43 protein-coding genes, 1 other RNA gene and 1 pseudogene (1 of these 45 running past the window's edge) are annotated in these 57,671 nt (G+C 34.4%); 28 read left to right on the forward strand and 17 right to left on the reverse strand.

Annotated elements, in window-relative coordinates; all coding sequences use genetic code 11:
• Positions 1 to 136 precede the first annotated feature (136 nt).
• From ACPDG9_RS08735 to ACPDG9_RS08760, 6 genes are all read right to left on the reverse strand, one after another.
• Positions 137 to 604 (reverse strand): hypothetical protein, encoded by a 468-nt coding sequence (locus ACPDG9_RS08735; protein ID WP_430527377.1) that lies wholly within the window; start codon positions 602 to 604, stop codon positions 137 to 139.
• 201 nt (positions 605 to 805) lie between these two features.
• Entirely contained in the window at positions 806 to 1,231 is a 426-nt protein-coding gene (locus tag ACPDG9_RS08740) for a hypothetical protein (protein ID WP_430527378.1), read from the reverse strand.
• A 156-nt stretch (positions 1,232 to 1,387) separates the two neighbouring features.
• Complete coding sequence (locus ACPDG9_RS08745) at positions 1,388 to 1,996, reverse strand: T6SS immunity protein Tdi1 domain-containing protein (RefSeq protein ID WP_430527379.1); 609 nt, start codon at positions 1,994 to 1,996, stop codon at positions 1,388 to 1,390.
• 67 nt (positions 1,997 to 2,063) lie between these two features.
• Complete coding sequence (locus tag ACPDG9_RS08750; protein WP_430527380.1) at positions 2,064 to 2,408, reverse strand: hypothetical protein; 345 nt, start codon at positions 2,406 to 2,408, stop codon at positions 2,064 to 2,066.
• Between the two features lie 222 nt (positions 2,409 to 2,630).
• The gene (locus ACPDG9_RS08755; RefSeq protein WP_430527381.1) at positions 2,631 to 2,918 is read right to left on the reverse strand and encodes a DUF3408 domain-containing protein; all 288 of its coding nucleotides are present in this window, start codon (positions 2,916 to 2,918) and stop codon (positions 2,631 to 2,633) included.
• Positions 2,918 to 3,352 (reverse strand): DUF3408 domain-containing protein, encoded by a 435-nt coding sequence (locus ACPDG9_RS08760; RefSeq protein ID WP_326368720.1) that lies wholly within the window; start codon positions 3,350 to 3,352, stop codon positions 2,918 to 2,920. The genes ACPDG9_RS08755 and ACPDG9_RS08760 overlap by 1 nt, the downstream gene beginning before the upstream one ends.
• 939 nt (positions 3,353 to 4,291) lie before the next feature.
• On the opposite strand from ACPDG9_RS08760, the gene ACPDG9_RS08765 reads away from it, so the two are divergent.
• The 7 genes from ACPDG9_RS08765 to ACPDG9_RS08795 all read left to right on the forward strand — a co-directional run bounded on the left by ACPDG9_RS08765 (position 4,292) and on the right by ACPDG9_RS08795 (position 17,098).
• Positions 4,292 to 6,688 (forward strand): TonB-dependent receptor domain-containing protein, encoded by a 2,397-nt coding sequence (locus ACPDG9_RS08765; protein WP_430527382.1) that lies wholly within the window; start codon positions 4,292 to 4,294, stop codon positions 6,686 to 6,688.
• 80 nt (positions 6,689 to 6,768) lie between these two features.
• The gene (locus ACPDG9_RS08770; RefSeq protein ID WP_430527383.1) at positions 6,769 to 6,990 is read left to right on the forward strand and encodes a hypothetical protein; all 222 of its coding nucleotides are present in this window, start codon (positions 6,769 to 6,771) and stop codon (positions 6,988 to 6,990) included.
• Between the two features lie 84 nt (positions 6,991 to 7,074).
• Positions 7,075 to 8,373, forward strand: coding sequence for a radical SAM protein (locus ACPDG9_RS08775; protein ID WP_430527384.1), 1,299 nt, complete (start codon positions 7,075 to 7,077; stop codon positions 8,371 to 8,373).
• Between the two features lie 4 nt (positions 8,374 to 8,377).
• A complete protein-coding gene (locus ACPDG9_RS08780; RefSeq protein ID WP_430527385.1) occupies positions 8,378 to 10,564 on the forward strand; it encodes a peptidase domain-containing ABC transporter in 2,187 nt (728 codons plus the stop codon).
• 726 nt (positions 10,565 to 11,290) lie between these two features.
• Positions 11,291 to 12,544 carry an alkaline phosphatase family protein gene (locus ACPDG9_RS08785; RefSeq protein ID WP_430527386.1) on the forward strand — a complete coding sequence of 418 codons (1,254 nt, stop codon included), beginning with the start codon at positions 11,291 to 11,293 and terminating at the stop codon, positions 12,542 to 12,544.
• A 7-nt stretch (positions 12,545 to 12,551) separates the two neighbouring features.
• Positions 12,552 to 15,647 carry a SusC/RagA family TonB-linked outer membrane protein gene (locus ACPDG9_RS08790; RefSeq protein WP_430527387.1) on the forward strand — a complete coding sequence of 1,032 codons (3,096 nt, stop codon included), beginning with the start codon at positions 12,552 to 12,554 and terminating at the stop codon, positions 15,645 to 15,647.
• Between the two features lie 2 nt (positions 15,648 to 15,649).
• Positions 15,650 to 17,098, forward strand: coding sequence for a SusD/RagB family nutrient-binding outer membrane lipoprotein (locus ACPDG9_RS08795; RefSeq protein ID WP_430527388.1), 1,449 nt, complete (start codon positions 15,650 to 15,652; stop codon positions 17,096 to 17,098).
• A gap of 174 nt (positions 17,099 to 17,272) precedes the next feature.
• On the opposite strand, the gene ACPDG9_RS08800 is transcribed toward ACPDG9_RS08795, so the two are convergent.
• The 3 genes from ACPDG9_RS08800 to ACPDG9_RS08810 form a co-directional block, all read right to left on the reverse strand.
• Positions 17,273 to 17,704 (reverse strand): hypothetical protein, encoded by a 432-nt coding sequence (locus ACPDG9_RS08800; protein ID WP_430527389.1) that lies wholly within the window; start codon positions 17,702 to 17,704, stop codon positions 17,273 to 17,275.
• 101 nt (positions 17,705 to 17,805) lie between these two features.
• The gene (locus ACPDG9_RS08805; protein WP_430527390.1) at positions 17,806 to 18,321 is read right to left on the reverse strand and encodes a hypothetical protein; all 516 of its coding nucleotides are present in this window, start codon (positions 18,319 to 18,321) and stop codon (positions 17,806 to 17,808) included.
• Between the two features lie 476 nt (positions 18,322 to 18,797).
• Positions 18,798 to 19,106 (reverse strand): hypothetical protein, encoded by a 309-nt coding sequence (locus tag ACPDG9_RS08810; RefSeq protein WP_430527391.1) that lies wholly within the window; start codon positions 19,104 to 19,106, stop codon positions 18,798 to 18,800.
• Positions 19,107 to 19,867: 761 nt separating this feature from the next.
• On the opposite strand from ACPDG9_RS08810, the pseudogene ACPDG9_RS08815 reads away from it, so the two are divergent.
• The 3 genes and pseudogenes from ACPDG9_RS08815 to ACPDG9_RS08825 form a co-directional block, all read left to right on the forward strand.
• Positions 19,868 to 19,924, forward strand: a pseudogene (locus ACPDG9_RS08815) (hypothetical protein); the annotation flags it as partial.
• A gap of 72 nt (positions 19,925 to 19,996) precedes the next feature.
• Positions 19,997 to 25,294: an FG-GAP-like repeat-containing protein gene (locus ACPDG9_RS08820; RefSeq protein WP_430527392.1), complete on the forward strand. Its 5,298-nt coding sequence runs from the start codon at positions 19,997 to 19,999 to the stop codon at positions 25,292 to 25,294.
• A 1-nt stretch (position 25,295) separates the two neighbouring features.
• Positions 25,296 to 26,120, forward strand: a complete 825-nt coding sequence (locus tag ACPDG9_RS08825) for a hypothetical protein (protein WP_430527393.1) — start codon at positions 25,296 to 25,298, stop codon at positions 26,118 to 26,120.
• A 78-nt stretch (positions 26,121 to 26,198) separates the two neighbouring features.
• Here the strand turns inward: ACPDG9_RS08825 and ACPDG9_RS08830 are convergent, their stop codons facing one another.
• Positions 26,199 to 26,636, reverse strand: coding sequence for a carboxymuconolactone decarboxylase family protein (locus ACPDG9_RS08830; RefSeq protein WP_430527394.1), 438 nt, complete (start codon positions 26,634 to 26,636; stop codon positions 26,199 to 26,201).
• A gap of 61 nt (positions 26,637 to 26,697) precedes the next feature.
• Positions 26,698 to 27,282 (reverse strand): Crp/Fnr family transcriptional regulator, encoded by a 585-nt coding sequence (locus tag ACPDG9_RS08835; protein ID WP_430527395.1) that lies wholly within the window; start codon positions 27,280 to 27,282, stop codon positions 26,698 to 26,700.
• 1,169 nt (positions 27,283 to 28,451) lie between these two features.
• Between ACPDG9_RS08835 and ACPDG9_RS08840 the strand changes: the two genes are divergently transcribed.
• From ACPDG9_RS08840 to ACPDG9_RS08900, 13 genes are all read left to right on the forward strand, one after another.
• Positions 28,452 to 29,549, forward strand: a complete 1,098-nt coding sequence (locus ACPDG9_RS08840; protein WP_430527396.1) for a helix-turn-helix domain-containing protein — start codon at positions 28,452 to 28,454, stop codon at positions 29,547 to 29,549.
• A 615-nt stretch (positions 29,550 to 30,164) separates the two neighbouring features.
• The gene (locus ACPDG9_RS08845; protein WP_430527397.1) at positions 30,165 to 31,292 is read left to right on the forward strand and encodes a hypothetical protein; all 1,128 of its coding nucleotides are present in this window, start codon (positions 30,165 to 30,167) and stop codon (positions 31,290 to 31,292) included.
• A gap of 57 nt (positions 31,293 to 31,349) precedes the next feature.
• Entirely contained in the window at positions 31,350 to 31,604 is a 255-nt protein-coding gene (locus ACPDG9_RS08850; protein WP_430527398.1) for a hypothetical protein, read from the forward strand.
• Positions 31,605 to 31,615: 11 nt separating this feature from the next.
• Positions 31,616 to 32,887: a gliding motility-associated C-terminal domain-containing protein gene (locus ACPDG9_RS08855; RefSeq protein ID WP_430527399.1), complete on the forward strand. Its 1,272-nt coding sequence runs from the start codon at positions 31,616 to 31,618 to the stop codon at positions 32,885 to 32,887.
• A gap of 4 nt (positions 32,888 to 32,891) precedes the next feature.
• Positions 32,892 to 33,827: a PorP/SprF family type IX secretion system membrane protein gene (locus ACPDG9_RS08860; protein WP_430527424.1), complete on the forward strand. Its 936-nt coding sequence runs from the start codon at positions 32,892 to 32,894 to the stop codon at positions 33,825 to 33,827.
• Between the two features lie 13 nt (positions 33,828 to 33,840).
• On the forward strand, positions 33,841 to 35,805 hold the full coding sequence (locus ACPDG9_RS08865) for an OmpA family protein (RefSeq protein ID WP_430527400.1): 1,965 nt from the start codon (positions 33,841 to 33,843) through the stop codon (positions 35,803 to 35,805).
• 395 nt (positions 35,806 to 36,200) lie between these two features.
• The gene (locus tag ACPDG9_RS08870) at positions 36,201 to 37,328 is read left to right on the forward strand and encodes a helix-turn-helix domain-containing protein (protein ID WP_430527401.1); all 1,128 of its coding nucleotides are present in this window, start codon (positions 36,201 to 36,203) and stop codon (positions 37,326 to 37,328) included.
• Between the two features lie 769 nt (positions 37,329 to 38,097).
• Positions 38,098 to 38,739 (forward strand): helix-turn-helix domain-containing protein, encoded by a 642-nt coding sequence (locus ACPDG9_RS08875; RefSeq protein ID WP_430527402.1) that lies wholly within the window; start codon positions 38,098 to 38,100, stop codon positions 38,737 to 38,739.
• Positions 38,740 to 39,533: 794 nt separating this feature from the next.
• Complete coding sequence (locus ACPDG9_RS08880; RefSeq protein WP_430527403.1) at positions 39,534 to 40,172, forward strand: helix-turn-helix domain-containing protein; 639 nt, start codon at positions 39,534 to 39,536, stop codon at positions 40,170 to 40,172.
• Between the two features lie 89 nt (positions 40,173 to 40,261).
• Positions 40,262 to 41,377, forward strand: a complete 1,116-nt coding sequence (locus ACPDG9_RS08885; RefSeq protein WP_430527404.1) for an AraC family transcriptional regulator — start codon at positions 40,262 to 40,264, stop codon at positions 41,375 to 41,377.
• A 13-nt stretch (positions 41,378 to 41,390) separates the two neighbouring features.
• The gene (locus tag ACPDG9_RS08890; RefSeq protein WP_430527405.1) at positions 41,391 to 42,509 is read left to right on the forward strand and encodes a hypothetical protein; all 1,119 of its coding nucleotides are present in this window, start codon (positions 41,391 to 41,393) and stop codon (positions 42,507 to 42,509) included.
• A gap of 165 nt (positions 42,510 to 42,674) precedes the next feature.
• Complete coding sequence (gene trxB, locus ACPDG9_RS08895; protein WP_430527406.1) at positions 42,675 to 43,619, forward strand: thioredoxin-disulfide reductase; 945 nt, start codon at positions 42,675 to 42,677, stop codon at positions 43,617 to 43,619.
• 192 nt (positions 43,620 to 43,811) lie between these two features.
• Complete coding sequence (locus tag ACPDG9_RS08900) at positions 43,812 to 44,774, forward strand: ABC transporter ATP-binding protein (RefSeq protein ID WP_430527407.1); 963 nt, start codon at positions 43,812 to 43,814, stop codon at positions 44,772 to 44,774.
• A 149-nt stretch (positions 44,775 to 44,923) separates the two neighbouring features.
• On the opposite strand, the gene ACPDG9_RS08905 is transcribed toward ACPDG9_RS08900, so the two are convergent.
• Complete coding sequence (locus tag ACPDG9_RS08905) at positions 44,924 to 47,404, reverse strand: DUF5686 family protein (protein ID WP_430527408.1); 2,481 nt, start codon at positions 47,402 to 47,404, stop codon at positions 44,924 to 44,926.
• The gene (gene aroQ / locus ACPDG9_RS08910) at positions 47,404 to 47,820 is read right to left on the reverse strand and encodes a type II 3-dehydroquinate dehydratase (protein WP_430527409.1); all 417 of its coding nucleotides are present in this window, start codon (positions 47,818 to 47,820) and stop codon (positions 47,404 to 47,406) included. Before aroQ ends, ACPDG9_RS08905 begins: the two co-directional genes overlap by 1 nt.
• Before the next feature lie 330 nt (positions 47,821 to 48,150).
• Here aroQ and ACPDG9_RS08915 point away from each other — a divergent pair, with 330 nt between their 5' ends.
• Both ACPDG9_RS08915 and xerD read left to right on the forward strand, forming a co-directional pair.
• Complete coding sequence (locus ACPDG9_RS08915; RefSeq protein ID WP_430527410.1) at positions 48,151 to 48,792, forward strand: outer membrane beta-barrel protein; 642 nt, start codon at positions 48,151 to 48,153, stop codon at positions 48,790 to 48,792.
• An 87-nt stretch (positions 48,793 to 48,879) separates the two neighbouring features.
• Positions 48,880 to 49,791 (forward strand): site-specific tyrosine recombinase XerD, encoded by a 912-nt coding sequence (gene xerD / locus ACPDG9_RS08920; RefSeq protein ID WP_430527411.1) that lies wholly within the window; start codon positions 48,880 to 48,882, stop codon positions 49,789 to 49,791.
• Between the two features lie 149 nt (positions 49,792 to 49,940).
• On the opposite strand, the gene rny is transcribed toward xerD, so the two are convergent.
• From rny to ACPDG9_RS08940, 4 genes are all read right to left on the reverse strand, one after another.
• Entirely contained in the window at positions 49,941 to 51,503 is a 1,563-nt protein-coding gene (gene rny / locus ACPDG9_RS08925; protein WP_430527412.1) for a ribonuclease Y, read from the reverse strand.
• 49 nt (positions 51,504 to 51,552) lie between these two features.
• Positions 51,553 to 51,662: non-coding RNA, 6S RNA (gene ssrS / locus ACPDG9_RS08930), on the reverse strand.
• Positions 51,663 to 51,729: 67 nt separating this feature from the next.
• The gene (locus ACPDG9_RS08935) at positions 51,730 to 52,029 is read right to left on the reverse strand and encodes a cell division protein ZapA (RefSeq protein WP_002990886.1); all 300 of its coding nucleotides are present in this window, start codon (positions 52,027 to 52,029) and stop codon (positions 51,730 to 51,732) included.
• 8 nt (positions 52,030 to 52,037) lie between these two features.
• Positions 52,038 to 52,328, reverse strand: a complete 291-nt coding sequence (locus tag ACPDG9_RS08940) for a hypothetical protein (protein ID WP_430527413.1) — start codon at positions 52,326 to 52,328, stop codon at positions 52,038 to 52,040.
• A gap of 348 nt (positions 52,329 to 52,676) precedes the next feature.
• Between ACPDG9_RS08940 and ACPDG9_RS08945 the strand changes: the two genes are divergently transcribed.
• The 3 genes in view from ACPDG9_RS08945 to ACPDG9_RS08955 are tightly spaced (at most 56 nt apart) and all read left to right on the forward strand, a layout consistent with a single transcriptional unit that may run on beyond the window.
• On the forward strand, positions 52,677 to 54,383 hold the full coding sequence (locus tag ACPDG9_RS08945; RefSeq protein WP_430527414.1) for a peptidoglycan DD-metalloendopeptidase family protein: 1,707 nt from the start codon (positions 52,677 to 52,679) through the stop codon (positions 54,381 to 54,383).
• A 3-nt stretch (positions 54,384 to 54,386) separates the two neighbouring features.
• Positions 54,387 to 56,861, forward strand: a complete 2,475-nt coding sequence (locus ACPDG9_RS08950) for a TonB-dependent receptor (protein WP_430527415.1) — start codon at positions 54,387 to 54,389, stop codon at positions 56,859 to 56,861.
• A gap of 56 nt (positions 56,862 to 56,917) precedes the next feature.
• A protein-coding gene (locus ACPDG9_RS08955) for a hypothetical protein (RefSeq protein WP_430527416.1) crosses the window boundary here: on the forward strand, positions 56,918 to 57,671 show its 5' portion. Its footprint extends 29 nt past the window's final position; the window shows 754 of its 783 coding nt (coding positions 1-754); its start codon is at positions 56,918 to 56,920; its stop codon lies off the right edge, out of view.

Below are 57,671 nucleotides of genomic sequence, written 5' to 3' on the forward strand. Positions count from 1 at the left end.
GCCTTTCTAATTCTTTTCATAATTCAAAGATAAGTTTTTATGCTTAACTTAATGTCCAGGCTAAGTTACCAAGTCCAGACAAAGACACATCTCGATAATTTAAACGTCATTTCGTTGTGGATAATAGTTCTTTAATTTATTGCTCCACACTCAAAGAAAAGTTATCTCCCAGTTCTTTTTTAGTAAGTGAATATATCATACTACAGAAGATGTCTAATTCTTTAATATCTTCTAAAGAACAATTTATTACGTGTCCATTTGACTTAGGATAAGATCTAACAAAACTATTATTAAATAGAACTTTTCTGATAACAGACATATTGTCTATATCTGTATAGATTGAAGGATTACACCATTGAATTAAATCCCATAAGTATTTTAGGTCAATAATGTTTGGTATCATCTCAAGCTTATTATAGATAAGTAATACAAGTGATTGCTGTATTACAAAATGATAAAGTGTTGCTTGTGCTTCACAAAACACTTCCTTATTGTTGTCCTTAATATTTAGATAAGCTTTGTTTATTGCCTTTAGACATTCTTGATTATACCTTTTTTTATTTTCAACTATAAGATTCTCATCCTTGTCATAATCTATATACAATGAATTATCATAAAATAAATTTAAGTGAGTAAAATATTTGTCATAAAACTCTAAGAATTCAGGAATATTTCTTTTTCAATCAATCTTTTTTTGAAGCAGTATAGAAACCTTTACCTTCCCATCTACTTGTTTGGTAATTGTATTACTAAACTTGTTTTACAATATCTTATATCGTATTGATTTACTTTACTTTAGGAAGCATCAAAAGAGTAGTATTTCTTTCAACCAATTGGGCATTAAAGATTCTTGTCTAGGAAATTTTTTTATATCATCAATATATTTTTCCTTACTTGGTTCATATGTGAATTTTGGTTTTCTATTATAGTCAAAATGAGTATTAAAATCCCCTTCATTATTTACTACAAAAGATGCTGAAAACCATGCACCTTGTTCAGAGGATAATCTATACATTTTTTCTCTTAGATTCTTAGATTCCATTGTTATATCTACGCCAGAATCTTCAGAATCGAATGATATTATTTGATCTTCATTTTCATAAAAAGAATTAATTTCAATCATTTTATTTAATGCATAAACATTTATAGTATAGGTATCCCATTCTTGATTCGAAATACTTTCTTGAGCACCACTTAAAATTTTAGCAATTATTTCATTTATTTCTTCCATAAAATATTATTTAATTAAAAATTGTTGTTTTTTTATTTAAAATATAATTTTCTAATAAATTTATACTTGTTAAATGAACAATCTAAAAAAATAAGCTCTACACTTCATATCTTTAATAAAATCATCTAAAATAAATATTGGATAATCTTATTTTAATTATCTTCCATATTCAAATATTTTTCCTGTAGCCTCACCAATCATAGTAATATAAGCCTTTGTATCAACTATTTTTATATTCTCTATACTTTTTTTCCCTCCCAAAACCAAGGCAGGAAAATACCCATAACACTCACCATATTTAAGCTTAGGTAATTTATTTTTTACTTTCACATACTCTTTTGAATTAAAGTAATCTTTATCCTCAATACCATATTCAATAAAAATATTCAATAACCCTTCTATATTATCAATTACAAATCTATCACAACTCCTAATATCTATTCTATAACATCTATTTCCTTCATCAGGAGCTATTGTCCAATTTTCCCCGCCTTCCCATGCTATAGGTTCTCCTAAAGCAGTTATTCCAAAAATTATGGCTGGCTCTAACATTTTATCCACATAATGAAAGACAAACTCATATTCATCGGGATTAACAAGCTGTAAAAATCCATTTTCAAAAATTCCAAACCCCATAGTTTGCCAGATGTAGATTAGCTCTTGAGGTACAATATCTTTATATTTAGTAATCAATTCTTGAGGTACATCACTTATTTTGATGTAGCTATTTTTATTTCTATTTATAAATCTATCCATTAATTCCATAATTTTTTTTATAAAAGTTTTGTTCGGAATAAACATTTTATTTTGAATGAAGTATATGTTAAAACAATTAACTAATATCTTGCTGTCTTTTAATTTCTTCATCTTGACTATCTAGAATTCTAAATAATACATTCTTAGTGATTTTTTGATTTTCATCTAATTCTCTTGCCTCTTCATCTAACTCATAAATTGAATAAGATAGATGAATTTCATCAAGTATATTAATGATTTTCTTTAATAAAATAGATATATCATCGTGATCATTATAAAATAATACTCCAGTGAATACTGGTTCTTTCTTCTCTATTTTACATTTTATTTCACCTAAAGATGCCATAGTAAGTTGTTTTATTTTAAATAGTGACTTACTATCTATTTCTTTTTCATTTAATATAATTGCTATTCTAGACATATTTTTAAAATCATTATCTGTAGTAAGCTAATTTATATTAAAAATTGGACTTCTTGTCTAAACTCTATTATTTCATTTACCATAAACACTAATACCAGTTTTCTACTTTCCTAATCATTTCAACATGTGTAGCAGTATCTAAGATTTGAATATTATTAATGTCTCGTTTTCCTCCTAAAGGAATTAGAATTGGGCTTCATTGATTAAAATTTTTAGTAATACTTAAAAGATAGGTTTATTCTTTTCATTAAAGCTTGTGGTTATCTCTTGTTCGAATTCGTTAAAGTGATGCTTTAATAGATTATTTAGATAAGTATAGACAGATACCTTATTTTCGCCTATTACTTGAACTATACGGGTTAACTTTTTATGGAATTCAGGTCGAATATAAACCATTTTGCCATCTTTTGCTTTAGTAGATACTTCTTTTAAAAAAGTATCTACATAATTCTCTATACCCTTAGTCGCTTGTACTTGAGCTGATTCTCTTAATTGATTAAGTTTTTCCATTATAAAATAGGTTTGAATTTTTCATTAAAATACTGGGTAATCTCAGCGTTATACTGCTGTAGATGTTGCTTTAAGATATTGTCTAAATAAGAGTAAAGCGTAGTTTTTTCTTCTTTAGCTAGTTGGGTTATACGAAGTAATACTTCGTGATACTCAGGTCGGATATAAACAACCTTTCCTGCTCTTGATGAAGAAAATTCATTAATTAGAAAAAGCTCTTGGTATTTAGTAGTTGCTAATTCTTTCTTTGACTTCTTCTCTTTGACTTTTGTTACTTCTTCTTGGCTTAGAGGTTCTTCTTTTTCTTCTACGATAGGTTTAACTTGTTCTACAGACTTAACTTCTATATCACCACTCATGATATTCATTAAGTAGTCTTCATCGACTAACTCATTTCGAGTGTCTTTTTTTGATGGTTGGTTTATTGTTCCCATATTGTACATTTTTAAAGGTTTACATTTTACATTATGGATAGTTGTAAGCTTTAGCTTGTCGAAAACTTTACTCTTGTAAGTTTTTACACCAAGATTGTTTTAAAACAGCTTTAAAGCACTAATTAAAAGACAATTGCAAAACTTACTTTACTATCTTACAGCAAAGGAAATATATATACAGTTTGAAAACTTTAAAATGGAGTTTTAAGGTTACACTTGGCTCTTTAGTGTCAAATAGTAAGTGATTTCTTAATATGAAATTACTGTAGATTTTACTTTGTAAAATAGGTGGATTTAGTAATCGAAAGATTACAGCAAGTTATGTTTTGAGGCACTCGAAATTGAGATTCGAACTTTCAAAACGACTTGCTCTTGCAGAGGGCTGGAAAACTACTCCGAAGTCGTTAGTTTTTTTGAGAAATAGTAGATAGACTTAAAATAATAAAGGGTCTATGTGCTATAAAGTTACTTGCTCCTTCATGTGCAGTCTTATTCTTATATTTTACTACCCAATAACTAAATGTCGCCAGATTAATCCACTTGCTTTCCAATCCTCTACATGAAAGTAAACAAATTCTTGTCTGCTCATCTCTTTAGTATTTGAAGCAAACTTACTTCCTTATATTATGTTATGAAATATGTGGTTGCTCGGGTGGATACGTTAGAATGAAATTTTAATTAACCAAATTACAATCTTTCTTATATAGAAATATCGATTACTTGTTTTTTATAAAATTCTTGTAGTAGTATTCACAAATTAAAAAATGAAGAATTACTAAGAAAGACCTTGGCGTTATTAATAATTTGTTATAGAATTAAACCAAAAAAACAATCTTAGAGTTTTATGGTATAATTTAACTGTATTTCACATTTGTATTTTATGTTTATGATAAATAACTTAGTAAAACAATAAAAGATACACAAATAATCCATCGAAAAATGTTGAAATATATCTTAAATAACTTCCTTTTATTTTTCTTCCTCTTACCTACACTTTTGTTTTCACAAAGCAAAATCACAGGGCAAATCTTTGATGCAGAAAGCAATCCTATCGAGTTTGCTACAATCAATCTACAAACACATCATAATACCCTTGTAAAGACTGAATTTTCAGATGAGAATGGAAAATTTGAAATAGAAGAAAAAACAGGAATTTATTTTCTTGAAATATCATACTTAGGAAATTCACTTTATACGAAAAACATAAATCTTACCGAAAATATAGATTTAGGAATTATTGCAGTTGATAATTCGATTAAACTAGATGGAATAGTCATTACAAAAGACAAGAAGCTTATAGAAAAAAAAATTGACCGATTAGTTTTTAATGTAGAAAATTCAGTAACAGCCACAGGAGGAGATGTTTTAGATATATTAAAAATTACTCCACGAATTAAGGTTCAAAATGACCAAATATCAATGATTGGTAAAAGCGGAATGTCTGTAATGATTGACGATAGAATGACATATCTTTCAGGTAGTGATTTAGCTAATTATTTGAGAACATTAAAGTCTGATGAAATAAAAAGTATAGAAGTAATTACAAATCCTCCTGCAAAATATAGTGCCGAGGGAAATAGTGGGATTATCAATATTGTTACCAAAAAACAAAGACAAGATGAATGGAATGCAACCCTACGAAGTACCTATCAACAAGCAACGTATGCAACAGGATTAGGTGGAGCAGGATTTAATTTTAAGAAAAATAAAATCACTTTATCTTCAAACTTGAATTATACTAATGGCTCAAATGCACCTATTGAAAATAACACTATTGACTATTCTAACATCACTTGGAAAGAGAAAAATAAACGTAGAGATTTTTCTAAATCTGTTTCTGCAAGAGTAGGGTTAGACTATAAAATATCAAATAAAATATCAACAGGTTTTATTTACAATTACTCACACAGTACACCTGAAATAAGAGATAACGCAACCACTACTTTGTTCAGTCCCGAAACAAACTTTGTAGATTCTCTCATTATAACCAAAGCAAAAAATGAACGAAAAAGAATCTCTAATAATCTCAACTACCATTTTATATATGATATAGATACGTTAGGTAGAAAATTGTCGTTTGATTTTGATTTTTTCAATTTTAAGCTAAATTCAAACCGTGTTTTTCAAACAAACAATTACTATAATGATTTTACACCAATAGAGAACTCTTATAGTTCAGCAGATAATAAAGGAATTCAAAAAATTACCAATTATTCTTTCAATCTTGATATAGAGCACCCTTTTGATTGGGCTCATTTGAATTATGGTGGTCGTTTATCCTATATAAACACAAATAACAATTTTGAATATTATGATTTAACAAGTGGTGTACCTATTTTCGATACTTCTCAAAGTAATCAGTTCAAATATAAAGAAAATACACAAGCTGTCTATTTTTCAGCTCAAAAAGAAATTAGTGAAAAATGGGAAGCAAAAATTGGGTTACGTATAGAAAACACACAGCTAAAAGGTAATTCTATAACATTAAATCAGGAAAATGAATCGAAATATACCAAGTTATTTCCTACTGCGTATCTCTCATTTGTTCCGAATGATAATCATTCATTTTCTTTAAACTATAATAAACGTATAAACAGACCTAATTACAACCTTCTAAATCCATTCAAATGGATTGCTTCTCCTTATTCTTATTCAGAGGGTAATCCGTATTTGCAACCCTCTTTTTCCAATAATATAGAATTGGAGTACATTTTTAAAGAGAACTACATCACTACATTATATTTCTCTCATACTGATGACGGATTTGAACAGACAGCTATTTTAGATGCCGAAACCAATATTCAACAGACTACTCCTTTAAATTTTATAATTAACAAGACATTTGGGTTTAATCAAACCATAATCCTAAAACCACTAAAATGGTTGAACATTAATTTCTTTGGAGATGTCTATTATAGTAGTACAGATTCTAAAATACCTGTAACATTAGATTATTTAAAAGGTTGGAACGGTTTCTTTTCTATCAGCAATGATTTAATCTTAAATAAAGAAAAAACCTTTATGTTAAATCTCTCTTATAATTATACAGCAAAAGGAGTAGATAATTTGGACTATAACACATCATATAATCAATTAAATGCATCTTTAAGAGCATTATTTCTCGAAAAAAAACTTGTGATTTCTTTATACGCTAATGATATCTTTAGTTCCAATCGCCCTATTTATACAACTTATTCCCATAATATTAAAAATTCATTTAGAAATTATTATGATGAGCGATTTTTTAGATTATCAGCAGTTTACAATTTTGGTAAATCATTTAAAAGAAATAATAGAGAAATTAAAAATAGTGATGAAATAAACAGAACTAATTAAAAATATTCTTGCAAGAATAGACCGATGAAGAATAATGTCTTTAAACTTGATTCATTTTTTAACTTTAACTCATTAAAATTATGGGAAAGTCAAAAACCTTTTCAGAACTATCAAAAAGTATTGAAGTTCTGAATGAAAATGCTCAAGGGCAATTAAGAGGTGGATTTGCTGTTTTTTCTTCCAATGAATTAATCACAGATTTGGAAGATTCAAACAGTAGTTGCACAAATAATTGTCGTTGCAAAAACAAGAACAGAAGAAATTGCCAAGGGTGTTCAAATACATCAATAGACAGACCTTAATTCTAACTGTTTTTACAAAAAAAAGGAAGATCTTATATAATTTAGGTCTTCCTTTAATTTCAGCAATCAAAAATATGACTTATTATGAAATTTAGTATGTATAATTTATTTCTTTCTTTTGAAAGGAAAATGTTAGCATATAATTCAGTAAATGATAAATTTATGCTATTAGAGTATGCTCTTTATGATTTACTTCAAGCTGCCATAAATGAAAATAACCCAATAGGGCTTCAAGAAATACACCCAGATTATTTTAATGCTTTAATTCAAAATGGTTTTATTGTAAATAAAGAAAAAGATGAGTATGCAGAAGTAAGAGAGATAATTATAAATACAGACCAAGACGAAAGTTTTTTTAACATTATCATAAATCCAACAATGAACTGTAATTTTAAATGTTGGTATTGTTATGAAAATCACATTAAAAGTTCAAAAATGTCTGAAGACATAATTAAAAAAGTTTATAAACTTATTGATAATGTTACCTCTAAAGAAAAGACAAAAAGCCTATATTTGAGTTGGTTTGGAGGAGAGCCTTTGCTATATTTTAATAAAGTAATGATTCCAATATTGGAATATGCAAATCGTAAAACGATTGAAAAAAATATTGGCTTTGAATCAGATATAACAACAAATGGTTATTTAATAAATCAGAAAATGGTTGATAATTTCATTCAATATAATATAACACACAATCAAATTACATTAGACGGTCATCGTGATTTACACAACACGGTCAGAAATGTAAATGAAAAGAGAGGCTCTTATGATGAAATAATTAACAATGTTAAATTACTTTGTAAAAATAACATAAGTACAACTTTAAGGATTAATTTTACAAATGAAACCCTGAAAAGTGTTTTAAATATTATTGAAGACATTAGTGATATTAGCAACGATGACAGGGAATGGTTAGAAATTAGCTTTCATCAAGTGTGGCAAACAAAAGAAAAAGGAAATTTAGAATTATCAGAGAAATTAAAAACAATAAAGAAAACTTTTAAAAAGAATAACTTTTTCGTATCGGGAAATACACGAGATAACATTAGAAACTCTTGTTATGCTGACAAAACTAATGAAGTAGTAATTAACTATAACGGAGATGCTTTTAAATGTACTGCTAGGGATTTCACGAAAAACAATAGAGAAGGTATATTACAAGAAGACGGAACAATTGATTGGTTTGAAAAAAATACCACCCGATTAATGGCTAAATTAAATAATAAACCGTGTCAAACGTGTCCTATTTTACCTTTATGTGGTTCGGGTTGCTCACAAGTCGCCTTTGAAAATAATGGAGAAGATTATTGTGTTTATGATTTTGACATTGAAAAGAAAAAAGAAGTAGTAAGAGAACATTTTATAGAATGTATGAATTTGTAAATCAATGAAGTTTATTCCTCAACATGATCAAATGGATTGTGGTCCTGCCTGTTTGGCAATGATTACAAGTAAATATGGTAAAAATTATTCGTTACATTATTTAAGAGAAAACTCTTTTCTGACAAAAGAGGGAGTTTCTTTGTTGGGCATAAATGAGGCTTCAAAAAAAGTCGGGTTTGAAACATTAACAGCTAAATTGACAATTGATAAACTAATCATTGAAAAAGAATCACTTCCATGTATTTTGCATTGGAATCAAAACCATTTTGTAGTGTTAAAAAAAATCACAAAAAACACTTTTACAGGGAAATACTTTTTTCATATTTTAGACCCAGCACACGGATTTATTAAACTAAACGAAGAAAATTTTGCTAAATCTTGGATAACAGATAACAACAAAGGAGTTGCTTTTTTTTTGAATCCAACAGAGGATTTTTATAAACAATCTCCTCCAACAGAAGAAAAATTATCCATTAAACATCTTATCAGATACTTATCCCCTTTCAAAAAGCAGATAAGTATAATGTTTATTTTACTTCTTTTGGGAAGTTTACTGAATTTTATTTTTCCTTTCCTTACCCAAAACCTTATAGACAAAGGAATAAACTCCAAAAACCTAAATATCATTTCTCTGATTTTATTAGCTCAATTAGGTGTTTTTTTAGGAGTAATTACTTTTGAAATTATCCGAAATTGGTTAATGCTTTTTGTAGGCACAAAAGTAAGTATCAATATTATTTCCGAGTTTTTAAACAAACTTTTAAAACTTCCTATAAAATATTTTGATACCAAAATGATGGGAGATTTTAACCAACGTATTCAAGACAACGAAAGGATTGAAAATTTTTTAACCTCACAAAGTTTAACAACGTTTTTTTCAATTATCACATTTTCAGTATTCTTTGGAGTTCTTTTATATTATGATTACAGAATATTATCAGTTTATCTAATTTTAACGATTATATCAATTTTATGGTCTTTTTATTGGTTAAGAAAGCGGAAAGTTCTTGACTATTTTCGTTTTCAATATCTAAGTGAAAATCAAGAATCTATCTACGAAATGCTCAATGGAGTAACCGAAATGAAATTGAATCAATATGAAGATTTTAAACGTAATGAATGGGAAAAAATTCAATACAAATTATTCAACCTTAATATACGTATTTTAAAAATTAACCAACTACAATTATCAGGGTTTGATTTTTTTAATCAGATTAAAAATATTTTGGTTACATTTATTGCTTCCACTTTGGTAGTAAAAGAAACGATGAGTTTAGGGGAATTATTAGCTATTTCTTATATTATCGGACAAATGAACTCTCCCATAAATCAATTAGTTGTTTTTTTCCGTTCTTTGCAAGATGCCAAGTTAAGTATAGAACGATTAAACGAAGTACAAACTCATAAAGCAGAAGAACATCAAAATCAAAAAACACTTCTTTTACAATCAAGTAAAGGAATTGAAATTAAAGATTTATCATTTCAATACGAAAGTTCAAAATCTCCTGTTGTATTAAAAGACATTAATTTTACAATTCCAAACGGAAAAATAACCGCTATTGTTGGAGCAAGTGGAAGTGGAAAAACTACTTTAATGAAATTGCTTTTGAGGTTTTATGACCCAACAACAGGAAAAATATTTTACAATGATGAGGATATTTTAAGTTTATCCCCAAAAAATATTCGTCAGAATTGTGGAGTTGTTATGCAAGACGGATATATTTTTTCTGATACTATCGAAAGAAATATAGCAACTGGAGATGAAATTATTGATAAAGAAGCTCTTGATAAAGCAGTTAAAATTGCTAATATCGAAAGTTTTATAGAAAATTTACCTTTAGGATATAATACAAAAATAGGAGCTTCGGGAAATGGTATTTCAGGAGGACAAAAACAACGAATACTAATATCAAGAGCAGTTTATAAAAACCCTCATTACATATTTTTTGATGAAGCTACGAGTGCTTTGGATGCCGAAAATGAAAAAGTAATTCATGATAATTTGCAGGAATTTTTCAAAGGAAAAACCGTTTTGATCATAGCACATAGACTTTCAACTGTAAAAAATGCAGACCAAATAATTGTATTAAAAAATGGGGAAATTGTTGAAAAAGGGAGTCATAATGAATTGGTTAAAAGTAAATCTGATTATTATAATTTAATAAAAAATCAATTAGAATTAGGTAACTAAAAAGCATAGCGTCATATAATACTAAGTTTTCGACTTCCCTAAAAGGCACAAGATGAAAACTCGTAGAACAGTATAACAGGGAACTTATAATATATTATACAGTTTCGAATTGTTTTCTATAAAATAATTGATTAGTATTTATATTAGAACTAAATAGACGTTTTTATTTCACTGTAATTAGAGTAGCATATTTAAGAGGACTGAAAGTTCCATTTTTATTAAAATCAATTATTAAACATTATATTTGACATTGAATCAAACGATTCCAATCATAGTTTAAAACTTTCCGAATAAGGTGCTCACTGTAATTTTAAAAAGTGAACATCCCTATTTATAAGGCATACGGTATAAAAGAGGCAATCCCTCTTTCTCCGCAAAGAAAACCGATAACGAGAGTTATCGGTTTTTTTTGTGTCTATTTACCTTTTTTTGGTTAGCTGTGATGAGTTGAACATCCCTAAATACGGTTGATCGTTTTTTTTATAAAACGAGGGGATTCAAAACGAAATAAATGGTTTGTAAGACGTTTATGCTTTTTTCAATATCGTATTTTATTAGTGTTTATTTAACATAGTACTATTTATTTGCTGTTATCAATATTGTGTTAATTTAAATGTGATTTCGGTTGGTGATTTCTTAACTATTTGTTTGGTTTAATATAAAACGACAATGTAGATCCTAGTTTTTTAAACAAATAGATTAGCAATCTAAATAAAACCAATTAAAATGAAACACGTATTCTTTAAAGCTAGTTTATTGCTAATGATGTTCTTACATAGTGTAACTAGTTTTAGTTCAGAGAGCAAAAAAAGAAAAGTTCTCTTCGTTATTTTAGATGGTATCGCCTATGATATGCTATCTGAAAAAGTTAGTCCTACCTTGATGAAAATTGGAAAAGAAGGGTACTTGACTAAAGCTTATGTTGGAGGAGGAAAAGACACCTATAGTCAGACTCCGACAGTCTCAGCTGTTGGTTATAATAGTTTAATTACTGGAACTTGGGTGAATAAACACAATGTATTTGGTAATTCAATTAAAGCGCCTAATTATAATTATCCGACAATTTTCAAACTTGTTAAAGACCTTGCACCTACTAAAAAGATTGCTGTATTTTCTACTTGGATGGACAATAGAACAAAACTAATAGGAGAGGGGCTTCCGCAAACCAATTCATTGAAAATGGATTATTCTTTTGATGGTTTTGAACTTGATGATAGACTTTTTCCAAAGGACAAACAAAGTGACTATATCAAAGAAATAGACAACATAGTAGTTCATAGAGCAGATGAATATATTAGGAAATATGCTCCGGACGTATCATGGGTATATTTACAATATTCAGATGATATTGGACATCGATTTGGCGATAGTCCAGAATTAAATCAAGCCATTGCTTTTGAAGATGAGTTAGTAAAAAAACTGTATGCCGCAGTTGAATACAGAGAAGAAGAAATGAACGAAGATTGGCTTTTCATTGTTACGACAGATCATGGGCGCACAGCCGAGGACGGTAAACATCATGGAGGTCAAACGGATCGTGAAAGAAGTATTTGGATTCTGTCAAATAAGAAAGAGCTGAACAATTATCCCAAGGCCTTTGAACCATCTATTGTGGATATACTACCTACGATGCTTAGCTTTTTAAATTTAGAGGTAGAAGAAGAGATCAAGCGTGAGTTTGATGGTAATAATTTGTATGCACCTATTTTAATTGATGACTTAAAAGCCCAAGTGAACGCAAATCAATTAGCTGTGTCTTGGGAAGTTGCACCCGAAGTGTCAAATGAAAAAGGGGAGTTATGGATAGCCACGACAAATAATGTGAAGGAAGCAGGTAAAGATGCGTACAAACTACTAAAGACCGTTAAGTTAGGCGATGGTAAGGCAAGCGTAAAGTTGTCAAAACAAGATACGTCTAGTTTTTATAAGCTATATCTTAAATCTGAAGGAGGTAATTTGAACACCTGGATTAGTAAATAAACGAAGGATGAAAACATATTTAAGTATACTAGCAACGTTTATTTGTGTGGTAGCAATTGCTCAAACCAAGAGAACGGGAATTGTAATTGATAAGGGATCCGGAGAGCATTTAATCGGTGTATCTGTTGTATTGCAAGGCACTGATAGAGGAACAATGACGGACTTAGATGGGAAGTTCGCCATTGAAGCAGATGACACAGATGTATTGGTTTTTAGTTATATAGGATATCTTGATTTCAAGATGGCAGTAGGAGATAAAAAAGATTTTACTGTTCCTATGAATTTTGCTAACCAAGGGCTTAACGAAGTTGTGATAACGGCGCTTGGAATCAAAAAAGAGAAACAAGCCTTGGGCTATGCCGTACAAGAAGTCTCTGGAGGAGAGTTTGAAAAAGTAAAGCAAAGTAATGCAGTAAGTTCGTTAACAGGAAAAGTAGCAGGATTAACTATAAAAAATTCAGGTGATTTTTTTCAAAACCCAGAGGTTAATTTAAGGGGAGCTAAACCCTTGATTGTCGTTGATGGAATTCCAGATCGAACGGCTGATTTTTGGAGAATAAACTCAGATGATATTGCCAGTATGAGTATCTTAAAAGGAGCTACTGCTTCAGCTTTATACGGTTCAGTAGGACGTAATGGAGCGATCATGATTACAACCAAAAGAGGAAAGGAAGGTAAATTGAGTGTATCTTTTAATAATTCAACAATGTTTCAGACTTCTTTTTTAAGAAAACCAAAACGTCAGACCACTTATGGAAACGGAAATCACGGAGGATACGCCTATATCGATGGTTCTGGTGGAGGAACAGAAGGTGGAGGTTGGATTTGGGGACCTAAATTAGATCAATTGGATCCAACGACAGCAAGTGGTTATTGGGAAACTACCCAATACAATAGTCCTATAGATCCTACCACAGGGGAGTTAAAACCAATTCCCTTTCTTTCAAGAGGAAAAAACAACGTAGAGAATTTCTTCAGAACAGGTGTATTACAGTCAAATAACGTATCCGTAGATTGGGGAAGTGATAAGGCAACATTTAGAATGTCTTTGTCTAACCAGTACCAGAAAGGAATTATTCCTAATACAGACTTGAACAATACTTCATTTGCTGTAGGGGGACAATTAACACCCAATGAGAAGTTAAAAGTAGGAGGTAAGCTCAGTTATAACAAACAGTTTACAGACAATTTCCCAGAAATAGGATATGGACCTACTAATTATTTGTATAATCTATTGCTTTGGACCGGTACGGATGTAGATGTACGGGACTTGAGAAATTATTGGAAGCCTGGGCAAGAGGGAGTTCAACAAAGACACTTTAATACCTCGTATTACAATAACCCTTATTTTCAAGCCTATGAGTACCAAAGAGGGTATGATAAAAATAGTGTATTTGGTAATTACTTTATCGAATATGAATTTCTAGATGGAATAAGCTTTAAGTCGACTGGTGGAATGAATTATTACGGTTTGGAAAGAACGTATAAAGAGCCTAAGAGTTATATTGGTTATGGTGATAAATCACGTGGTAACTTTACCGTTTTGGATGAGAATTTATTTGATATTACTACTGATTTCGGAATAAAAGTAGAGAAAGACATCACAGATTTACTTTCCTTATCAGGAGAGGTAGCTTATTCTAGATATCGCAGAAATTGGAATAATCTAAGTAGTGCTACAGATGGACTAACGATTCCTAATTTTTATAGTTTGGACAATAATGCGGGACCAACAATAAGATCGTCAAACCGAAAGGAAAAAGAGGGAATTAATAGCTTCTATGGTTTTTTAGATTTATCCTATGACCAAACTTATTTTCTTTCTTTAACAGGTCGTAATGATAAGGTTTCTACACTACCTACTCAAAATAATAGTTTCTTTTATCCGTCTATAGCTTCATCTGTTGTAGTGTCCAATATCATATCGATGCCAAGTTGGATTGATTTTGCTAAGGTTAGAGGTTCTTGGGCTAGGGTATCAGAAGGGCGTATTGGATCTAATCCATATAGCCATATTCAAGGATATGAAAAAGGAACAACCTGGGATGGATTGCCTTCGACGTACTTTGGAAATACACTGATGAGTAGCGATTTAAAACCAGAAACATCCGATACATGGGAAATCGGTACTTATATGCGATTTTTCCAAAATAGATTGGGTATCGATTTTACGTATTATCAAGCTAAGGATTTTAATAATTTAATCTATATGCCTGTTTCTGATGCTACAGGATATGAAAATAGACTGATCAATGGGGATGAGTTTGTGCGCAAAGGTTTCGAAATCGTATTAGATGGGCGCCCTATTCAAAATGAAAATTTTGAATGGTCCACTACGCTGAATTTATCCCACTATAGAAAATACCTAAATAAGCTATCGAATAACCGTACAATGACGGATAAGAACATTAAGCAAGGGGATCGCATAGATGGTCTTTATATTGATCAGTATCAGACAGATAATGAGGGTAATGTTATTTATCGAGACGGATACCCTGTAGCAGATCCGTACAAGAGATTTATTGGAAATAGCGACCCTGATTGGGTATTTGGATTGACAAATACATTTAATTATAAAGACTTTACCCTGAGTTTCACTTTGGATGGACGTCTAGGAGGAATGATGTTTTCTCGTACGAATCAAAAAATGTGGTGGGGTGGAGTTGATGTAGGAACAGTTAATTCGTATAGAGATGATGCTAATGCAGGAAAAAATACTTATATCGCAACTGGTGTGAAGGTCGTTTCTGGTGAGGTTAGTTTTGATAGCCATGGAAACATTGTCTCAGATACACGTGTATTTGCGCCAAATGATGAAGCGGTTAATTATATTTCTTATATGCAAACGACAAGTAATAATTCAGCTAAAAACTACCATTATTACAAACAAGACTTCATCAAGCTAAGAGATCTAACATTGACTTATACGCTGCCGAAAAAGGTTGTTGAAAAAACGCCATTTAGTGCTTTTAGTGTTTCTTTTATAGGCAGTAATTTATGGTTGAGCTCTAAGATTAAAAATGTGGATCCTGATTCAGGAGTTGATGCACTACAAACACCATCGATGAGAAGTATAGGTTTTAATTTAAATGCAAAATTCTAACAATGAAAAAGATAATATACACTTCACTTTGTTTACTATCCGTTTGGTTTATGAGCTGTGAAAAAATTGATGAATTACAAGACGATCCCAATCGCGTTTCTAGTTCTACTCCTGATTTGATTTTTACTGCTATTCAAATCGCTGCGTCAAATAATATTTCAACCTCTGCTGCGTTGGCAACAAGACAGTTAGGGAATACAGATGGAGTGTCAGATCATCAGTATTACAATTGGCAACGCGCTGGTTTTGACAATTATTTTAAACTGAAGCAAATTAGTAAATTAAAGCAAGAAGCTATTCATTATGATGCTCCAGTATATTTAGCTTTGGCCAAATTCTATGAAAGTTACTTTATTGTAGAAACCACATTGCTGTTTGGCGATGTTCCTTTTAGTGAAGCAGTGCGCATAGAACAAGAGATCACATCTCCTGCGTATGATGCTCAAAAGGATATATTCGTACAAGTGCTTCAAAACTTAAAGGAGGCAAATGAAGAGTTGGCTCAAATAGAGCAAGTGATTAAAGGAGACATCCTCTATAAAGGAGAGGTGTATAAATGGAGAAAGTTAGTGAATTCATATACTTTAAAAGTACTACTCGATTTGTCTGTTAAGTCCAACGATCCTGATTTAAAGGTAATTCAGACATTTAATGAAATCGTATCGAATCCATCAAAATATCCGATTTTTGAAAATTTAACTGATTCAGCCTTTTTAAATTACGTAGATAGTAAAACGAATCAATATCCCTATTTTAATAATAATAGTCTTCAAACTGCGTTTTATCTCGAAGAGTCTTTTGTTGAGAAACTGAAAGACTTAAAGGATTCGCGTTTATTTTCAATGGCTGATATGATTAATGAAAGAGTGGATGATAACAAAGAGAATTTTGCTAATTATGGAGGAATTAAAGGAAGTGATGCACTTCAAGATAATGTCAAAAAAGTAATGCAAGGCAAAGTCTCTAGAATTAACGCAAGATATTATCTAGATCCTGTCAATGAGCCAAGTGTACTTTTGAGTTATTGGGAGCTCCAGTTTGTGTTAGCTGAGGCATCCGAACGTGGATGGATCCCTAATAAAACAGAAGAATACTACACGAATGGAATAAAAGCTTCCTTTGCGTTCTACAAAAAACAAAGCACTCAAGCGTATCTCGATCAGGAAAAAGTTGTTTTGAATGGGGTGAATAATTTAGAGCGCATTCTCACTCAAAAACATATTGCTAGTTTTATGAATTCGGGTTGGCAAAGTTTCTTTGATAATAGAAGAACGGGTTATCCTGTATTTAATAATGATGGGACAGGAGTTTTAAATGGAGGACGAATACCAAAACGTTGGATGTATCCTAATTCAGAATCGATCAATAATGATACAAATTTGAATCGAGCTATTGATCAACAGTTCACTAATGGAGATAATATATATGAATTAATGTGGCTATTGAAATAGCATATTTGCATTTTTTCTGATTACAGGGCAGATATACGAGCGTATATCTGCTTTTTTATTTATCCATTTGAAGGATATCCTTTTTTAACCTAGCATTTAGCGCGACCTTTCGTTCAGCTCGCGCATTGGTAGCTTTGCTCTTGAAGGGATAAAACCAACCCCTATGTTCTTGTATTACTTGTGTTGGATGTTATTCATATTATTTTTGATAAAAAATAATAACTGCTTATAATTGCCAAATTTGTCAGGAGATAAAATAAAGGAGCTTTTATCCACTAAAACAATTTCACTGAAGTGAAATCCATCACTTATCTGCCCTGTTTTTCCTTGTAAGAAACTTTTGTGTTGATTAATTCGTACAATATCTTGATACGGTATAATTTTTTTTCTCAATCCTAAGAAATATTGAATTTCTATTGCCTTATTTCTGACAATTATTTTTGTGACTTTTAAAAAATCAACTGTTCCAAGGAGTACAAATAAAATAATGGCAAAGATAAAAGCGCGCGCTATTCTTTCTTTTGACGGATAGTAATTTCCATTCAAAAATTTAAGGCATATCCCAAGGCTAACAATAGCAGCGAAATAACCAAAAATTAATTTCAAAATGTACAGCTTTCTAAATTTGGAAGTTACGATGGACATTGAATTAGTTATAAATAAAGGGTTTTATGGTTTAAGACTTACTCTGATTCACACGATTTGGCTTATTTTGAATATTCTTGGATTAGCTTCTTTATTTTTTCATCTGTAGTATAGAGAACTACAACACCTTCCATAGCAACAGCACCAAATACAGAGGTCGATTCTGGTCCTTTTTGAAAGTAATAGATTTTATCAATATTCGACACCTGGAGTTGCTCAAAAATAAATTGACGGTCTTTGTGAAGAAGAGGATCGATTTGTATGGATTCTTCCCCTTTATTATAGAAAATTACATGCAGAATTTTCTTGCCACACACCGTTGCTTGTTCGTCTACATACTCAAGATAAGGCGAACGCAGATAAGAAGCAGAAGTATACTGAGGTTTATACAGTGTATCGCTATAGAGTTTGTTTGTGATTAAGTCTAACTTTTTTGCGTGCTCTTGTTCTTCTTGTAACTGTGCCAAGTACTCTATATTATCTTGTGCTAAAGCACAAGGTGTAGCTTGATTTTGTCCATATCCTTGGGTACAAAAAAGAAGAAGAAGAACTAAGCTGAGTTTGATTGAAAAATGCATAAGCAGTTGTTTGTTTAACGTAACTAAAGATAACAATAAAAAAAATAAAGGGTAGAATAACTGTTATAAAGGCACTATAACGTGTAGTATTTCAGCTAGTTTTTAACTGTAGTTGGTTTTTTAGTTTTTCGTCGATGGAGAAGGTAGAATACCAGAGTTCCTGTCGCATAGAGTACACAATCTATCCAATCGCTCGTGTAGCGTGTGTGGTGTTGAGGTAAATACCATTCAAAGTAAAGGCAATAAAACAATGTTATTGCAATAAGGAGAGGGAGGGGAAGTTGTAGGTGTTCCTCTTTTTTCATTTTTTGAGCTACAACTTGACAAATGCTGAGAACAAGTGGAAGGGTGAGAAAATCATTGACATAGTTATTGATCCAAGTGGGTATGGGGTATTGGATTTGCTGTAGCCCATAAATGGAACAAGCTAAAACTAGAGCAAAATAGAATAAAATTTTTCTCATGCATCAAATACATTAAGCAGCAATCATGCCAATGAGATAGGCAATTCCCGCAGCAATTCCCGCAACAATAAGCCAAATGGCGTTGAAGATCATAAAGAGTACTCGTATAAAAGGATTGCTGTGGTTGCGCCATTTTCGGATGATTCGCTCCACTTGGGTCGGTTCTCTACTGAGTTCTTTCTGAATGCGCTCTTCTTTAACGCGCTGTTGTTCTAACTGACGTTCTAAAATGAGGTTGATAATCGCCCCACAGTGGGTGCAGTAGTCTGTATTTAGATTTTCTGTTTGACAGTGTTTGCAAGTAATATAATGCTTACTCATGATGGCGTATAAATTAAAGGGTATTTGTTTTTTTGTTTGGTACAAAGTTGCAACATTTTTTAGCGTACAAAAGGGTGATTCACAACCGAACTTGTGCTAAAAATACGCCTTTTTTATGAGACGACCTTTTTTGTTCGTTTTGATTGAATTATTCCGTCAACATTAAAGTTAAAACTCCCCCTGGTTTAGTCCCTCTATACGCTATAATGACCTGTAAAAGAACGAAAAGAGTTGGGATCATAAGAGAATTATTTCTCCTTCTAGGTGGACTATTTGCAATTCGAACTGTTTTTAAATAGCAATTACCTCTTTTTTTTTAGTGATAAATTAACGAAATAAAAATCTATTATCTTTATTTAGACTAATTATGCGTTTGTTTTGACTTCATTCTAACGATATTATAGAATATTTTGCAAATAACAAAGCTTTGTTTTTAATTAGATTTAATATAAATAGTTTTGTAGGATAATTAAAAACACCATTTATATGAATCATTTATACACAAAATTTAGTTCAACTCAGGGGCGATTGTGCTCCTTATTCTACTTGTTTAACGCGTATAGGAATGCGTATTCCCATCGTTTTTTTAGTTAATTAATCACCTCAAAACAAAACACTATGTGTATCAATAAAATTAAGCGTTTGTTTTATTTACTCGCTTTATTTACCACGGGCTTTTTTACCAGCCAAGCACAGGATTTTAGACCCGTTACTTCCCAATCCTTTGATGGGGTTTTTTTGGAAATGCTGCGGCTATAGATATAAACAACGATGAATACCCAGATTTAATTTACTCTGGCGCAATAGCGGGGTATTCCATCGGAAATACGTCTGTCTTTTTAAATGAGCAGGGAGAGTTTGTTCCATTAGAAAATGAGTTTTCATTGATCATGTATTCTGCAATAGCTGTAGGAGATATCAATGGGGACGGGTTAATGGATTTCGTTATTACGGGAGTTCGCAATGAACCTGGCGTTCCCCCTAATACCAAAGTGTTTGAGATCTATTATAACTTGGGAAATAACACTTTTAGAAAACGCGATGATACGGGGATCTCACCTGCGAGTTGGGGGTCCGTTCACATTGCTGATTTAAATGGAGATGGACGTGCAGATATTTTTGTCAATGGTCAAGGGGTATCTGGCAATATTTCTAATGTCTATTTTCAACAAGAGGATGGGAGTTTTGTCCTTTCAGAGAATAGTTTTATAGGAACCTATTTTAGTGCTTCTGCTATTTTTGATGCAAATAGCGACGGCTTATTGGATATTTTGATTACTGGATTTGGATCTGATCAAGGGATTACCACATCTCAAGCTAAATTGTATTTAAATAAAGGAGAAGGGGTTTTTATAGAGCAAGAATCAGGCCTTGGAGGCGTTCATTTCCCGTCTATTAGTGTAGCAGATTTTGAGGGGGATGGTGATCTGGATATCTTGATCATGGGGATTAATTTGGCATCAAATACGAGATCTCTTATTCTCTATCTCAACGATGGCACAGGAAGTTTTACACCTTCTTCTTTTGAGTTTGAAGGTTTAGCAGGAGGAAGTTGTGCTTTGGTAGATTATAACAAGGATGGGTTTTTAGATGTTTTTGCCTTTGGTGGAAACAGCAATAATGTAAATCAATCGTATTTTTACGATAATCACAACAACGAATCTTTTACGCTCAATGAGGTAAATTCAGCAGTTGTTCCAGGATTGTATAATTCTAGTGCAGTATGGTTTGACTATGACAATGACGGTGATTTAGATTTGTTTGTTACGGGATACAATGATGGAATCACCCAAGCCATTTTATTTGAAAATACAATTGATTATTGTGAGGCTTCTGTCGAATACACCGCTCAAGCGATAACAAAGGTTAGTCTTGCAAATCTTGTTAATGAAACTGAATCTACGGTTGGGGGGACTACACCTGGGTATATCAATTTTACCGAGATGACAGCTAATTTGCAAAAAGGAGAAACCTATACTTTAAGAGTAAAAGGAAATACCGATGGGGCTTTTACTCAAGATATTCGTGTGTTTATCGATTGGAATCAAGATCTCCAATTTGATATGGCAACGGAATACTACGCTGCATCCCTTGAACCTTCAACAGGAGTAGATGACGTTGAAGCTGTATTGACGATTCGCGTTCCGGATAACGCTGTTTTGGGTGATACGCGTATTCGTATTATCAAAGATCATTGGACAGCGTATGAAGAAGATGAAATTAGCGGTTGTTTAGATGCTTATTACGGGCAAATTCACGACTATACGGTAAATATCGCAGAGGCTACTGTGGAGCCTGTATGTAATAATGACGAACCGGGTATGAATCCTGGAGATACAGGTTGTGTTAGTTTTGTGTACAATGGGCAACAAGTAATCTATACAACCGTACGTGCTGCTGATGGAAGTATTTGGCTTCAACAAAACTTAGGTAGTGACCAAGTTGCTACTGCTGCAACAGACCAAATGGGATATGGTGATTTATTTCAATGGGGACGTTGGGATGATGGACATCAAAACCGAAATTCACCAGTGTCTTCGGCTACTGTATCTCCGAATAATCCTTTGGGAGTGGGACAAAGCAACGGTGGATTTATTTTGAGTACACCAATATGGTGGGAAGAGGGAACTATTAACGATACTTGGAATGCAACGACAGTAGAAGGAATATCGGCTACAGATGGGTGTGATCCTTGTAAAGCTTTAGGTGAAGGATGGCGTTTACCAACGCAGGAAGATTGGGGAGCTGTAATTCAAGCGGAATCAATCAGTAATATACAAGCTGCTTTTGATAGTAACCTTCGTTTGCCAATGGCCGGTACTAGAGGTACTAGGGGAGTGTATGGTGAAGGTAAAGGGTATTATTGGAGTTCAACGGCCTCTCCTGATAATGGAGCCTTAGCTAAATATGTATATATTAATGATAGAAGGATAAATTCCGAATTTAGTGGATATCGTCAACGAGGAAATTCTGTTCGCTGTATTAAAGCAGCAAAAGCTGTTGTATCAGCGTATTGTGAACCTGAAGTTGGCAACGGATCTTATAGTTTGCCAATCTATGAGTTTACGTTTGATGGACAGACAAAAACGAGTGGAGATGGAACCAATCAAGCACCTCCTTATGAAGATTTTACGGCAGAAGTTTTAGAAGTTGAACAAGGACAAACGTATGATGTGGTTGTAAAGGGAAAAACAGATGGTCAAAACAATATTTTAGTACGCGCTTATATCGATTTCAACCAAGACTTTACCTTTTCTGAAGAGGAAAGCATTGATTTAGGTTTCTTGAACAATATTGGTGGAGAGAGAGGAGAGCTTACAGCGTCGATTCAAATTCCCGCATCTGCATTAGCTGGCTCAACGAGAATGCGTATTGTTAGTATGTACCACAACCCGGAGAGTACACAGGCAAATTTAAAAAATGTACCTTGTCCGGTGGGTTACTATTTAGGTCAGGTAGAAGATTATACGATAAATATTAGTAATGGAATTCCTGTAACAGGGGTAGAAGTATCAACTGAAAATGATAGCCCAACCGAAATTACGACTGAAAATGGTACATTACAATTGGTTGCTCGTGTACTTCCAACTGAAGCCGATCAAACTGTGGTTTGGTCCATTACAGCAGGTGAAGATTTTGCAAGTGTGGATCAAAATGGTTTAGTAACAGCTCTTGAAAACGGAGAGGTTACGGTAAAAGCAACTTCTGTTCGAGACAATACCAAATTTGCTGAACTGACCCTTATGATCGATATTGAAGCCCTTCGTTGTCCAGAGATGAACCTAACAGTAGGACAAATTGAAGAGGAAAAAGCAACACTTGCGATTGCATCTCGTGCAACGGCTTTTGAAATAGAATATGGTGTGGAAGGATTTGAAAGAGGAGAAGGAACAACGCTTTCCATGACTTCATCCACCCAATTAATAGAGGGATTAACGGCAGAAACAACGTATGATGTTTACGTTCGTACATCAACTTGTGAAGCTTGGCAAAAAGTATCCTTCACTACAATCAAATTAAAAGAACAAGTAATCACCGTTGAGGATGTAAGTAAAGTATATGGAGATGCTCCTTTTGCAGTAGGTGAAGCTAGTAGTCATTTGCCTTTAACGTATACGAGTACGAATGAGACTCTTGCTGTTGTGGAAAATGGTTTACTTACCATTAAAGGAGCAGGTGAGGTTGAGATCATCGTCAATCAAGCTGGAAATGACGAATACTTAGCTGCAGAGGAGGTTCGCTTTGTACTACAAGTAGCTAAAGCACCTTTAACTGTTAGGGCTACAGATCAAACCAAAGTATATGACGGGGAGGTGTATACACAGTGGACCGTAAATTACGATGGTTTTGTGTATAATGAAAATGCTGCGGTATTAACAGGGGACCTTCTTTTTGGAGGAACAGCTGTAGAGGCTACACAGGCAGGAGATTACCTTGTTGAGGTACGTGGGTTAGACTCGTCAAATTATGCGATTGCTTATGAAACTGGACGTTTTGAAATTACAAAAGCTCCATTGCTGGATATTGTATTTGAAAATGGTCAATTTGAGTATGATGGAACAGCTAAATCAATCCTAATTACGCAAAACTTACCAGAAGGAGTAACCGTGACTTATGTTGGAAACAACCAAACTGAAATTGGAACTTATAGGGTTACAGCACTGCTAAACGGTGGAACAAATTACCAAGATAGAGAACTAGAAGCAAGGATGATTATTCGTCATCAATTAGCTGGTTTGGTATTGGAGGATGCTGTTTTCGAATATGATGGCACGGTGAAAGCACTTGCTGTTAGAGGTGAATTACCAGAGGGAGTAACCGTATCTTATGCGAATAACGAAAAAATAGATGCGGGGACCTATCGAGTAACTGCTACAATTTCTGGTGGGGAACGCTATGGAGATCTTGTATTAACGGCTAATCTAACGATTACAAAAGCGAGAATAGAGGGAATTACATTAGCGGATCAAACGTTTGTTTACGATGGAACGCCAAAATCAATTTTTGTGAGAGGCCCTATTCCACGTGGAGTAACGGTAGAGCACTTAAACAATGGTAAAATTGATGTGGGAAGCTATCAAGTAGAAGCGAAAGTTAACGGAGGAACCAATTATTCCGATCAGTATTTAACAGGAACGCTGACTATTGTAAAAGCAGATCAAACGCTTACTTTTGACGAACTTACAACGCTTATTTTAGATGAATCGGAAGATTTTCAACTGCAAGCGAGAAGTACTTCGTCTTTACCTATACAGTATACCTATACTTATTCGGATACAAAACCTGCAGCTGAAGTAAGCGAATCAGGGTGGGTAACACGCAAAAAAGTGGGAGAGATTACAATTACCGCTAGTCAAAAAGGAGATAAAAATCACCAGGATGCTATAGCAGTAACTCGTACGTTGCGTATCGTAAACAATGATGCGACGATCCATGACTTATGGATTGACGGAGAAGCCTATCAAGTAGAGCAAAAAGAGATCTATTACTTTATCGAATGTCAAGATGAAAAAACTGAAGTAAGTTTTAAAATTGGCGTAGACGAAGGGGCTCAAGTGGATCCAACAAGCGAATTTGTTATTCGCGTTCCAAAACCGGGGATTTACAAACACACGGTTACGGTGACTTCTCAAAATGGACAAGTAAAAGAGAACTATGTGATTATTGTTGAAAAAGCATTTGCCTTTCAAGAAATTGCGCACAAGAAGTTCAATAATACGTTGTTGATTAACAAAAATCCACAAACCAATGGAGGGTATCATTTTGTAGGATTCCAATGGTTTAAGAATGGAACTCTTGTTTCGGAAGAACAGGTTTATTCTGTAGGAAACACTGGGGTTCTGGATTATAGAGATGTTTACCACGCTATAGTAACCACGAAAGAGGGAGAGCAAATCCACGTATGTCCAATGGTCGATGTACAAGATCGCGTGGGAGAAATTAAACTATATCCAAATCCAGTAGTTTCTGGGCAACCTACAACGTTGTCTGTTCCTGTTTCGGGAATTGAACTAAGAGGAATTCCAGTTCAGATTTACAACCTTGGCGGACAGCTATTGCACACGGTATTTATGGACGGAGAAATCACGGAAATTACCTTACCTCAAAGTATGCCTAGCGGTATGTACATGGCCGTATTCGAATTAAATGGTCAAAAAGAGTCAATCAAATTTGCAGTAAAGAAGTAAGATGAAAACAATAAAAATAACAAGCTTGGTTGTTTGTTTACTCCTAGGAGTAAGCACAACCAAGGTCATGGGACAAGAAATAGAATTCGCTGTTTTAGGAGGTTTAACAGGAAGTAAAAAACCAAGCATGAGTCTTAGTGATGGACAAACATTTGGATTTTCTGCACTTTACTTGCATCCTATCAAGGACAATCTCTCCTTTGGAGCAGGATTGGAGTTTGGAGCGTACAGTGTGACGAAAGAACTGAATAATTACAAAGGAGCTATTTCGTCTATTGACGGACAAGGAGATGCTTTTGAATTTCGCTATGCTATGGCGAAATTCAAAGAAGATCTCAAGGGGAATTATTTGAGTATTCCCCTAAAAATACAGTATGAAGGACCAACATTGGGAAGTGAAAACCTTCGTTTGTACGCTGCTGTAGGATTGAAATACCAGTTGTATTTTAAAGCGAATTCTAAACGCAACCTAGAAGATTTGCAAACAAGTGGATACTACCCCCAGTGGGATGCTGAATTGTTTGGACCCAAAGGAGTGGGCTTTGGAAAACTAGGCGATAAAAGCGAAGAGGAAAAACTCAAGTTAAACAACGGTTTTTTTGTGCTTGGTGAAGTAGGCGTAAAATATACTTTATCTGAAGATCAATCGCTGTATATAGGTATTTATGGCGACTGTGATTTAGGAGGAACAAACAAAGAAAACACAGCGTTATTGACGTATAAAAATGGAGAGAAAATCAATAGCGTATTGGGAGGAGAACAGGAATCGTATAAATTGCGTCTGTTTACTTTGGGAATTAAATTGAAATATAGTTTCGATTTGTAGTTTTCCATTTTCTTGGCTCTAAACGAAAAAAGCTTGAGTATATGCTCAAGCTTTTTTTGTTTGGATTACGTGGAGTTGTTATTGGGCTTTTAAGTTTGTAGCAACAGCAATTCGATTCCAAGCATTGATGGTCACCATACACATCAATAATTGGGCGAGATACTTTTCGTCAAAAAGCGCTGTTGCTTTTGCATAAAGCGCATCGTCAATTCCTCCCTGATGAATAAAGGTAACAGCTTCCGTCATGGCAAGAATTACTTCTTCCTCTGCTGTAAATAGCGTCGTTTCTCTCCAACCAGCGAGAACAAATAAACGACGTGGATCCTCTCCATAAGCCAAAGCATCCTTGCTGTGAATAGCTAAGCAATAACCACAACCATTTAATTGTGAGGCTCTAATTTTTATGAGTTCTTTATGCGTGTTGGTGAGCAAGGAGGTGTTGAGGTAGTTCTCCAAAGCGAGCATCCCATCATAAGCTTGGGGATCTGAACTGTAAATAGGTTTTCTAGTTGACATCTTGTTCTTTTTTAGTAAGGTCAAACTTACTACTTGCTAAACAGAGAAAACTTCAACAGGTTTAAGAAAATCGCTTCTTCTTAATTTCACTGAGATATTCAGGACTAAAACCCAAATAGGAAGCAATCAGATATTGAGGGATACGCTGTATAAATTCAGGAAATTGTGCTTCAAAGTGGAAGTAGAGTTCTTCTCGACTCAATTCATACAGATACATCAATCGATATTGAGCCGCACCGTAAGCCTTTTGAAAAATAGAGCGAAAGTATTTTTCCATAATGGGATGCGCAAGTAATAGTGCTGTAAAATTAGGAGTGGTTATGCGAAGTATTGCTGTTGGCTCTGTTGCTTGTATGTAAAAACTACTCGTTTTTTGTTGTTCAAAAGATAAAAAGTCAGTCAACCACCAGTGCTCAATAGCAAAATCTACCGTTTGCTCTAAACCATTGCGCTTGATATAGTAACTTCTTAAACAGCCTTGAAGAACAAAACACAAAACATCACAAGGTGTATCTGCTTTTTGGATAATTCCCTTCTTAGGTACCTTTTCGAAAATAAAATAAGTCGGTATAGATTCCCTTTCTTTCGTATCTAAAGTTCTAGTGAATCGTTCAATATGATGAATTAAATCCATGTTGTTTTTCATAACCTAACAATTTAGCAGTAACGTAAGTTAAAGATAGGTAATTTATCTAGCTGACAGGAAAAAGAGGATGTACTCAATCTTTTTTTGTTAAAATAAACTTATAATATATTGTTCTTTTTACTTTTTATCCTTGTTAACTCTAATTGGGTGGTTAAAATATGTCCATGTTAATTATTTTTTAGATGATTAAAACTATTTTTTTGCACATTAGTTGTACTTTTTTCTTCTTTTTTTATGTTTGAGCATAGATTATGGTTTATTTAAATTTATCTTTTTGATTTTATTGTTTTGTGACTTTTTTAGTTGTTTTAGTCTAAAATTATGAAATGTTTAGCGTGGTAAAATAAAATTTTGACACAAGAATAATAAATTATGGAATTTAAAGACTTACATGTTGCTAGAAGTGAAGATAAAGGAGAACTTGTTTTTTTTGGTCTCCTTACGGTTTTAATTGTATTGTGTGTTTTTCTTTTTCGGCCCATCATACTTCAAGTAAATTCAACTATTTTTATTATTGTAATCAACAGTATTTTGATTGCCTTTGCCTCAAAGTTAATCAACAAAACATTGAAAAATGAAGTGTATAAGTTGATTGTAATAGGATTTAATTTACTTTTATTTGAGCTAGTATTTGAAGATAAAAAAAGTACGATTTTCTTTCTGTTTAATTTTTATTCGATCATGTATGGTTTATTGTTCGTTTTTTACTTTAAGCGTTTTTCAGTTTTAATTAGTGAAATTAGAAGTTACGTATACTTTGTCAATTGCTTTCTATTTTTCTATTTTTTATTGATCAATATTGAGTTGATACTTCTTACTTTTTGTAGCGAAGGATATACCAATCAGTTGAGTTATTTGTTTATCGGGATAAAGTGTATTTTACTTTTTATATCGATATTAACTCTTTTTCAAGGTATTTCGAATCAGGTGAAAAAAAAACAAAACCCTGAAACGCTCAAGAATAGACACTCATTCTAAAGCATTTGATACAGCTTTTTTTTTTACTCAAGTTTAAAAGCGGAAAGTAGAAGTAGAAATGTGTCATACCTTGAGGCGTATTGTAGCAAATACACTTGTCTTGTGGTTGTCTATTTCTTGTGAGAAGACGGAGTGTATCACAAGCAACAAGAGCAGTGCACCGAAAAAATAAAATATATCCCTTTTATGTTATGAATTTGATCGTTTATGTTGTTTTTAGTTTTGTTGGTTATTTTTTGGTGTTTAACCTTTGTAAAAGGTATACTTCTTTACGCACAACTATAAGTTTTATCTGCGGGATACTTGCGCTATCTTCTCTACTAGTCTATGGCTTTTCACGTTATAAAGAAACATATGATATCCCAGTAGGCAGTATTGTGGGGATGATTTGGAGTCCTTTGCTCGTCTTGTTAACCGTCGAAAGACAAACGTATGGGCGCTATTACCTCTTTTTTCTCTTGTTGTTGCTAGCCTTAGTTCTTGGAAGTGTAGGTGTGTTTATTTATGTTCCAAGTCACCTAGAACAAGTGGAAGAAATTGCATTGAAAATAAATTTTTTAAGTTGTTTAGGTTTTGGTAGTTACGGCTACTTACACTACATCAACAAAAAAATGAAAACGAAAGACCAAGAAGTGGCTATTTTATGCTATGTAGTCTTACTATTTTTGGCAACCTTTTTTTTAAGTATTCTTTTACTCGATGGCATTCAATACGTTGTAGATGTAAATGAGCTTTTTCTCTTGTTTAGCTTTAGTGTTCTTTTTCTCTCTTTTTGCTATGAATGTACGATATGGCTTGCTATCAAAGAGGAAAAGTTAAACCGAAGCTCAAAAAAAATGAAATGGAAGTACTTTCAAGAAACGAATATTATTTTGGCAAAATCGATTGCAAAGCAAGAGGAAAAAAAATTAAAAAAGCCCTCCCCAAGACAACCTGTCTCTGACTCTTTTGCAATTGATTCCAAAGTAGTGAAACAATTGCTGTACGTAAATCTCATAGATACAGAACTTTTTTTAGATCATAATCTTACACTTAGTAAGCTAGCGGATTTGACTCAACTGAATAAAGCAAAATTAAATGATTATTTTAAAAACTCGGAGTCCATGAGTTTTAAACAATATATCAATCGGCTGAAGGTGGAGTACGCCATTAATGTCATACGAGAAAGAGAAAAGAACATTACCGTAGAGGAATTAACCTTTGTGTGTGGTTTTAATACGCGTTTGTCCTTTTATCGTGCGTTTGTTTATTTTTATGGGTTTGCTCCATCTGAACTTTTAAATGACTAATCTCCGTTTTAGCGAATCGTTTGACCAAAGATGTAAACGATACATCGCAAGCCATCCCCTTTTTTATTTAAACCAAGTTTCAGCTACTATTTTTCTTGTTTTTGGTAAATATCACAGTTGATCCAAAAGGGAAAAGTTGGGTAGCATGTTGAGAAATGAAGCTAAGGGATTTTAAAAAAGTTAATAAGAGGTTACATAAAAGGAAGGTAGCACAAGGTTAGGAAGGTGAAAATAAAAGAAAATAGTTAAACGGGGGAGTTATTGGCGATTGATAAATAAAAGATATGTAAAAATGAAACAAAAATAGCTTAGTCGTATACAGACTAGTACAGTGCTGAGCGGAAGTGGTAGCCTCTTTTTAATAAAGTTGTTTTTTATTGTTTTTTAAATAAAAGTTAAACCATGTATCAATTTCTTTTAATGATGATTTATTGGTTTTTTGATTCTTTTTTTAACTTTTTGGTTGATTAAGTTTGAAAATCTATTGTTATTCTTAAAATGACAAAGCGTCTTGAACTGAGAATAAAGACGCAATGGGATAGAGAAAAACACGAATATAGAACTTTTAATTTACTACAAGTAAAATAAAGAAAGTATAGAATTAAATCGACAATTATGAAAAGAAAGCTACTAGTTATCGGTGTTCTGTTGTTAGCAACGACAACGTATTCACAGGTTGGAATTGGGACAACAATCCCAAATAAATCGGCAGAACTTACTATGGTATCAAAGGATAAAGGGTTGTTAATTCCCAATATTGCCTTGAAAAGTACAACAGATCAAACAACTATTGTCAATGGAAATATTGAGAGTTTGTTGGTGTATGCCAATAAAGCGCAGGGGGATGTTGTTCCTGGTTTTTATTATTGGAATACAGGGGAAAAGAAGTGGTTGCGCATTGTACCAGATGTAGATGTTACGAGTACCGTTATTAATAATTTTAAAGAAATTATTACTAATGAGACGGTTATAGAAGAGATTCAACAGATTTTTCAGACTGTAGGAGGAAATGTGTATTATGATGGGACATCTTTTACATATACAAACGAAGCAGGGGTAAAGGTTCCTCTTGATATAGAAGCCTTCATTAGAGCTCATGAAACGATCACCACAATGGTCAAAGATCCTTCAAGTAATGGTAAATATACCTACAAAAACGAGGCGGGTGTTTCCGTAGTCATTGATGTACCCGCTGATGTAATCAACAGCTTTGAGGAAATCATTGCGAATACCACAGTACAAGAGATACTCAATCAGTACATCATTACGATTGGTGGAAATGTGTATTATGACGGAGAAATATTGGAGTACGTTGATTCTGAAGGAGAGCGACATGAGGTCAACCTAACTAATGTAGTTCGAAACAGAGAAACGGTGACTAAGTTGGTGAACAACAATAATGGAACGTTGACTTATTACAATGAGAAAGAAATTGATAGCAGCGGAATTCCTATACCGCATACGGGAACTACTTTTAATATACCAAAGCCTGAGACGTATGATTTAACAAGTGTTGTGTTACTATCTCAAGGGCTTTTTTCATCGAAAAGTTGGACGTATGATAGAATGGTTGCACAAAGTACTGGAAGTTCAAATTTTATCACAAATGCAACCTTTGAACCAATATTTACGGTGTATTTTCCGATTGTTAGTAACAAGCCTGCCTCAACAAAATACCTAAATTTGGAAATGAGTATTGTTGGACATGTAACAACTATTGGCACTTATTTAGCTAATGTTTAAGTAGAATCATTAGTAGAAGTGAATATCTATGTCAATAATGTATTGGTGAAAAGCTTTGTGCCAAGATATTTTTCTATGGGCGGGTATGTGTATGGAACGAATGTCAAGACGGAACCTTTTTTTGGAATAGTTGTATTTCCTACTAATTTAGTTTTAACGCCAACAAATAACAAGTTAGAAGTTAAAGTGAGACCGAGAGCTAGTAATTTTAATAGAAACTTTGGAAGTACAGATGGATACTTTAGAAGAGGGATGAATGTTTTTTATTTAAGTTTAGGTTCCACATTTGCAATGCAAATTTTTGAAAAATAATAAAATAAGCGATGAAAAAGAAGATAGAATTATTTGTGTGTTTTTTGGTTGGAGCACTGCCTAGTTTTGGGCAGGCTCCGTACCAAAACACCTTAGTAAACCAAGGTACCTTAAGCATCAGCAAAGATGCTGTGGTGAGTACGAGTTATGATTTTGACAACACGAGTACAGGTGTTGTCCAAAGTGATGGGGCTACGTATTATTACCGTAATTTTAACAATGATAATTTATACTATCCTAGTACAGGGGTGACTACAGCTCATGCGGTATTTATGCCTTTAGATGGAGATCCCAAACAGCAGCAAATCTCAGGGTCTAAACCCTCAGAGTTTTATCGGGTTACTTTGAATAATCCAACGCCGGATATGGGGTTCGATTTGAAAAACGAGATGAATATCAAGGGAAGTGTTGACTTCCAAGATGGAATTGTACAGGTTGATTCCCTGATAGGTATGTTGACGTTCCATCCAGGAGCGAAAGCACTTCAACCTAGTGATCAGAGTCATGCGGATGGTTATGTAGAGAAGCTCGGTAAAGATCCTTTTACCTATCCAATCGGCGATCAAGGGATCTATCGTCCTGCTCGTATCTCTTCACCACCTAATGAGAAAGAGCTCTACCAAAGTAAATATGTTTTGGAAGACCATGAATTTTTTAAAAATCACAGGGCAACTAGTCCTTCAATTCTCCTGCTCAATACCCGAGAATATTGGCAGTTGGAAAAGCCATCGAGTAGTAGTGGGGATATTATGTTGAGCTTGGGTTGGGATGATCGAACCACGTTGTCAGAACTCTTGAAAGACCCAGAGGATCGTTTACACATTGTACGTTGGGATGAAAAAGAAGGGATGTGGGTGGATGAAGGGGGTATTGTTTCCGTAGATACGCGAGAAGTTACCACCCCTGTTCGCGTAAGAGGCTACGGCTATTTTACCTTAGCCAAGGTGGATGCTCATTCAACCGCTAACGATTTGATGGTTTACAATTTAGTTACGCCTGATGGTGATGGGAAGAACGATTACTTTTTGATCGACAACCTTCAAAAGTACCCGAACAACCGGATGGAGATTTACAACCGCTGGGGCGTAAAGGTTTATGAGACGACTAACTACGGCAGCTCAGACAATGTGTTTAGAGGGTATTCCGACGGACGTGCAACGGTTAAGAAAAAGGAGAAACTTCCAACAGGCACGTACTTCTATATTTTGACGTATGAGAAGAGTGATTTGAATAGTTCTCGTACAATAAAAACGTCGGGTTACCTGCATTTAGAGACGAATTAAAAAACTGATTATTTTGAAAAAGAAGATATATTTTGGGATCAGCCTAGGGTTACTAGGTTGTTTCCCCAGCACTACGCATGCCCAACAAGATCCGCAATACACGAATTATATGTACAATCACAGCAATATCAACCCTGCCTATGCTGGTAGTCGTGAAGGGTTTTCCATTTTCGGTTTGTATCGCACCCAGTGGGTAGGCTTAGAAGGAGCGCCTAAAACGGCAACGTTATCTGCGGATACTCCTTTGGGTCGTTCGGGCTTAGGTTTGGGTGTGAACTTTACCAACGATCGAATAGGGGCGATGGATGAAAACACTTTGTCTGTTGATTTATCCTACGCAGTAGAGTTGAATCCCGAATACAAATTAGCCTTCGGATTAAAAGGATCGGGTAATTTGTTGAATGTAGATTATAGCAAGCTCTCAATTTACGATCAGAGCGATCCTGTAGTATCAGACAATGTAGAAAATAAGTTTAGCCCTAATCTAGGTTTAGGTCTGTTTTTATATTCAGAAAAAGCCTATGTGGGCTTGTCAGCACCTAGTTTATTAACACGGTCTCGTTATGACGATAACAATTTGAGTACCCTTCGTCAACGCATGCATTTGTATGTAACAGGGGGCTATGTGTTTGATCTTACTTACAATTTGAAGTTTAAACCAGCGGCTATGGTCAAGATGGTAGAAGGAACGCCGCTTCAGGTAGATTTGAGTGCGAATTTTATGTTTAGAGAGAAATTTACCGTTGGAGCGGCTTACCGCTGGGATTCTTCCGTGAGTGGCTTAGTCGGTTTTCAGGCGACTGAAAATATTATGATCGGCTATAGCTATGATGCGGAAACCAGCAAGTTAGCTCGCTACAACTCTGGTTCTCACGAGGTCTTCCTTCGCTTTAATTTGTTTAATGGCTTTAAGCGCGTAGCAGCGCCAAGGTTCTTTTAAAAAAAGGATTGTTATGAAGAAAAGTATACAGCAATGGGGAATCGTTGTTCTTCTAGTTATAGGAGGATTTACAACGAGTTATGGGCAAATGGGTAAAGCAAAACAAGGAGATCGAGATTTTGATCGATTAGCCTATGCCAATGCCATCGAGATATATGAAGGATTAGCGAATAAAGGCTATGTGAATACTTCTTTATTACAAAATTTAGGTGATGCTTATTACTTCAATGGAAAACTAATAGAAGCACACAAATGGTATCGCGAACTCTTTGAGGGAGATTACTCAGACAAAGACCTCTCTCGATTGCCTTCCGAGTATTTTTATCGCTATGCGCAAACGCTTAAAGGCGTGAAAGACTATACTAAGTCTGAAGAAATGATGGATCAATTTTACAACTTGGAGAAAGCAGACTCCCGAGCAGCCTTGTTCAACAAGAACCGCGATTACCTGCGTACTATTGCTCGTCATTCGGATCGGTATGAAATCAAGGCCTTGAATTTGAATAGCGAATATTCGGATTATGGAGGAACAATTATAGGCAACAGTTTTGTTTTTACCTCTGCACGAGCAACAGCCAACCAGAAAGGCCGTGCTATTCATTCCTGGACCAATGAAAGCTACACAAGCTTGTACAGCTCTCCAGTGAACAAGGAAGGGTTTGGTGACCCCGTTCGCTTAGCTATGGGAGATTCTGCCATCAACGAGGCAACAGCAATCTTCACTTCAGATGGTAAAACTATGTATTTTACTCGAAATAACGCAACTTCCAATGGGAAGAGTAAACAAAATAAAGAGCATACCTCTTTACTTAAGATATATAAGGCATCAAAACAAGCAGATGGGCAGTGGGGAGAAATTGTAGAATTGCCGATCAACTCGGATGATTTTAATACAGCCCATCCTGCTTTAACACCCGATGAGAAGTGGTTGTATTTCGCTTCGGATCGCAAAGGAAGTATAGGGCAATCAGATCTATTTCGCGTTGCTTTATATGAAAACGGAGGATATGGAGTGGTGGAAAATCTAGGTAAGAATATCAATACAGAAGGCCGAGAAAGCTTCCCTTTTATCTCTTCAGATAATCAGTTGTTTTTTTCTTCTGATGGACATCCTGGTTTAGGAGGATTAGATGTTTTTACTTCTCGAATGTATCCTGATGGTAGCTTAGGACCGGTGGTTAATATGGGTGAACCGATCAACAGTAACATGGACGATTTTGGATTTTACCTCGATGCTAAGGAAAACAAAGGTTTTGTTAGTTCTAATCGCGAAGGAGGTAGAGGGGCAGATGATATCTACTTTTGGGTAGAGAAACCGTGCAAGCAAACGATTGAAGGAATTGTTTTTGACAAGAAAACCAAAGCTCCTTTAGCCAATGCGCTCGTGGTGATTTCTGATGCAGTGTACCAGAAAAGTGAAACACTGCGTACTAATAGCCAAGGATATTACGTGAGTGCTCTTCTAGATTGTGGTACTAAGTACCGCATTAAAGCAGAGGTAGATTCCTACAATCCAACAGAAGTAACCGTATTGAATACCGAAAATTCCCCTGGAGTAAAAAAGGTAGATATTGAATTAGAAAAAACGGAAATTCCCATTGAAGTGAACGATGACTTATTCAAGACCTTAAACTTGAAGCCAATCTACTTCGATTTTGATAAGTCAGATATTCGTTATGACGCTTCGATTGAATTGATGAAGGTTGTAGAACTAATGAAAAAATACCCGAGTCTGAAAGTAGATGTGCGTTCACATACCGATAGCAAAGGAAAAGACTCCTACAATCTGAGCTTATCCGATCGTCGTGCTAAATCAACGATGGATTGGATGATTTTACAAGGAATCGAATCGAGTCGATTAACAGGGCGAGGCTATGGAGAAACAAGACTCTTAAATCGCTGTAGCAATGGCGTTCGTTGTAGTGATGCAGAACACCAAGAAAACCGCCGAAGTGAGTTTATTGTTGTAGAGAAATAGGAAAAAGAGAGAAAGCAATTTTTTTTATATCATCGTGCTGTACGATGTAAAAAAGCAGCTAAATGGAGGAGTGCTCCTTGTATAGGGAGTCCTTTTTAGGAGGTCGCAAAAACAGAGGTTCAAAAAGTAAATGAATGAAAAGTTTAATGTGTTTTGGATAACGTTGGGTTGATTGTTTTTTTAGGAAGTAAGTAGTTTAGAATCAACCTAAACGTAGTTTTTGAACTGTTTTTGCCCCCTCCTTCTTTGAATATATCGATCTTCTACAAACAAATTTCAAAGATCAATGGAAAAATGGTAGAGAGATTGCAGTAAGATTGAATGTGAAAAAGATAGTTTTATACTTATGTCAATAAGTTGAGAAGCAATATTTATTTGTCTTAAATCCGGTTAATATGCCCCTACAAAATGTATTTCTTATTGTGTTGTTGCCAATCGTTCTTTACGAAATACTTATAGCTTGCTTTAAGTGCGTACTAAACAACAAACGCATCGTTTATAAAACATGTACTTGGTTTATTTATTTTGTTCTTATTCAACTGGTCCTATTGGTTTTAGAAAATAAGTTCGTCAATCACATGACTCATTTCCCAATTTGGGGATTGATGTTTCTATTTTACGGACCTTACGTCAATCTGATTTTAGCAACCTGGAGAACCGAAGTACACCAACAAGAAGATAGTAAGTTTTTGGGCGATTTTTACAGCATGATGTGTGTATTCATCAGTTGTACTTTTGTTAGCTTTATGACAAGTGACCTGCTTTATGTAACTGAAGTTATAGGAGGTGTTTTGGCGTTTTCCTCTATATACTACGGAATTCGTTTAGGAAGGAAATGGGGAAAGATAAGCGTAGAAAATCAAGGTGAAGGACTACAAAAAAAAGAAAGAAACTCAGGTAGGTGGGTGTATATAAGCCTAAGTTTTATTTTAGTCTTGTTCTTTTTTATCCTATCACAGGATGTAAAGTTATCTGGCTTGTTATTTCTTTTTCTTTGGTATGTTTCTTTAGTGTTTCTCAGAAAAAACATAGAGGATGAACAGGTATTTCTAGCAAATCAAAGAAAGGAAATTGAACAGATAGAAGCAGAATGGGAAGATGATAGTGAGGATGATTTCGAAGATGGTAAGGAATTTGAGTACAGTAAATACGGACAAACAAAACTAAATGAAATTGTTTTACAACGCTGCAACTTAAAAGTTAAAGACATTATTATTGACAATAAGGCCTTTTTGGATGCCAATTTTAAAATGACAGATTTAACTGCCCGTACTAAAATATCTAGATACTATTTAGCTCAATATTTTCACGTCATTCATCAGATGAATTTCAGAGAATACATCAATAAATTGAGAATTGATCACGTCGTTCAATATATCAACAACTGTAATAAAAAAGAGAAATTAAGTGTGAATGACTTGTTTTTGGAAAGCGCATTTAATTCTAAAACTTCTTTTTTTAAAAGCTTTAAACAAGTATTGGGTTGTACGCCTTTTGAATATTTAAAAAAATGTCAAGATTAAAAAATGAAGATTGATGATTAGGTAAGTTTTAGAAAAAGTAACCTTTGTAAAAGGAGGATAAATAAAATAGTAAAATATAAAGATACAGTAATGCTTTTGGGAAAAAAGAAAAGAGTCGATCTACTTTTTTATGTAGTTTAATTGATTTTGTATTGAGTGAGTTAGTTTTTTCACATCATAGTGTTGCTGTATTTTTTTTGAATGGAAGAAATTAAAACGTTTATCCCCTTTTTACAGACTCAATGAAGGGTTGAGATTGATGTTGTTTTTGTGAATGAATAGCCAGAAAAAAGTAAGGCTAGACAACAAGGAGCTTAATGAATGAAATAGAATTGTAGGAGGTGCACATGAGACAAGCTATCGTAATGCTTGATAGGTAAAAGCATGACTTGTTAGTGGTGAAAGAGTGAGTGAAAATCACGTGAGGAAGGTAGAAAAAACAGGAAAGGGCTAGATACTCAGGTGAAGAACACACTACTAAGATAGAATGAAAAGTTAAGCTGTTGTTTCCATGAAGTTTTGCCCATTTTTTTATGGGCAAACTTCTTTTTGACTTCTTACGAATAACGAAGAAAAACGCCTACTATACGTCACTTTTGTGGCAATGGAGTAAAACTTCATTGTGCGTAAACTTACTTATTATCTATTTCTACAACAGTAACTGACCTAGTGGTTCGTCTGTTTTGTAGGCTATAGCCAAAGATTGTAAAGTCGTTGTATAAACCAGGTAAACATACTTTAAAAATGATTTGAATAAAAAATAATTACTATGAGGAAAATAACGTTAGAAGAACAGGAAAATCAAATTTCATCTGCAGAAGTTTTGACGAAGTTGAAAGTGTTGTTAGGTGTTAGAACAGCCAAAGAGTTAGCGGCTATTTTTAATCTAAAACCCAATACCATATCTTCTTGGAAAAAAAGAAATACGATGTGCTATGCCAAGGTTATTGACGTCTGTCATCAATACAACTTAGACTTGAATGAATTGTTTTTTAGCGATTATCAAAATACATCTATTGATAAAAGTTACAAAAATATCCCTATTCTTTACATTGAAGATTATCTGGAGTACTACTTGAGTATACAATCCAAACCTAAAAAGCTCAAACAAATTTATTTGCCTAAACAAGTAAACTTTGATATTGTTATTCAAGTTTATACCACAGTTTTTGATCAAGGGAGTGCTAAACTCGTTTATGCCTTTTGTAAAAAAGCAAAACAGTTAGATATAACAGTTAATCAAAACTATGTTTTTCTACTCAAAAATAAGGGATTTCAAAAATTTAAAGTGGTCGAGGTTGATCACGTCAATAATAGGGTGGGGTTGTACAAAGAAAATGCAGAAATAACTAGAATTAGTACGAAAGAAATTGTAGAAATATTTCATTGCATCAACTATCTAGTATGTTAAATGAACTTAGTTTTTTGTTGGGAAGAATTGGAGAACCCCTACAGATATTTCGATATAATTATTTACTCTATCCAGTGAATTAGTAAAAAAGAAGAATTTTAATTCTTCTTTTTTTTATACCAAAATATTTTTAAAAGTTGTACTAATTTTTAATTTTTTAGAGGTTCTAGGATTACTCTTCTGTTTCTGTAAGATCAATGCTGTGTGGCGTGCTCTTCTAAAAGTAAGATTGATTCTTTTGCAAGAGCAATAAAAAAGGCAAGCATGCTCTTTTCTAGCTCATAGGGTCCTCCTTTATTTGTTTTAATTGATAAAAACAGGGGAAATAAAGTATAGAATAGAGCTTGAAACTACATCTATTTAAAAAAGAAGATTGTTATTTTATAATTTGTCTTTGCAGGATTTTATGAAAAATAAAAACATTAATTTATTGTGTTGTAGGTCGTTGTGTGTTTTTTGTAAAAAGTTTTACACCTAGTAAAAAGATAAATACGATTTTGTTGTCATGTTTTTACACTTTCCTATCACTCTTTGAATGGAGTGTGATTTCTTTGCTTGGAGAGAAAAGGAGAAGTATTTGCTATTGATGCTATCTTTTATTCGCGATGTTTAAAAATAAAGACAATAGAGCGAAACATTAGGTGAAGGGAATGAATCGCGAAATGAAATTTCCCCTCTATTTATGCGATCACAAGTTCTCTTATTCAGGAGAAATTAGGCAATTTATCTAACAACTAAAACAGGATAAGACACTTAAAAAAAGAAGTTATTATTAATAAATGTAAAACTAAGCAATGAAAAATAAAGTGCTACAAGAAAATCAAAATACGAGTTCTTCAATCGATGTTTTGACAAAACTCAAAGTGCAATTAGGCGTTAAGTCAAGTAAGAAATTAGCTCAAATTTTTGATCTTAAACCCAACACAATTTCGTCGTGGAAAAAGAGAAATACCCTTTGCTATGCAAAAATAATCGAGGTGTGTAAACAACATCAAATTGATCTCAATGAGCTGTTTTATTCAAACTATCCCAATAAAGCCATTGAAAAATATTATGCCAATGTTCCTATTATTTACATTGATGATTACTTGGAATACTATTTGAGTATCAAAACCAAGCAGCAAAAGCTCAAACAGGTTTATCTCCCTAAAAGTGTGAGCTTTGATATTATTATTCAATTGTACACCGCGATAGAGGATATGGAACATCCGCAATTAATTTATGCATTTTGTCAAAAAATTGACCTCTCTCGGATTGAGGAACAGCAATGTTATGTGTTTTTTGTCCAAAATAAAGGATTCCAATACTATAAAATTGTAGAGGTTACCGAAGAGCATACGCATTTTAAAGTGATGAAAGGAGCAGATTGTATAGAGTTGAAAATGGAGGAAATTATAGAAGTTTTTCAGTGGAAGGAATCCTTATCCTGTTAAGGAGAATAAACAAGAAGCATCGTAGTTGAATAATTAGGGTATTCTAGTAGTGAAGAAAGAAAAGTGCAAGAGACATAAACAAGAAAGAAATGGAACTATTGAAGTATATTTTAATTTCTATTCCCGTGATTTCTTCCATGACAGGTGGGATTATTTTATTGCTGGTTTTTTTTAAGAACCTATCTCATACAGAAATCCCTATTTTTCGGACCTTGGGAGGGTATTATAGTATGTTAATCGCGCTTTGGTTTTTAGATAAACTAACGCATAATCAATTCGACATTCGAATTCATATACTTCCTTTGATGATGCTATTTGTAATGCTATCTCAAGTGTTTTTTTATCATTTTGTCTGCTTTTTTATGCCTACAAAAAAAACATCTCATAGGTTTCATTATAAACAAGCCTTTTTGATGGGAATTGTAGCTTATGTTTTGTTCTTCATATTGTCTAAAACAAATGGAGTTACAACATTAGATTATCAATTTCTATATGCTAAAAGTCTGGGGATTTGCATTATTTCGAGTACCGTTTACTACACCTTTTTATTTTGGAGGCGAATGTATAACTATCAACAAAAAAAATGGATCGTAGACGGGCAACCATACAATTGGATTCACCTATTACTTTTGGGGAAAACAATCTTTACTATCCTGCTTTTTTTTTATGATCGCAGTGTTTGGATTTATTGTCTACTTGTTTTAGTCCTCTTTTTTCAACATGTCGTAGTTGCGTTTCGTCTACTTCAAGAGAAAAATAACATGAGAATTCCTCAAAGGTATAAGAATAATATTATGCTGTCTTCTGGACAAATAATTTGTGTGGATCAGGGGGGAGAATTGTATCCTGATGTATCAAAGACAACATTTTTTTATCCCATTGAAAACGCAAATAATGTATTGACACAACACGATATTGTTACCTATTTTACTGATTGTAAGCCTTATACGGATAGGGATTTTAGATTGGACACTATCGTCAGCCATTTAGGGGTAAATCGAACTTATGTTTCGAAGTTTATTAATATTACATACAACTGTAATGTAAGCCAGTTTATCAATGATTGGAGGTTAAAAGAAGTCGCGTATTTGAAACAAATAGAGAAAGAAAATAGCATTGAGAATCTAGTGATCAAAGCAGGCTTTTCTGACTATAGGCATTATTTACGTGCTTTGAAGAATGCAGAAAAAAGACAACAGTTTTAAAGGTGTATAAAATATGGATTACAACAATCTTTTAGTAGGGCTTTCTTTTTCTGCCTCTGTGTTCTCCTCTTTTTTGTGTCTTATCTTACTCGGGTTAAAGTTAGCTAGAGCGGTATCTGATCTAGGTATGAAGAAGGTAATTGTAGTTATACTCTTTTTTTATGCGATTTGTATCCTTTTCTTTAGTACAACTTTTTTTGATGTGTTTAGCTTGCTGCATAGGCCTTATGTAGACGGATTGATATTTCTCTCTGCATTGCTCATGCCGATCTTATTTTATCACTTCATTTTTTTACTCACAAGATTGAAAAAAGTAGAACAGTTCAACTATTTTAATTATGCAACTTGTTTTCTTATTACCCTTGTTTTTCATTACAATCAAGAAGGAATGGAAGAAATTGTTCAGGTACAATTCTTAGAAAAAATCTTTTTTTCCTTCTTTATAACCTATGGGGATACGTTGATAGCGACGCTGTACAATGTTGTCTATCTATTGTTTTCTCTGGCTCGATTAAGACAATACCGAAAAAATATAAGCAACTATTCTTCTAATGAAGAGCAAGACTCTTTATTGTGGCTGTATCCTATTTTTGTACTTGGTTTTCTATTGTTGCCTGGCTCTATGTTACGCGATGTTATTCCTGCGGTAAAAGAAAACCTAGTCTTTGGACAAGTTATCCCCAATTTTTTGTTCATGTTCTTCGCTATTTGTCTTTGCTATAATATTTTTTGTGAAAACTTCGCCCTCGTAACAGAAGATATACTTGAAGAAAATATAACCACAACTGATTTGGAAAAGAAAAAAGAAAAAGAATTGTTCATTGATAAAAATGCATTTGAACAATACATCATTAACAAGAAACCTTATTTAAATCCGCATCTGAAAATAACGGATTTGATTTACGACCTAATGACAAATAGAAGTTATCTGTCTCAATTTATTAACGCAACTTATAAAATGAACTTTTCGCAGTACATTAATCACTGTAGGTATCTCGAATACATGGCTTTACAATCTTCTTTGGTAAACAAACAAAAAACACAAGAGGATATTATTCTCGCTTGCGGATTTAGAAGCTATGAAAGCTTTAAGCGAACTCAAGATTTTTTAATCAAAAGGAGGCAAGCTTGATATCGTATCGTACTTGAGTTGTTCTTTTTAAATATCAAGCCTCCGTGTTGGAGAGTTGAAGAAATAGAAAATCCTTATATAGAAATAAGTTATTTCTTTATAAAAGTGCTTTGAAAAGCACGGAAAAAGGGTATTTTTGTTTTTACAATTATTAAAAAAAGTATTATGTCAACGATAGAAAGAACAAAGTGTCTAATTATTGGATCAGGACCTGCAGGATATACGGCTGCAATTTATGCTGCTAGAGCAAATATGGCACCTGTTTTATACCAAGGTTTACAACCTGGTGGACAGTTAACAACAACAAATGATGTCGAAAACTTCCCTGGATATCCTGACGGTGTTACTGGACCTGAGATGATGCTTCAATTAGAAGCTCAAGCAAAACGCTTTGGAACCGACGTAAGAGATGGCTGGGTTACAAAAGTTGATTTAAGTGAAGCAGTAAAAAAAGTTTGGGTCAATGAAACAACAGAAGTTCATGCCGATACAGTGATTATCTCTACAGGTGCAACCGCTAAATATTTGGGATTACCATCAGAACAGCACTATTTAAGCTTAGGAGGTGGTGTTTCTGCTTGTGCGGTATGTGATGGATTTTTCTATAGAAACCAAGAAGTTGTTATTGTAGGAGCGGGAGATTCAGCTTGTGAAGAAGCGCATTACCTTTCTAAACTTTGTAAAAAAGTAACGATGTTGGTTCGCAGTGATAAATTCAGAGCTTCTAGAATTATGGAAGATCGAGTACGCAACACAGAAAATATAGAAATTTTGATGAATACGAGTACGGTTGAAGTACTAGGAGACGGAAATGTAGTAACGGGAATCAAAGTAAAAAATAACGATACAGGTGTAGAAACAGATATTCCTGCTACTGGATTCTTCGTAGCTATTGGACATAAACCCAATACAGATATCTTCCAAGGTCAGTTGACAATGGACGAAACAGGATACCTAATCACAGAAGGAAAAACAAGCAAAACAAATGTAGAAGGTGTGTTTGCTTGTGGCGATGTCCAAGATAAAGATTACAGACAAGCCATTACAGCTGCGGGATCTGGGTGTATTGCTGCTTTAGATGCGGAACGCTATCTAGCTTCAAAAGAATAACAATAACGCTTCTACACTTCAAAAAATAACACCTTGGTGTTGAAGATAATGAGAAACGTTATAAGTATAATGAATTAGGGATAAGACACTTGTGTCTTATCCCTTTTTATCACTCATTTTTTTATGCCTTATATTTGATTTTAATAGAGCGCATCATTAGATATTTTTATCTTTGTACTTTAAAACCTCGACATGCTTTTAGTAAAAAATATATCGTTTAGTTATACCGCCAATTATACCGTTATAGACGCCATAGACTTAGTTATTGAAAAAGGAAAACACGTAGCCCTATTAGGAGAAAGTGGATGCGGAAAAAGTACGCTTTTAAAATTAATTTACGGATTACACGATTTGGATCAAGGTGAGATCTTTTGGAAGGACAATCAAGTACTCGGCCCTGCTTATCATTTAGTACCAGGAATGGACAATATGCGCTACTTAGCCCAAGATTTTGATCTAATGCCTCATACCTCCGTGGCTGAGAATATAGGAAAATACCTCTCTAACTTTAACTTAGAGAAAAAGAAAGCTAAAATTGCTGAGTTGTTAGAACTAATCGACATGACCGACTTTGCTGATGTAAAAGTGAAATTGCTAAGCGGAGGTCAACAACAACGCGTTGCAATTGCACGTGCTTTAGCCGTTGCACCCGAAGTTCTTCTTTTAGATGAACCTTTCAGCCATATTGATTATGCAAGAAGAAGTGTACTAAGACGCAAAATTTTTAGCTACTTAAAAGAACAAAATATTACCGTTATTGTCGCTACACACGACAGTATGGATGTGCTGAGCTTCGCCGATGAAACTATCGTACTCAAAGAAGGTCGTGTAGTGGATTATGGCGATACACAAGACCTATATGAATACCCTTCCGATAAATATGTTGCAACCTTGTTTGGAGAAGTAAACGAATTGTATGTGTCCGATTTTAATCCAGATACAAAAGAGGACGAAGTCTTGTTGATTTATCCACACCAATTGATGATCTCAAAACAAAAAGGCGTATTAGAGGTTGAAGTACAACAAAGCTATTTTAGTGGAGATGGTTACCTCGTTTGGGCTCGATTTAAGAACAATAGAGAACTTTATTTTAATCATCCTGTTGAAGTACAAGCAGGGACAAAAGTGAAATTAGCCTTGAAGAAATATCAGTAAGTATAGAGCTGTTTGTTGTTTGCTGAGTGTTGGATATCCCTAAATAAGGTTGACCGTTTTTTTAATATTAACTTTAGTATTAAAAATAGTAAATAACGCAGTGAGGTATAAAAGCGCCTCACAAAAAGGCCTCAACAAAAAACGCCTGTCTATTTCTGAATAAGATCTAGGATTTTGATTCCTAATACAACACCGTGACTGGTTTTGCGATCAGAGAATGAAGTAATATAATCAATTCGAAAGGGTCTAAACTTACCGAAACCAAAGTTGTTTAAACCTAAACTAAATTCTTTGTAGGTAGGTTGGTCAGGTGTATGTAAGAGGTGAAAACCAAAAATGAGGGAGTAACGTGTTTTGTTTAAGAGTGGAATTTTATTGATTAAAAATCCGCGAAAATCGTGTTCCATGTGAAATTCAATATACGATTTATTTGTACTATACTCGTAATAGGGCAGCAGGTTAAACTGCTTGTCGTAGATTGCAGATGAACCGATAAAGGTTTGATTTCCATTGAAATGCTTGTAATCCGTAAACGGGATTTTGTTTTGTTCAAAGAACTGACCAAGCGAAATACCTGTGTACAATTCACCGAAATTCCCAATATTGTTTTGATACTTGGTTGAAATAGAACCAAACGTATAGCTAAAATGTCGATTCGTTGTATTCAATGCCTTTTCAAGGTGAACCTCCAAAATAGGGTATTTCGATTGCTGTAAGTACTGTTTTTTATTGGGATAACTGATTGTCTTTTGATCAAAAACTACCTGAACATTCATTTGTAACTTAACCAAGCCATTATTTTCAAAAGATGGTGATTCAAAATCCGTTGGATCTAAAGGATTATTAGAGGTAAATTCTAAAGTAGGAACAAAGGGGGGATTTTGGACACTATTATATAAATTTTTGCGATACGCATAGGAAAGCTGTCCTTCAAATTTAAAATTGGTAAAGGCATATTGGCTATAGTGAAACGCAATAAATTTCTGCTGAAAGTACTTGGCGTAGTTTTTTCCGAACCAAGCTGAAGCAAAAGAGTTTATTGGCTTTTTGATTGGATTATCTTGATTGAATTGTTCAATTGATTCCCCAGCCTCTAAGCGAATAGTGGTGTAATCTTCTTGATTAAAAACATGGGATGCATAACCCGAAAAGCGAAATTTATTCTCACTTACCCCATAACTGACATTCATTCCATACGATGTAGCCACGTTATCAGCACGTAATTTAGTGAAATCTATTCCCGATGTTATATTGAATCCCTGTACAGCGTTGAAGGCAAAAGTAGACAGCAACCCGTGATAATTGTAAGTCGTATTTTTATAAGAATTGACGTATTTATATCCCTTTATTAGCTTGAAAACAGTAAAGTTATTCGTTCGTTTATCAATAGAATCTAAGATACTCTTGGTGTTTTCTGTGAGTAAAATCGACTTTTGATCAAAGTATTTTTGCTCACTATTGGTCAAGTTAAAGGGGCGAATTAAAGCTAATTTGTCTTTTTCGTCGGAGTTATAATCCTTAGTGAAAGTCAAGTATTCATTGGTTTTATTCTCCATTAAATCCGCTGGTTTTTCGGTGTAATTAGAAAAACTACTTTCAAATTTACCCGTAAAATCAAACACAATAAACTTTCCATCAAAAACGAGCGTCTGAGAAACCTTTACATGCGCATCTAAGGAGGGATTGTGCTGATAGGTTTGTTTGATTTGCAGGTTGTTGATGTTTTTTAAACTGACATTATTCCCTTGCATTTTAGCATAAAAAGACAAAACCTGCCAATTTTTACTCGTGAACTCAATATACCCTTCCATAATAGGCTCTCGATCGCGTTTAGGAGTAAAATATACGCGATATAATGTTTCATCACCACTGCTTTCTTCTGAAATGATATCAAAGAAATAGTACGAATTAGCATAAGGTAGAAGAGGGGAAACAACTGTAATCTGCTTGGATACCTCAGAACTAAAAATATTAAAATCGTTGTCTGTACCCGTTAAGAAGAGTAGATCTTTAGAATTCCCTCTTTGTTGTAAGGCATGAACCGTTTCTTTACTGATGAGCTTATCTCGATAATCTAAGTCCGAATGAATTTCACTGAGGTAAATAAAATTACCCTCTTGCTCACTGTCAATATCTAAAGCAGGATCTAAATCTTTGCGCTTTTGTCCTAAATATGACGCACGTTGTGTATTGAGTTGTAAATCCCCTTTCGCATAATACGAAACTTGGTAGTTATCCGTTCGTTTTGTAAAGTTGTTATATACTAAAGAAAGTAAATAGGACGCATAGTTATCCTGTTGTTCTGTATAGAGAATGTTGCGTTTGTCTAAAGCACGCAATTGAATGACGAAAGTATCCTGGACGTCTTTATATTTTATCTTTTCGTTTTCAAAGCCCTCTTTTTGTAAATAGAGCGGAAGCTTGTTGTCCCAAGTAAGGGTAAAAAAACCATTGTCATCCGTACGAGTGTGTTGCGTACTGCCAGGAATGAAAACCAAACAATTGGAAACAGGAGTTTGCTGCTCTGTGAGTACTCTTCCGGTTCTGGTTTGTCCATAGCCTTTACCTCCTCCTATAAATACTAGGAGAAATACAAGAACTGAAACAATTTTTTTTACACTTTTATTCATTAATCTACTAAAGCACGTAAGGCTAATTCGTAACTTTTTAAACCAAAACCGAGTATAACTCCTTGACAAGCGGCTGCTAATTTAGATTCCTTTCGAAAAGACTCACGCGCATGGGTATTGGAAATATGCACCTCGATAACCGGTGTTGTAATCGCTGCAATAGCATCACCGAGTGCAATTGAAGTATGGGTATACGCTCCAGCATTAAAAATAATGCCCGCATAACTAAACCCTACTTCGTGTAATTTATCAAGTAAAACCCCCTCAATATTGGATTGAAAATAAATAAGTTCCACATTTGGAAACTTGGCTTTCAATTGCTCAAAATAGGTGTCAAAACACTGATTACCGTAAATATCAGGCTCTCTTCTACCTAACAAATTGAGATTGGGACCATTGAGTATTAATATTTTCATGATTTTAAATTAGTAGAACAATAAAACAAAGATATTTAATATTAAGGTTCCTTAGACAAAGGGGATATGAATATTTAAAAGTCCTGTTTTGAGAGTTTCCTCTCATTTAGTGGATGTTAGGATATTTGAAGTTTTTTTTGTTGAAGAATACTTGTAAATTAAGTAAATATTAACAATTTGTAGTAGTGTAATAACTGATTGATTTACAATGTCATGTTAAAAAATTAAATATATAAGGTTTCTTTAATGTTATATTTTTATTAAATAAACGTTGTTTCGGCGGGATATGCTGTAATTTCGTTCTCAGTTAATAGAAAAAAATTAATGAATATGAAAAAATTAGTACTATCGTTAGTAGCTGTTGCTGCTTTAGGATTCACAGCTAACGCTCAAGAAAAAGAAAAACCAACTTTTGGATTCCAAGAAGGTAATGTAATGATCGAAGGAAGTTTCCAAATTCAAGATCAAGTAGTGAAAGATTCTGATTCAGGAGCTAAAGATAAAACTACACATTACAACTTTAATCCTAAAGTAGGATACTTCTTAAGTGATAAATTAGCAGTTGGAGCTTCTTTAGGTTTTGGTAAAACAAACGTAGGAGCAGGTGCATTAGGAGTTGATATTACTGGAACTACAATGTATGCTGGTGCTTTTGCTCGTTACTACTTCTTAGAATTAGGTAACCGTTTCAAAACTTATGCTGAAGTTGGTGTAGGATACCAAGAAGGAAAAGTTTCTAGTGAAAAATACAAAGAAACAGGTCTAGCTGCTGGAATTGATTTAGGTTTCAACTATTTTGTTACTGAGCAATTAGCGGTTACATTTGCTTTAGGAAATGTATTCAGCTACAAAAACTACAACATGAAAGAGGATGGAACGAAAGTAGGCACAGTTTCAGAAACTGAAGCAAACTTAAACGTTTTCAATAACTTCTTTGACAATGCTACATTCGGATTAGTATACAAATTCTAATCACAGAACGGTAAATAATACAATACAAGAAAGAGCTTCAATTTTGAAGCTCTTTTTTTTATCTTTGAACTAAAGCATCAAATCAAAATGAGCACGACAAGTTGGCAAAATACCCTCCAATCTTATATTTATTATTTAAAGCTAGAGCGTGGCTTGGCAGAAAATTCTATTGAAAGTTATGAGTTAGACTTGTTGAAATTTGTGGGTTTTTTGAGCTATAGCGAGATAACTATAACGCCGAAAGAGGTTACTCCAGCGCATATCAATGAATTTGTATATCAGATTTCTACCTTATTAGCGCCAACTTCACAAGCGCGTATCATTTCAGGTCTAAAGAGTTTCTTTACTTTTTTGATCGTCGATGGTCAAATAGAAAAGGCCCCTACAGATTTGTTGGAAATTCCAAAATTGGGGCGTAAACTCCCCGAAGTCTTAGCAGTTGAAGAAATAGATGCGATGATAGCGACTTTGGATCAATCGACGTCAGAGGGCTATCGAAATAAAGTAATGCTAGAAATGCTCTACAGTTGTGGGTTGCGGGTTAGTGAATTGGTTAACCTTCGCTTGAGTGATCTGTTTTTTGAGGAAGGATTTATTCGCGTTATCGGAAAGGGAAGTAAACATCGATTTGTCCCTATTGATCCAGATACGATGCAGTGGGTATTACTTTATAAAAGCAGTATACGCGATCATATGCAGGTAAAGAAAGAAGATAGTGACGTTGTTTTTCTAAATCGAAGAGGAGGACGCTTAACGAGAGCTATGATCTTTACCATTGTTAAGCAAGCAGCTAAACAAGCAAATATTCAGAAGAATATTAGTCCCCATAGTTTCCGACATTCTTTTGCGACTTACCTATTAGAAAATGGTGCAGATATTCGCATGATTCAATTGATGTTGGGACACGAATCTATTCTAACGACCGAAATATACACCCATATTAGCAGAGAAAAGTTAAAAGGTGTTATGAATACCTATCACCCGAGAAGTAAGAAATAGGAGGGAGTAGGAAAGGATAGTAAAGAGAAAGGATAGTAAAGAGAAAGGATAGAATGAGTACAGTAACTTTTGGCGAATAAAACGGATTGAAAAAGGAGCTTATCACAGGGATAAAAAAAAGCGAAAGATATTCTTTCGCTTTTTTAGTATTATTTAGCAATGTTAATTGCTCTTGTTTCTCTAATAACAGTAATTTTTACTTGACCTGGATACGTCATTTCTGTTTGAATTTTCTGTGAAATATCGAAAGATAACGTAGCAGCCATTTCATCGGATACTTTTTCACTTTCTACGATTACACGCAATTCTCTACCCGCTTGAATCGCATATGAGTTTTTAACTCCTCCAAATTCATTGGCGATACCTTCAAGATCTTTTAAACGTTGGATATAAGAATCTAATACTTGTCTTCTCGCTCCTGGTCTCGCTCCTGAAATAGCATCACACACTTGAATGATTGGCGCAATTAAAGTTGTCATTTCAATTTCGTCGTGGTGAGCTCCAATTGCATTGCAAACTTCTGGTTTTTCACCAAATTTCTCTGCCCATTGCATACCTAAGATTGCGTGTGGAAGTTCGCTTTCTGTTTCTGGAACCTTACCGATATCGTGTAACAATCCAGCACGTTTGGCCAACTTAACGTTTAATCCTAATTCAGCAGCCATTAAACCACATAATTTAGCAACTTCACGAGAGTGTTGTAATAAGTTCTGACCGTAAGACGATCTGTATTTCATACGACCAACGATTTTGATTAATTCAGGGTGCAAACCGTGAATACCTAAATCAATAACCGTTCTCTTTCCGATTTCAATAATCTCCTCTTCAATTTGCTTGGTTGTTTTGGCAACAACTTCTTCAATTCGAGCAGGATGGATACGTCCGTCTGTTACCAAACGGTGTAAGGATAAACGTGCAATCTCGCGTCTTACTGGATCAAAACAAGAAAGAATGATCGCTTCAGGGGTGTCGTCCACAATGATTTCTACACCTGTAGCTGCTTCAATCGCTCTAATGTTTCTTCCTTCACGTCCAATGATGCGACCTTTTACATCGTCTGATTCAATGTTGAATACAGATACACAGTTTTCAACCGCTTCTTCTGTACCAACACGTTGAATTGTATTGATAATGATCTTTTTCGCTTCTTGTTGTGCCGTTAATTTGGCCTCTTCAATTGTATCTTGAATGTAAGACATTGCATCCGCTTTTGCCTCCGTTTTTAAACTTTCGATGATTTGGTTTTTCGCCTCATCAGCTGTTAAACCAGAAATAATCTCTAATTGTTCTACTTGGGTGCGGTGTAAACGCTCTACTTCCTCTTGTTTCTTCTCTACGTGTTCTAACTTAACATCGTAATCTTTAATTATTTTTTCGCTTTCCTCCGCAGCTTTTTTCGCTTTAGAAAGTTCGTTTGAGATTTGCGATTCTTTATCTCTAGTTCTTTTCTCAGCTTCCGCCATTTTTTTATCTCTCGATAAAATTACTTGCTCATGTTCTGCCTTTAACTCGATAAATTTCTCCTTTGCTTGAAGAATTTTCTCCTTCTTAATAGACTCTCCTTCTGTTTTTGCGTCGCGTATAATTGTCTTAGCTTCATTATTAGCGTTTTGTAAAATAGAAGAAGCATGGTTTTTTTCCAGGTATTTTGCAATTGCAAAACCGATGCTTGCACCTACTAAAACTCCTCCAACAATAAATAGTATATCCATATGTGTTTTATAATTATATAAAAAAAAGCCCACATCAGTAGAGTTGCATAAACTCTGAATTTAAACAAGTTTTGGGTTAGCTTGCTTTTCAAGGATCTGCAGTAATGCAGCATGCTTTAGTAGCAACGATTCACCCATTTTAATTTGTTAGTGTTGAGTTTATCAAAACGGTTTACTAATGTGAGCAGTATCTTTTTTTAGTTTTCCTTTAAATAAGAACGTGTTTCTATTTCGAAAGTATACGATCTAAAGCCTCGTCTAATCGAACTAATCGATCAACAGCTTTATTGTAATTCTCAGATTTGTCAATTGTTTTTTGCTCAGTTTGCGATGCTAATTGCAAAGCACACATCGCTAGAACATCTTGCTTATCTCGTACCGCATAGCTCTCCTCAAACTGATTTATCATGATATCAATCTTCTTTGACGCCGAGCGCAAAGCCTCCTCCTGTGCATAGGTAACCGTTAAGGGATATACACGATCAGCTATCGATATCTTGATTTTTAGTTGTTCATTCTGACTCATAGCTAGCTTTATTTACTGAGTTGAGCGATACAATTGTCAATCTCTCTTATCAATGAATTTATCTTGAGTTTCGTATCTTTTCTTCCTTCGTCACTGCCCAATAGTGAATTGGCTAATTGCAGAGATTCATATTTTTTATAAATGTCGTCTAATTGCGTCTCATTTTGTAGAATCTCCTGCTGTGCCTTGATCAAGTTTTGTTTAAGCTTGTTGTTTTCTGCTTCTAATTGATCTAATCTTTGTACAAGTTTTGCAAACTTTACTTCCAATGCATTAATTATGTCCGTTAGTTCACTCATGTCGCAAAATAAATATTCACTATTCTTTTACAAAGTTACAATTTGTATTTAGATTTTAAAATATTTTCTGCTAAAAGTTCGCGCGATCGGCTAGGAAATTGATTAATAACTAGATAATGGAAAATAAAACAACTTTTTTACTGATCGTCAGACGGATATCCTTAGCTATTTTCCCTAAGTGAACAGCTAAAGACAAGAAACTAAAGAAATAGATACTTGCTTTACGAAGACAGTAAAGCACACCATTTTAGAGTCGATTAAAAAGAAAAGAAGTTGGCAAGTGGTATTTCTCGTAAAGAGAAGGTGCTTTTTTAGATTATTCTTTATTTTAGCATTAAATTATATGAAATGAAAAAAAGTTTAACTGGAATTTTTGTTTGCTCTGCTCTTGTTGCTTTTGGACAATCTACGTCTTTAGAATTTGCCAACCCTTTAAATATTGCTATTCACGCCTCTGGAAATTTTGGCGAGCTCAGGGGAACTCACTTTCACGCAGGGTTAGATATTAAGACGCAACAGCGTATTGGACTCCCTGTTTATGCACCCGCAGATGGTTATGTATCGCGTATTAAAGTCTCTACTTGGGGGTATGGGAAAGCCTTGTATATAGATCATCCTAATGGAATGACAACTGTTTATGGGCATTTGAGTGGTTACGAGGGGGCAATTGCGCAACGGGTTTTCGATACGCATTACAAGCAACGCATTTTTGAACTAGAAATTTTTCCAAAACGCAATGAAATTCCCGTGAAAAAAGGAGATATTATCGCTTATACTGGTAATACAGGTGGCTCTGGTGGTCCTCATTTACACTACGAATTTCGAGATACGAAAACACAAGCCATTGTCAATCCGTTGAGCTGGGGAATGAAAGCAATGCTCACTGATACGGAAGCACCAACTGTCAATGCAGTGTATGCTTACCCCATTTCTCAAGATGCTGTTATCAATCAGACCATCAAACCGGTGGCCTTGACGTATAAAACAATAAACGGTGTGTTGACTGCTGATCCTATTACTGCAAAAGGAAAAATAAGCTTTGGCGTTGATATGTACGACACCGCAAACTATAATACAAATAAAAACGGTGTTTATAAAGTAGCTACTTTTGTCAACGGAAAACCGAGCTTTAGTTATCAATTCGATACTTTTGCATTCAGTGAATCCGGTTTTGTCAATGCCTTGATCGATTATAGTCATGCGAGTCGCACCAAAAGCAAAGTGCAAAAAATGTTTGTGGAAAAACCATATCCCTTATCTGTTTTAACGATGGACAAAACAACAAAAGGCGTGTTAGACGTTAAACCAGGGGAAAGTTATACCTACAAAATCGTGGCCTCTGATTATCATGGGAATCAAACGATAATTGAAATTCCAATTACGTATGCAGATGATTTTGTCGCTCGAGTGGAAAGCAAAGACGTTTCTGGTGCGGACAGTTATGACGTCGTTTCTACAAGAGAAATGCTGCTGGAAAAGGACTTTGCAACGGTGAGTATTCCTGCTAATACGTTTTATCAAGATTTTGCGTTTTTATTTGATGCTAAAGACAAAATCGTAACCCTTCACAAAGATGAAGTAGCAGCGTTTAAGAATATGACCCTCACGGTAGATATGAGTGGTTTTGGTTTAAGTGAAGCTGATCTCAAAAAAGCATATCTCGCGCAAGTGGCACCCAATGGAAGTAAAAGTTATTTAAAAACGCCCAAAAAAGGCAGTGTGTTTACTGCTTATACCAAGAAATTAGGTAAGTACACTTACGGGATTGACCATACGCCACCCAAGATTTATCAACCGAGTTTTAAAGAAGGTGACTGGTTGAGCAATGCCAAAGAGATTTCTTTTTTAATACAAGATGTCGAAACGGGAATTCAAGCGATTGAGGGAACAATTAACGGTAAGTGGATCTTGTTAGATTACGATTACAAAACAAAAAAAATAGTACATTTATTCCGCGATGGAGTAGTGAGTTCAGGTCGTAATGACGTGGTCATTAAAGTGACAGATAACATGGGGAATGAAACAACGTATTCCACTCATTTTTTTAGAAAGTAAACTATGGTGAATCAATGGAGAATAACACTGCTGTCTTTGCTTTTGTGTATAGCTACCTATGCGCAGGACAAGGCTATCTTACAAGGGAATGTTGTGGTAAAAGGAAACGAAGAAAAGGTAGGGGAAGTATTAGTGTTGTTGCGTGATGGCGTGATTGCAAAAACAAAAATCAATGCACTAGGCGCGTTCTCAGTTGAAGTACCAGCAAATGAGTCACTACACTTGAAGTTTATCGGTAGTCTTTGTTTAGTTAAAGAGGATTTTCGGTTGAATGCGAATGAAATTCGAAAACTACAAATCACTTGTAATGGAATACAAGCGCAGGTGGAAGAACTTAAACAAGAGAATCAAGGGCTGTCAAATAGCGTAATGCCAACTGTTGAGATTTTAAATAGCAATACAAGGGTAGAACGCGACTTATCGAGTATTGCTCTTACGGGAATCTCAGATGTTGTCAAAGGAAGTAATCGATTGGAAACAGTCCTTACCACACTGCCTGGTGTGAATTCAAATAATGAATTGAGTAATCAATTTTCAGTTAGAGGTGGTAGCTTTGATGAGAATTTAATCTATGTCAATGGTGTAGAAATGTATCGCCCTTTTTTAATACGCTCCGGAAAACAAGAAGGGTTGAGTTTTATTAATCCGACCATGGTACAGGATATTGCCTTTTCAGCGGGTGGATTTACCGCAAGATATGGAGATAAATTGTCTTCGGTTTTAGAGGTAACTTACCGAAAACCTACCCAAAATAAAGCTTATTTACAGGCTAGCTTTTTAGGGGCAGGTGCAACCGTTGATCTTGTGTCGAAAGATAAAGCGTTTACGGCTATCTTGGGAATGCGTTACCACAACAACCGCTTGTTGATGAATCGCAAAGATGATGAGGGCTATTATCGCCCTTCTTTTATGGATGCGCAAGCCATACTTCACTACAAGTGGAACGAAGGGTGGGATTTTAGTTTTATCGGAAATATTACAGGTAATCAATATAAGTACGAACCTAATCGAGCAAATGTGTCCTTTGGTGGGTATAATGCATCTACTGTGTCGATTTTATACAACGGAAAGGAAGAAGATCAATATAGCTCGTTGTTTGGTGCTTTTGTTTCAACGTATAAAACAGAACAAACTAAGATTGAAGGGGTTTTCTCGGCGTATCATACCCAAGAAAAGGAGTATTATGATATTGAAGCTTCTTATTTAGTCGTGGATCAAACGGAATATGACAATGATCCGCTCTTTGGAAAGGAGATAGAAAATCCTTTGCCGATTAAAAAGGGAGTGGCTTCTCAGTATTCACACGCAAGAAACGACTACGATGCCCTGTCTTTGAGTGCGGAAGTAAAAGGAAAACACCTACTTGATGACGCTAATACAGCTTTGCGCTGGGGAGTGAAATACGTACATGAAAATAGTCGAGATCGATTGTCTGAATGGGAATTGATCGACTCCTTGGGGTATATAGCTCCAAGTAATGGCGCCTTCGCAGCACTACACAAGCAGCAAACAGTTGATGTGGATCGTGTGATGGCGTATGGGGAGTGGAGTAAAAATGCATATACGCAATGGGCTAAGATTAGTTTAAACGCAGGGGCGAGAATGCAGTGGTGGAAGATGTCTCAAGCGAATCAAGGAAAGGCTGTAGTGAGTCCAAGGGTGCAGCTCGGGATAGAACCAAGTAACTGGGAAAAGGATATGCTATTTAGCTTATCCTTTGGTTTGTATCAACAACCTCCTTCTTATCGGGAGTATAGAGGGTTTGACGGTACGTTGAACCCCAATTTGAAGGCGCAAAAAGCGTGGACTGTCGTATTGGGGCATCAGTATCGATTTAAAATGTGGGACAAAAATTTCAGAATGCAGTCGGAAGTGTATTACAAAAACGTACAAGATGTAAATGTGTATACATTAGATAATGTGCGTTTGCGCTATGTAGCAAATAACGATGCGAAAGCCTATGTTTATGGAGCAGATGTTCGACTCTATGGTGAATTTATCCTAGGAACGGAATCGTGGATCAGTTTTGGATACATGAAGACGGAAGAAAACTATCAACACAAAGGCTATATTGCAAGACCTACGGATCAACGGCTGAAATTTGGTATGTTGTTTCAAGACTATGTTCCAAGCATTCCCAATTTGAAGTTATACCTAAACGCTGTTTATAATACCGGATTGCCAGGAGGATCACCCTCCTATGTAGATCCTTATTTGTATCAAGGTAAATTACGTGATTACAAGAGAGCGGATATCGGATTTAACTACGTGTTTAAAGATGCGGAAATTGGTCAAGATAGCAAATGGCTGCAAGGGATTGACCAATTGCAAATTGGAATCGAAATATACAATGTGTTTAACATTGAAAATGCCATTACCAATACGTGGATTCGCGATCTAAATAGCCACAAAGCTTACGCCATTCCCAATTTTATGACGAGTAGAACGTTTAATATGAAATTAGCAGTAACATTTTAATTTTTTTTTCCTGCATTTGTAAAAAACGTATCTTTGAATCATCAATAGTGAAAAGAATGAAAACAAAATTAGGTTTAGTAGCAAGTGTTTTTTTCGTTGTGCTGTTTTTTTCTTGTAAAGGACAAGAAGAGAAACCCAAAGTTATTTATAAAGATGAGGTAAAAAAAACGGAACAACAGGAAATAGTTAAAGAAAAAACAGAAGATATTAGAATTGCCGATTTACCCTTGGTTGTTGGTAGCTCGTCCTATTTAATTCACCCGGTGGGGGAAGTTAGAGTATATGCTAGCCCAAGTAAATACGGAACAAGTAAAGTAAGTCAGTTTTCATATACCGTTTCCAATTATGTTCCATTCGAAATTACAGGATATCTAGAAAACTTGATGTTTCAACACAAAGATTCTACCACTATTAGACCGTTGACCACTCAGAAAATTCAAATCCAATCTCTTGTGTATTTAAACACGATGGCAGAAAAAATAAAGAAAAATATACTAGTGTATAATGTTTTTGACGGAGATACGAATCGTGATGGCAGAATTGATTCCAATGATATTAAAACACTTTATATCAGTAGAGGAAGCGGAAAAGAGTTTAAAAAACTAAGTCCTTACTTGCAAGAGTTATTGGATTGGACGGTGGTAGAGGTGCAAAATAGACTGTATTTTAGAACGATTGAAGATATCAACAAAAACGGAGCATTCGATAAGAATGACAATGTCAATTATTTTTACCTCGATTTAACGGATCCGACTTGGGAAGTGAAGAGCTATGATCCACTAAATAATTTAAGTGAAGAAGTAGTTGTAG

This window comes from Myroides sp. C6-3, from assembly GCF_050522425.1.
GTDB lineage: Bacteria > Bacteroidota > Bacteroidia > Flavobacteriales > Flavobacteriaceae > Flavobacterium.

Excerpts from the sequence above, each read along its gene's own strand:
- ACPDG9_RS08740 (WP_430527378.1), bottom strand. The coding sequence starts at position 1,231 with ATGGAAGAAATAAATGAAATAATTGCTAAAATTTTAAGTGGTGCTCAA.
- ACPDG9_RS08745 (WP_430527379.1), bottom strand. The coding sequence starts at position 1,996 with ATGGAATTAATGGATAGATTTATAAATAGAAATAAAAATAGCTACATC.
- ACPDG9_RS08750 (WP_430527380.1), bottom strand. The coding sequence starts at position 2,408 with ATGTCTAGAATAGCAATTATATTAAATGAAAAAGAAATAGATAGTAAG.
- ACPDG9_RS08755 (WP_430527381.1), bottom strand. The coding sequence starts at position 2,918 with ATGGAAAAACTTAATCAATTAAGAGAATCAGCTCAAGTACAAGCGACT.
- ACPDG9_RS08760 (WP_326368720.1), bottom strand. The coding sequence starts at position 3,352 with ATGGGAACAATAAACCAACCATCAAAAAAAGACACTCGAAATGAGTTA.
- ACPDG9_RS08765 (WP_430527382.1), top strand. The coding sequence starts at position 4,292 with ATGTTGAAATATATCTTAAATAACTTCCTTTTATTTTTCTTCCTCTTA.
- ACPDG9_RS08770 (WP_430527383.1), top strand. The coding sequence starts at position 6,769 with ATGGGAAAGTCAAAAACCTTTTCAGAACTATCAAAAAGTATTGAAGTT.
- ACPDG9_RS08775 (WP_430527384.1), top strand. The coding sequence starts at position 7,075 with ATGAAATTTAGTATGTATAATTTATTTCTTTCTTTTGAAAGGAAAATG.
- ACPDG9_RS08780 (WP_430527385.1), top strand. The coding sequence starts at position 8,378 with ATGAAGTTTATTCCTCAACATGATCAAATGGATTGTGGTCCTGCCTGT.
- ACPDG9_RS08785 (WP_430527386.1), top strand. The coding sequence starts at position 11,291 with ATGAAACACGTATTCTTTAAAGCTAGTTTATTGCTAATGATGTTCTTA.
- ACPDG9_RS08790 (WP_430527387.1), top strand. The coding sequence starts at position 12,552 with ATGAAAACATATTTAAGTATACTAGCAACGTTTATTTGTGTGGTAGCA.
- ACPDG9_RS08795 (WP_430527388.1), top strand. The coding sequence starts at position 15,650 with ATGAAAAAGATAATATACACTTCACTTTGTTTACTATCCGTTTGGTTT.
- ACPDG9_RS08805 (WP_430527390.1), bottom strand. The coding sequence starts at position 18,321 with ATGCATTTTTCAATCAAACTCAGCTTAGTTCTTCTTCTTCTTTTTTGT.
- ACPDG9_RS08810 (WP_430527391.1), bottom strand. The coding sequence starts at position 19,106 with ATGAGTAAGCATTATATTACTTGCAAACACTGTCAAACAGAAAATCTA.
- ACPDG9_RS08820 (WP_430527392.1), top strand. The coding sequence starts at position 19,997 with ATGTATTCTGCAATAGCTGTAGGAGATATCAATGGGGACGGGTTAATG.
- ACPDG9_RS08825 (WP_430527393.1), top strand. The coding sequence starts at position 25,296 with ATGAAAACAATAAAAATAACAAGCTTGGTTGTTTGTTTACTCCTAGGA.
- ACPDG9_RS08830 (WP_430527394.1), bottom strand. The coding sequence starts at position 26,636 with ATGTCAACTAGAAAACCTATTTACAGTTCAGATCCCCAAGCTTATGAT.
- ACPDG9_RS08835 (WP_430527395.1), bottom strand. The coding sequence starts at position 27,282 with ATGAAAAACAACATGGATTTAATTCATCATATTGAACGATTCACTAGA.
- ACPDG9_RS08840 (WP_430527396.1), top strand. The coding sequence starts at position 28,452 with ATGAATTTGATCGTTTATGTTGTTTTTAGTTTTGTTGGTTATTTTTTG.
- ACPDG9_RS08845 (WP_430527397.1), top strand. The coding sequence starts at position 30,165 with ATGAAAAGAAAGCTACTAGTTATCGGTGTTCTGTTGTTAGCAACGACA.
- ACPDG9_RS08855 (WP_430527399.1), top strand. The coding sequence starts at position 31,616 with ATGAAAAAGAAGATAGAATTATTTGTGTGTTTTTTGGTTGGAGCACTG.
- ACPDG9_RS08865 (WP_430527400.1), top strand. The coding sequence starts at position 33,841 with ATGAAGAAAAGTATACAGCAATGGGGAATCGTTGTTCTTCTAGTTATA.
- ACPDG9_RS08870 (WP_430527401.1), top strand. The coding sequence starts at position 36,201 with ATGCCCCTACAAAATGTATTTCTTATTGTGTTGTTGCCAATCGTTCTT.
- ACPDG9_RS08875 (WP_430527402.1), top strand. The coding sequence starts at position 38,098 with ATGAGGAAAATAACGTTAGAAGAACAGGAAAATCAAATTTCATCTGCA.
- ACPDG9_RS08880 (WP_430527403.1), top strand. The coding sequence starts at position 39,534 with ATGAAAAATAAAGTGCTACAAGAAAATCAAAATACGAGTTCTTCAATC.
- ACPDG9_RS08885 (WP_430527404.1), top strand. The coding sequence starts at position 40,262 with ATGGAACTATTGAAGTATATTTTAATTTCTATTCCCGTGATTTCTTCC.
- ACPDG9_RS08890 (WP_430527405.1), top strand. The coding sequence starts at position 41,391 with ATGGATTACAACAATCTTTTAGTAGGGCTTTCTTTTTCTGCCTCTGTG.
- trxB (WP_430527406.1), top strand. The coding sequence starts at position 42,675 with ATGTCAACGATAGAAAGAACAAAGTGTCTAATTATTGGATCAGGACCT.
- ACPDG9_RS08900 (WP_430527407.1), top strand. The coding sequence starts at position 43,812 with ATGCTTTTAGTAAAAAATATATCGTTTAGTTATACCGCCAATTATACC.
- ACPDG9_RS08905 (WP_430527408.1), bottom strand. The coding sequence starts at position 47,404 with ATGAATAAAAGTGTAAAAAAAATTGTTTCAGTTCTTGTATTTCTCCTA.
- aroQ (WP_430527409.1), bottom strand. The coding sequence starts at position 47,820 with ATGAAAATATTAATACTCAATGGTCCCAATCTCAATTTGTTAGGTAGA.
- ACPDG9_RS08915 (WP_430527410.1), top strand. The coding sequence starts at position 48,151 with ATGAAAAAATTAGTACTATCGTTAGTAGCTGTTGCTGCTTTAGGATTC.
- xerD (WP_430527411.1), top strand. The coding sequence starts at position 48,880 with ATGAGCACGACAAGTTGGCAAAATACCCTCCAATCTTATATTTATTAT.
- rny (WP_430527412.1), bottom strand. The coding sequence starts at position 51,503 with ATGGATATACTATTTATTGTTGGAGGAGTTTTAGTAGGTGCAAGCATC.
- ACPDG9_RS08935 (WP_002990886.1), bottom strand. The coding sequence starts at position 52,029 with ATGAGTCAGAATGAACAACTAAAAATCAAGATATCGATAGCTGATCGT.
- ACPDG9_RS08940 (WP_430527413.1), bottom strand. The coding sequence starts at position 52,328 with ATGAGTGAACTAACGGACATAATTAATGCATTGGAAGTAAAGTTTGCA.
- ACPDG9_RS08945 (WP_430527414.1), top strand. The coding sequence starts at position 52,677 with ATGAAAAAAAGTTTAACTGGAATTTTTGTTTGCTCTGCTCTTGTTGCT.
- ACPDG9_RS08950 (WP_430527415.1), top strand. The coding sequence starts at position 54,387 with ATGGTGAATCAATGGAGAATAACACTGCTGTCTTTGCTTTTGTGTATA.